This window comes from Nocardioides bigeumensis, from assembly GCF_039531755.1.
In the GTDB taxonomy this organism is placed as follows: Bacteria; Actinomycetota; Actinomycetes; order Propionibacteriales; family Nocardioidaceae; genus Nocardioides; species Nocardioides bigeumensis.
Genome location: NZ_BAAAQQ010000002.1, coordinates 1 through 55,862 on the forward strand (window position 1 = coordinate 1; position 55,862 = coordinate 55,862).

The following is a 55,862-nucleotide window of genomic DNA, read 5'->3' on the forward strand; positions in this document are numbered from 1 at the left end:
GCCGCCTCGCCTGCAATGCCGGGCTCATCCCCGCCGTGCTCGGCACCCAGTCCGAGGTCCTCGACCTCGGCCGCACCGCCAGACTCCACACGCCCGCCCAACGCAAAGCCCGCCTCCTCACCACCACCGAGTGCCAGATCGACGGCTGCACCGTCCCCGCCGCCTGGTGCGAGAGTCATCACCGAGACCCGTGGGCGAGCGGCGGGAAGACCAACCACCAAGACCACTACTTCGCCTGCGCCTGGCACCACCACAAGATCCACGACCCCCGATACGAGACCACCTACCACCCCAACGGAACGGTCACCCTGCACCGGCGCACGTGAGCTGCCATCAGCGAGAGACTGCGGATGACCCATCGAGTCCCAGGAAGGTCAGCCGAAGTCATGAGCCAAGGCCCTGAGTACGACGTCGTGGTGGACAACGCTCTGCTGCTCGACGGGTCCACCACGACCCTGGCGGTGCGGGACGGACACTTCGTCGATCGCGCAGCTGCGGACATCCCCGCCAAGGAGCACGTCGACGCCGGCGGGTGCCTGGTCACGCCCGCGTTCGTCAACGCCCACATGCATCTGGACAAGGTCTACACGCTGCCGATGCTCGACGACCGCGGGCTGACGGCGTACACCTCGGGCACCATGGGCGACGCGGCCACCTCCATCGAGCTGGCGTCGGCGGTCAAACGAAGTTATCGCCGGGACTGGATCCTGCCCAACGTGCGCCGGGCACTCGACGAGGCGCTCCGGCATGGGGTTCTCCACGTGCAGGCATTCGTGGACGTCGACACCACCGGTGGGCTCGAAGGCATGCACGCCGTGCTCACGGCACGTGCCGAGTACGCCGGTCGGATCGACCTCCAGGTGGTCGCCTTCCCCCAGGACGGTGTCGTGCGCGACCCAGGCGCGGCGGCGATGTGCGAGCAGGCGTTGGACCTCGGCGCCGACGTCGTCGGCGGGATCCCCTGGATCGAGCACTCCGATGCTGCCGCGCGCGAGCACGTCGAGTGGGCCTGCGCCCTGGCACGGGAGCGTGGCCTCAGGGTCGCGATGCTCGTCGACGACGCGGGGGATCCGACGTTGCGGACGACCCAGATGCTTGCCGACCAGCTGCTTCGGCACGACCTGGTCGGGAGGGGAGTGGCCTGCCACGCGCGCGCCGTCGGCACCTACGAAAAGCCGTCGATCCTCCGCCTAGCGGGGCTGGCCCGCGAGGCCGGCCTCGCCTTCGTGTCCGACCCGCACACCGGTCCGTTGCACCTGCCTGTCAGGACCTTCCTCGACCAAGGCCTCGACGTGGCACTGGGACAGGACGACATCGAGGACGCCTACTACCCCTGGGGTCGGCACAACATGCTCGAGGTCGCCTTCCTCGCCGGTCACCTCCTGGGCTTCCGCACCAACGTTGAACAGCGCCTCCTGGTCGAGATGGTCACGACCAGAGCGGCCGCGGCGATCGGCCTCGCGGGCCACGGACTCGCCGTCGGCGACGTCGCGGACTTCTGCCTCCACGGGCAGCAGCGGGTCGTCGACCTCCTCCGTGAGCACGAGCCGCCGCGGGCGGTCTACCGGCGGGGACGCCTCGTGGCCCGGACCGCGCCCGCCGTCACCACATGGGGTGGTGAGAGGTGGGCTGGTGACTAGTCCGACTGGTGCCTTGCAGCAGCGGGGGTACGTTCGAAAGGTGCGTGCGATCTACGCCCTCTACCTGACCGCCGGGTACGGGATCTTGCTGGCCCTCTTGGTCCTCCTGCTCAGGCAGGTCTAGGCGGGTCCAGCAACAGGCGAAGCTCACGCCAGAGCTCCCGGACCTCCAGGGCGTCGATCTCAGGGTCGATCCCCAGGAACGCCGACGCCTGTCGACACGTCATCCGCCCGTACACGGTCAACGCCAGCAAGGCTCGCGACCTCAGGTCCTGGGTCTTCGCATGGCTCAGGCACCCGTCGACGGCGGCCCGGACGAGCACCGTTCGTGGCTGCTCGCCGTCCCAGCGCGCCCCGCGACAAGCGGCGACGAAAGCCGCGACCACGATGTCGTCGGCTGCCTTCTCGTCGTGACGCGGGCCGAGCACGGTCCGAGTGGAGGCCAGGACCGCCATGCCGTGACCGTCGAAGAGATCAGCGGCAGCCTGCACCTCACCCGCTGCCGCGCGCGGCAACAGATCCCAGTCGCCGTGGGGATCGGCGAGCAGGTGCAGGGACGTTGCCATCTCCCCACGAGTAGCCAGCCGGACCGGGTCGGTACCCGGCGTTCGCGCGAAGCAGGCGCTCGATCGATCACTGGGAGCAGGCACCGAGTGCAGCCGCGGACGGCGACCGTCTTCGCGGTGACTGGGAAGACGTGCCACGGCGATCCTCGCATCCAAGGAGCTCGCCGGGGTCCGGGGCGAAACATGAACGGCGCTGGTTGACGCGCCAGTCCCAGAGTACGCCAGTCTCGGCCGCGGTACATCGCCGACCGCTCGTCGATGGTGGACGTGGGTAGGCTCGGCGTGGCGGGTACATCGCTCTGATCAGAGGAGACTGATGCTCGAGCCGATTCCCGAGACCCGCAAGGCGCTCGCAACATTCCTGCCGCTCGACGAGCCCGACTTCGGGGAGAAGCTGACCGACATGGGTGAGCGGGCCCGCAAGGTCGTGCCCGAGATCGTGGGGATGAGCGTGGGCCTCATCGAGGCTGGGCTGACGTTCACGTTGGCAACCCCCGACCTGCTCGCGTCAGAGCTGGACGCCGCCCAGTACGTCGACGGGGAGGGGCCCTGTCTCGCTGCGGTCGATGAGGCTGTCGTCGTTTCCGCCGACATGGACTCCCTGCTCGACGAAGGACGCTGGCAGCTGTTCGCGCAGGCAGCCTCGGCCAGGGGCGTCGCCAGCAGTCTGTCGATGCCCGTGATGCGCGGCGGTCAGGTCGTGGGTGGCGTCAACGTGTACGCCTCGACACCTGATGCGTTCGCGGGTCATGAGGAGGCACTGGGTGCCGTGCTGGGGGCTGCAGCCGAGCACGCGGTGGCCAATGCCGATCTCTCCTTCTCGACCCGCTTGGCTGCGGTCGACACGCCCCAGCGGTTGCTGGACAACGACAAGCTCGAGACGGCTGTGGGGATGGTCGCGGTCCGGTTCGGTGAGAGCGTCGGTGATGCTCGCGACCGGATCCGGCGCGCCGCTGCTCAGAGCGGGCTGACGGAGTCAGCTGTGGCGAACGTCCTGGTGGCTGTCCACCTCGACTAGTTCCTCCCGGGTGTGGTGCGGATGCTGGGCAGGAAGTCGACGTCGCTCAGCTCGATCACCAGGTCGTAGGTGTAGTTCCGGCTTCCCAGGTTGACGGCTTCGCGCAACATGCCGATGGAGGCCTCGTCGACCGGCCCGCTGACCCGCAGGACGCCTGACGTGAAGTCGACGGACAACGTCAGCGGTCGGGTCTGCATCGGGCCATGTACCCGGTCGTCTGCGAGCTACCCAAGCGGATCTGCCCGAAGACCGCCCGGCAGAGGGCCGGCGGCAGTCGCGTCGACCTGCCATGGGTCGTCGCTCAGCTCGTGCACCTGGGTGTGACACCAGGGACTCACCGACCTGCGCCCGGTCCGCACCGTCAGCCGGAAGTCCGCCCACGCCACCCAGCAGGTCTCGGCGACCTCGGCCGGGTCCGGGTCCAGCGCCGACGGGGTGGAGCACCGCGCGACGGCAACGGGGCACATCTCGTTCTCGACCATGCCGTCTGCCATGACGGCGCGGTACCGGAATCCCGGCAGCGCGACCCGCACGTCGTCGATCGCGATGCCGAGCTCCTGACCGACCCGGCGGCGTACAGCATCAGCGAGGGCCTCTCCTGGAGCCGGATGCCCGCAGCAGGAGTTGGTCCACACGCCGGGCCAGGTCGGCTTCGCCAGCGCCCGACGAGTCACCAGCAGCCGATCGTCGTCGTCGAAGACGTAGCACGAGAAGGCCAGGTGCAGGGGGGTGTCGTGGTGGTGCACCTCCGACTTGGAAGCGGTGCCGATGGCACGCCCCTCCTCGTCCAGCAGCACGACGAGCTCGACACCTGCCCCCTTCATGCCGGCCTCGCTAGCTGGTCGACCACCGCGGAGAAGACACGTGGCGCCAGGGCGGCCGTCCTCACGAGGTGACGGCGGACGAGCGGCACCCGGGTGGTCCCTAGCAGTGCTCTGGTCAGGAGGTCGTGGCGACGACCGATCCGCCGCCAGGCGCGGTCGTACGACGTCAGGTCGCCCGACCGGATCGCCTGGACGGCGGCCTGCGCGTGCGCCAGTCCGATCGCCATGCCCTCGCCGGTGAGGGCGTCGACGTACCCGGACGCATCTCCGGCGAGCAGCACCCGGCCCGCGCGCGGCGCGCTCGCGACCTGTCGCAACGGTCCCGCACCGAGCACGGGCGACAGCTCCAGACCGTCGAGGTGGGCGCCCAGCCCTGGATGGTCCGCGAGGTGCTCGCTCATCGGCCGCCGAAGGCTGCTGAGGACGGCGATGCCGACCAGGTCCGGTCCCACCGGCGTCACGTACGCCTCGCTGGCGGCGGCCCAGTGGACCTCGACGAAGTCGCTCCAGGGCGCCCGCGCGACGTGGGCGCGCAGGCCGAAGCGGCGTGGCCCCGGCGCGGGGTCCTCGAGCCCGGCGAGCCGGCGAACGCGCGAGTGCAGCCCGTCCGCGGCGACGAGGTGACGGGTGGGCTCGTCGTCCACGAGCAGGTGGTCCCCGGCGTCCACGATCATGCCCACCGGCCGCACGACCGGCCGCACCCCGGCCTCGGCCGCGGCGACGAGCAGCGTCTCGTGCAGCGTCGTGCGCCGGACGCCGAGCCCGCCTCCGTGGCGGAACGGCGCCTCGGCGACCCGATCGCCCGCGACGTAGCGGATGCCGGCGATCCGGTGCCCCTCCGGCTGGATGCCGAGCGCTTCCAGTGTCTGCACGGCGCCCGGCATCAGACCCTCGCCGCACGCCTTGTCGATGACGCCGCTGCGACGCTCCCGCACCGTGACGTCGAGCCCGGCCCGGGCCGCGAGGATGGCCGTCACCAGCCCCACAGGGCCGCCGCCGGCGATCACCAGGTCACGCATGCGCGTCTGCTCGGGACGTGGGGCCAGGCGCAGGGAGCCCGGCGAGGGCGGCGTTCTCGACGCGCAGCCGCACGGACAGGACCACCGCGTTGAGGACGGTGAAGCCCACGGCGGTCATCCAGAGGCCGTGCACGAGCGGAAGCGCCAGGCCTTCGGCGACGACGGCCACGTAGTTGGGATGGCTGAGGAGACGGTAGGGCCCGTGGGTGACCGGCGGCAGGTCCGGCACCACGATGACCCGGGTGTTCCAGCGCCGGCCGAGGGTGGCGATGCACCACCAGCGGAGTGCCTGCGACGCCACGACGACGGTGAGCATCGACCAGGCCAGCCCAGGTGGCACGTCCGACCGACGTACGAGCGCCTCGACCACCAGGGCCACGAGGAACGAGGAGTGCAGGACGACCATCCAGACGTAGTGCCGCCGACCCGTCTCCACGCCGTCGCGGGCGAAGCTCCACGCCGCGTTGCGCTTCGACACGACGAGCTCTGCCAACCGCTCGAGGGCGACCAGGGCGACGAGGACCAGGAAGGCGGCCAAGGTGGTCACGCCGGCACCTCCGTGGCGCGCAGGAGCACGAGCTCGGAGCAGAAGCCCGGCCCCATCGCCATCAGCAGGCCGTGGCTGCCGGGCTCGCGGTGACGCTCGCGGAAGGTGTCCTCCAGGACGTGCAGGACGGACGCCGACGAGAGGTTGCCGATCCGGTCGAGCGACCGCCGGGTGACGGCGACGTCCTCCTCGGTCAGCCCCAGCGTGTCGCGGACCGCGTCGATGACCTTGGGCCCGCCGGGGTGGCAGACCCACCAGCCCACGTCGGCGCGCGTGAGGCCGTGGTCGGCCAGGAACGCGTCGACGTCCTCGCCGATGTAGCGGCCCACGATCGCCGGGACCTCGGCGTCCAGCACGATCCTGAGCCCGGTGGCGCCGACGTCGAAGCCCATCGTGCGCTCGCTGTCGGGGTAGAGGCGGCTCCGGGTGTCGAGCACCTCGACCGGACCGCCGTACCCGGCGCCGCGCGCCACGACCGCGGCCGCGCCGTCGCCGAAGAGCCCGCTGGCGACGAGGTTGGCGATCGACACGTCGTCGCGCTGGATGGTCAACGAGCAGAGCTCGACGCTCACCAGGGCCGCGACGTGGTCGGGACGACCCAAGAGGTAGTCGTGCAGCCGGGCCACTCCGGCGGCGCCCGCGACGCACCCCAGACCCACCAGGGGCACCCGGCGCACGTCGGGACGCAGGCCGACCGTCGACGCGATGCGTGCCTCCAGGGAGGGGATGGCGAGGCCCGTGACGGTGGCGCAGACGATGACGTCGACGTCCGTGGGAGTCAGACCTGCCTCCTTCAACGCTTCCTCCAGGGCTCGGGAGCCGAGCTGGACCGCGTGCTCGATGAAGGCGTCGTTGGCGGCGCCGAAGTCCGCAAGGGGGTAGGCGTCGATCGGCAGGACCAGGTGACGGAAGGACACGCCGGCGTTGCCGTGCAGGCGCCGGAGCACCCGCGTGTCGAGACCGTCCGGCGCCATGACCGACGCGAAGGCGTCGGTGATGTCCGCCTGCGCGTACCGCTGGTCGGGCAGGACGCCGCGGACCGCGAGGATCTCCATGCCGGGCTGAGTCATGCCGGGCTGGGTCATGCCGGGCTGGGTCATGCCGGGCTGCTTCATGCCGGGGCTCATGTCAGGCCACCTTCCTACCGGTGAGGTCACGGGCCAGGCCGGCGACGAGACCGACCGCCAGCCCACGGGTGATCCGGCCGTCGCCCAGGCCGAGCTCCACCAGGGCGTCGAAGTGTCGTGGTCGGCGCGCGGCGGCGATCCCGGCGCGCACGACCTCGGGACGGCGGGCCAGGAGGGCGGCGGCCCAGGTGTGGTGCAGGTGCTGGGAGAGCAGGCGTCGTACGTGCGTGCGGTGCGCACCCCCGGCGGCCTGCGGGCGACCTTCGGTCAGGCAGCTCGCAGCCGACGTGCCCGCGAGGGACCCGGTGGCGACGGCGTAGTAGATGCCCTCGCCGGTCATCGGGTTCACCAGTCCGGCGGCGTCACCGGCGAGGAGGACCCGGCCGTCGGGCTGCTCGGATCCCCAGCCCCGGCCGGACAGCGGCAGGTGGTGACCGCGCCAGCGCTCGCCTTGCTCGGCCGCGCCCGGGAGCAGCCGGGCGAGCTCGCCCAGGAGGTGTCGCCGGGTCGGCCCGGCGCCGTCGCCCTGACCGGAGCCAGAGGTGACGAGCTCGCCGTAGCCGATGTTGGACCAGCCGTCGCCACGGTCGAACGCCCAGGCGTACGACGGCTGCCGCACATCCCCCCAGCGGAGCACCTGCCGGGCGCGCAGCTCAGGTGTGGTGGGCGCGTAGCCGCGGATCGCCAGAGCCCGGCGGCTGGTCCGGCCGAGGCCGAGGCCGGTGTGCACGACGGAGTTCGCGCCGTCGGCGCCGACGACGACGTCGGCGGTCAGCAGGTCGTCAAGGCTGACTCCGTCCGGACCAGACGAGACCTCATGGACGCGATGCCGCATCAGCACGGCTCCGGCGTCGCTCGCGTGCTTGACGAGAGCCGCGTCGAAGACCTCGCGCGGTACGACGTGCACTGGTCGGGCCATCTGTCCCTCGACCCGTCGTGAGCCCTGGGCGAGCTCGAGCTGTCGCAGGGGCGTCCATCCGTCGACGACGTCGGCGGCGCCCAGCGGGCGGAGGACGTCGAGCACATGAGGCGCGATGCCGTCTCCGCAGCACTTGTCGCGGGGGAAGTCGTCGCGGTCCACCAGCGCGACGCGGAGGTCCGGGCGGAGGCGAAGCGCAGCCAGCGCCGCGCTGGCGCCGGCGGGTCCGGCCCCGACGATCGCGAGGTCCCAGTGGTGCTGGTTCGCGCTCATCTGGAGATCACCAGCATCAGCACGTCGACCGCGGCGATCCCGATGGCAGCCAAGAAGGGAACCCGCCCGTTGCCGCGCCAGGCGACCAGCGCGAGCACGGCCACCAAGACCAGGGCGCCGACCCGTACCGGCAGCGCCACCGTCACCGCACCGCCTGCGACGACCACGGACGCGACCCCGAGCACCACGACAGCAAGCCCCTGGGCCCTGGTCGGCCCCAGGCGGTGCGGGAAGCCTCGAACTCCGGTGGCGGCGTCGTCGTCGAGGTCGGGCAGGACGTTGACGAGGTGGGCCCCCACGCCGAGCAGCGCCCCGCCGGCGGGGAGCCACCACTGCGGCGCTGCGGCGCCCGGGCGGGCGAGGACGGCGAAGACCGGCAAGGCGCCGAACGCGACGGCGTACGGCGCCCACGACCAGATCGTGGCCTTCAGCCCCAGGTTGTACGCCCAGCCCGACGCCACCACCAGCAGGTGCCAGAGACCGGCCGGCACTCCGCAGGCGAGCGACAGGACCACTGTTGCGACCACGGCCAGGGCGCACGCCGTCCGCACCCACCGGGCGGACACCTCGCCGGTCACCAGGGGTTTGTCCGTCCGCCCCACGGTGCGGTCGCGAGCGAGGTCGAGGAGGTCGTTGGACCAGCCGATCGAGAGCTGACCCGTGAGCACCGCCGCCGCCACCAGTGCGACCCGGCCGGGCGCCGCGCCCGACGCCCAGGCCACGGCCGTGGCGAGCGCCGTCACGGCAGCAGTCGGTCCGGCGTGCGCGGCGCGCAGCAGCGCGAGCAGGGGGGCCGGGCGAAACGGGACGACGGTCCCGCGCGCTCCGTCGGTGATCGGCACAGTCATCGATCCTCCGGGCATCGGTCGGCGGTGGCTATACGAGCGCTCCGCCGGCCGGGATGAGTACCCGTCGCTCGACCTCATCATGCGGCATCCTCCAGCGGACAGGACATGGCGGGACAGGACATGGCGGGCTCCGCCCGTTTCGGATGGACTTCTGGCCGCGGGGTACCAAGGGGCCATGACCTCCGCCTGCCAGCGCTCGTGACCCGGCGGGTGCGGATGACAGAAGTCGTTCCCCAGCCGGATCGACCGATTGAGCCGATCTCCTCCTACGAGCACGACGGCTTGGTGTTCGACGTCGTCGACGCGGGTCCGGCCGACGGCCCGATCGTGCTGTTGCTGCACGGCTTCCCCCAGCGCGCCTCATCGTGGAGAGACGTGGCAGCGTTCCTCGCCGAAGCCGGTTACCGGACGCTCGCCCTGGACCAGCGCGGCTACTCGCCCGGAGCGCGACCACGCACCCGTCTGTCGTACACGTCCGACAAGCTCGTCGGCGACGTCCTGGCCTTGATCGAGTGCGTGGGCACGCCCGTCCACCTGGTCGGCCACGACTGGGGGGCGGTCGTGGCGTGGCGCCTGGCTGCCGCTCACCCGACGCTGGTGCTGTCGTTGACAGCGGTGTCGGTCCCGCACCCGAGCGCACTCGCTGCGTCACTGATGACGAGCTCGCAAGCGCTTCGGTCCTGGTATGTCCTGGCAGTGCAGCCGCCGGCCTTGCCGGAGCTGGTGGCCCGGCTGGCGCCGGAAGCGCTCGAGGCGCTGCTGCGTGGATCGGGCATGACGGAGGACGAGCTGACGTCGTTCCGCGCGGAGATCCTCGCTGACGGTGCCCTCTCGGGTGCCCTTGGTTGGTACAGAGGTGCGGCCCTCGACTGGCACCGGACCGAACATGTCACCGTCCCCACCACCTTCGTGTGGAGCGACGGGGAGCAGGCGATCGCGCGTCGCGGAGCAGAGCTGACCGCGCAGTTCGTGAACGGCCCCTATGACTTCGTGGTGCTGGAGGGAGCGACGCACTGGATCCCCACCCAGGCTCCTCGCGAGCTGGCCGCCATCATCGGCGATCGAGTGGGCTCCTGAACCGAACCGTCCCCCGCTCGTTGTGCAGGCACAACAGAGCGGGGGACGGCCTTACCCCCCGGCAAGGCGCCTCAAGCGCCAGCGAGTGGTACCCGGATTCCGGCGGCCCATCGATCCTGCTGGACTTCTTTACCTTCACGGCCTGGGGAGCGCACCGTGCGCAACGGTTTGAACGCCGGCAGTGCCGTGCAGAGGTGGGCGTCAACTGCGACCGCGCTGAACCCAGTGACGAGCGACACGTGGCGATGCCTCGTAGGACAGTCGGTCGCGGGTACCGAAGTCCAGTCGGCAGCACTCGCTGCCTAAGCGGGGGTCTCTCGCTCTCGAGGGCGGGGCAGCAGGGATGCAGCCCGCGCCAGTGCCCGCCCGTAGTCTCCGTCCGGTGACGACTTCGCGCATCCCGCTCGACGTGAGACGCGTCCTCGCGGCGGCGGAGTCGGCGTCGCCGGTCGATGCCGTGCCCGAGGTCGCGCGCGAGCTGGCGCTGGCGCTGGGTGCGGTCAGGGTGTCCTTCCTCATCTCCGATGCCTCCGGACGCGGTCTGGTCCGGCTGGCCCACACGCCTTTGGTCGGAGACGACGTCGGCGATCCTCGTGCGGCCGGGCGGCGGCACGAGGATGAGGAAGCGGCTGCCGAGCTGCCGTACGACGGTGGCCCCGCCGAGCAGGCGATGCGCACCCAGACCGTGCAGGTCCTGGCCGAACCTGCAGCGAGTGGCGCCGCCCGGTGGCGGGTCCTGGCGCCGGTGACGGAGCGGGGTGAGGCCATCGGGCTCCTCGAGCTGTACCTGCCTGGTGAGCCGAGCTCAGAGGTGGTGTCGGAGATCGGCCAGGTCGCCCACGTGCTCGCCTTCGTGGTGATCGCCAACCGCGGTCACACCGACTTGTACGAGTGGGGGCAACGCAGCCAGGCGTACAGCCTGTCTGCCGAGATCCAGCAGCGCCTGCTTCCCCCGTCGCGCACGTGCGAGGCGGCCGCCTTCACGCTGGCCGGCTGGCTCGAGCCCGCCGCGACCATCGGTGGCGACACCTACGACTACAGCCTGGCGCGTGACCTCCTCCACCTCTCGCTCACGGACGCCATGGGACATGGCGTCCAAGCGTCTCTGACGGCCAGCATGTGCCTGGGCAGTCTGCGGGGGGCCAGGCGACGCGGGCTGTCCTTGCTGGAGCAGGCCAAGGCGACCAACGACGCGATCCTCCAGCATCCCATCAGCCCCTCCGGCAGCGAGTTCGCCTCCGGGCTCGTGGGTCGCCTGGACCTGCGCACGGGCTCGCTCGAGATCGTCAACGCAGGGCACATCCCGCCGTACCTGCTGCGCGACGGCAGGCTGACCACCCTCGACCTGGCCGTCGACCCGCCCTTCGGCATGTTCGCCGAGAGCACCTATCGCGCCACGCAGCTGAGCCTCACACCCGGCGACCGCCTGGTGTTCGTGACCGACGGCATGCTCGAGCGGAACCCGGCGGGGGCACTCCTCGCCGAGACGATCCGGGACAGCGATGCGCTCCACCCTCGCGAGCTGGTGCGGCACCTCGCCGACAACGCTCTCGAGGCCGCGGGTCACGCACTCCTCGACGACGCCACGGTGCTGTGCCTCGACTGGCACGGGATGCATGAAGAGGCCCGAGACTCGGTCGCAGGGGCCGAGCCCGCACGCGCCAGTGCTCCTCTCGGCACGAATGGGACGTCGGACTAGCCCGGCCCCAGGGCGTGCGTGCGTCGGGTCAGCCCTTCGCCTCACCCGCTGGCCGGACAGACCTCGCGCGAGTGAGACGGCAACCCCGTCCGCATCGGCGATCCGGTCGAAACCGGCAACGGACGAGGTCGCCGAACCCGCGGCCGCTCGGGACGACCGCGAGCCTCAAGAGCCGCCGGCATCGTCTGCGGGCTGCTGCGGACGACGATGCCAGATCGGCATGACGACGACAGGTCGATGACATTGCCGTTCCATGACTGTGCACCTGGGCAATCTGGTCATCCGGTCAGGTGCGAGGTGATGTCACCGACGGGTGTTCCATCCGACCCCAGTGCTGGTCAGCGGGCAGGCCGCCTAGAGTTCATCGTGGTGCGCCGGGAAGTCTGGTCGGCATGATGTCGCCGACCCTGGAGCCCAGATGACAGACCCGACCAGCCCCCGCCGCGTGTTCTCGCGTGGATCCTGGAGCGAGACGGCGCGCATCGCCGACGTGCTGCGACAGGAGACGGTGGGCGGTGCCTTGCTGCTCGCGGCCACGCTCATCGCGATGACGTGGGCCAACTCCCCATGGGCAGACGGTTATGACGCGCTGCGCGAGCTCGAGATCGGCCCCGAGACCCTGCACCTGCACCTGTCGCTGGAGACGTGGGCTGCCGACGGACTCCTGGCCATCTTCTTCTTCGTCGTCGGGTTGGAGCTGAAGCGCGAGTTCGTCGCTGGGGACCTCCGCGATCCCCGGCGGGCCGCGCTGCCCATCGCCGCCGCGATCGGTGGGATGGCGGCGCCGGCGCTGATCTTTGTCGGGTTCAACGTCGGCGGAGGCGATGCGCTGCGCGGCTGGGCGATCCCGACCGCGACCGACATCGCCTTCGCGGTGGCGGTCCTCGCCGTGATCAGCACCCACCTGCCGTCTGCGTTGCGCACGTTCCTGCTGACCTTGGCGGTCGTCGACGACCTGCTGGCGATCACGATCATCGCGGTGTTCTACACCAGTGAGCTCGACGTGCTCCTGCTCCTGGCGGCGTTCGCCCCGATCGTCGCGTTCGGAGCTCTCGTGCACTTCAGGATCCGCGCCTGGTGGTTGCTTCTTCCCCTCGCCTTCGCGGCGTGGACCCTCATGCACGCTTCGGGTGTGCATGCCACGGTCGCGGGCGTCCTGCTGGGGTTCACCGTCCCCGTCGTGCGCAGCGCCGCCGCTGGTGGCCCAGACGCGGGCCCCGGCCTCGCGGAGCACTTCGAGCACCTGTTCCGGCCGATCTCAGCGGGAGTGGCTGTCCCGGTCTTCGCGTTCTTCGCTGCCGGTGTGACGATCGGCGGGTGGTCCGGGCTCACCGCCAGCCTCAGCGACAGTGTCGCCCTGGGCATCATCGCCGGGCTGGTGCTGGGCAAGCCGATCGGGATCTTCGGGACCACGTTCGCCCTCGCGAAGCTGACGCGTGCCGACCTGGACCCGAGCGTGACCTGGCTCGACGTCCTCGGTGTCTCGCTCCTGGCCGGCATCGGGTTCACGGTCTCGCTCCTCATCGGCGACCTCGCTTTCGGCCAGGGCAGCGAGCGCGACGAGCACGTCAAGGTCGCCGTGCTGGTCGCGTCGGCCACTGCCTCCGTGCTGGCTGCTGTGCTGCTGCGCTCCCGGAACCGCACGTATCGCAGGATCGAGGAGGAAGAGACCAGGGACGTCGACAACGACGGCGTCCCCGACGTGTACCAGAACGATTGACGAGGCGACTGCCTCCGCACCCTCGCGACGTCGGGGCCGGTCAACGGTCATGGGTCGCGGGTCTGCGCCGACGACACGGATGCGAGGATGACGATCGATGGCGACTCGGCTGCTGATCCTGGAGGACGACGACGGGCTCCGAGCCTCGCTCCGTCTCGTCCTGGAGGACGACGGGTACGACGTGGTCGAGGCCGTCGACGCGGAGACCGCGCTCCGGGTCGTTGCCGGTCCCGGCGTCGACCTGATGCTGGTCGACCTCATGCTCGGCGGCATGGACGGGTTCTCGTTCATCCAGCGGGCGCGGCCCCAGACAGAGGCGCCGATCGTGGTCGTCAGCGCCCGGGACGGCGTGCAGGACGTGGTGGCGGCACTGGAGGCGGGCGCCGACGACTACGTGACGAAGCCGTTCGTCGTGGAGGAGATCAAGGCGCGACTCCGTGCTCTGCTGCGGCGTCCCTCGATGGCAGAGGATCATCACGAGGTGCGCGGTGCTGATGTGTTCGTCCTCGACAGCTTGGCCGGACCTCTCGTCTTCGACCGCGGCGCCGCGCAGCTGACACGTGGGGGTGCTGAGATCCACCTGACCAACACGGAGTTCAGGCTGCTGAGCGTGCTGGTCGACAACGCTGGACGCGTCCTGAACCGGACCTCGCTCCTCGATCACGTGTGGGACACCGGCTTCTTCGGCGACGAGCGCCTCGTCGACGTCCACGTTCGGCGCCTGCGCAAGAAGCTCGAAGCCGACCCCAGCGCACCCTCCACCCTGGTGACCGTGCGCGGCCTCGGCTACCGCCTCGACGTACGGTGACACGCGCTCGTTCTCCCCGCGGGTTGCGGGCCTCGGTCACCGTGGCCTTCGCCCTGGGGGCCCTGACCCTGTCGACCGCGCTCGCCCTCGGCACGTACTTCTCGGCTCGGCACCTGCTGGTCGAGCAGCGCGAACGGACGGCGACCCGCCAGGCCTACACCGATGCCGCCTTGGTGCGTGACGGCCTGCAGACTGCGGGAGCCCAGGTCAGCGACGTGCTCGAATCCATCTCCCCCCCGGCGGGGGCTGTCATCTACGTGCGGCGAGACGGCGAGTGGTACTCCTCGGCGCTGGACACAGCGGGCCCCAGCACCACCGACGAGGTCCAGCCGATCGTGGCCGACGGGTCCGTCGCCGTGGCCTGGACGGAGGAGACCGACCCGAACGCGGTCGTGGTCGGCATCCCGCTGAGCGCGGTCGACGCGGAGTACTACGAGGTGTCGGTTGCCGAGGAGCTGGACCGGACGCTGTGGACGCTGGGGCTGGCGTTGGCCGTCGGTGCGGCGCTGACCACGGCTGCGGGTGCCCTCTTGGGCCGGGCGGCCAGCCGCCGTGTGCTGGCCCCGCTGGGGGAGGTGACCACCGCTGCGGTCCGGGTCTCCGCCGGTGACATGAGCACCCGGCTGTCCGACACCGACGATCCCGATCTCGCGGCGCTGGTCGGTGCCTTCAACAACATGGTCGACGCGCTCCACGAGAGGATCCAGCAGGACTCCCGCTTCGCTGCCGACGTCAGCCACGAGCTGCGCACCCCCGTGACCACCTTGACGACGAGCCTGAGCCTGCTCCAGCAGACCGAAGGTCTCTCACCACGAGCCGAACGCGCCGTCGCTCTGATGGGCGACGAGCTCGAACGCTTTCGCCGGGCGCTCGAGGATCTTCTCGAGCTGGGCCGCCTCGATGCCGACGCCCCTAGCGATCAGATGAGGGTGGTGAGCGCCCAGCAGCTCGTCGAGCAAGCGCTGCGCGTCGGGCGGCGATCAGCAGATCTGGTGGTGCCGGCGGATGTGGGGACCGAGGAACCGCTGGTCAGGGTCGACCGGTCCCAGTTGCTCCGAGTCCTCACGAACCTCTTCCGCAACGCGGACCTGCATGGTGGCGGACTGACCGAGGTCCGTGTCCAGGGCCGCGGCGACTTCGTCGACATCTTCGTCGAGGACCGAGGAAGCGGGGTGTCGCCGGAGGACCGGAAGCGCATCTTCGAACGTTTCGCCAGGGCGGGCGGCCAGAAGTCGGGCACCGGCAGCGGTCTGGGGCTCAGCATCGTGCAGCAGACCATCCGCAACCACCACGGTGATGTGTGGTGCACCGATGGCCGACACGGCGGCGCGGTCTTCGTGGTGCGGTTGCCGCGAGCGCACAGGGAGGCGTTGTCATGACCGGCGGAACGCGACGCGGCCGGACCTGGGTCGTCGTGTCAACGATGGTGGTGGCGACCTGTGCAGCATGCGGCCTTCCGGGCAGCGGCAGCGTGACACGAGTCGATGACGCGACGATTCCCTATCAGCTGCTCGAGCCGGATTCCGGCGAGCCCGGCCCGACTGTGCAGAGCGATCCGGAGGGGTCGGGGGCGCTCACGTTCTGGCTGGTCGAGGATGCTTTGGTTCCCGAGCCCGCCGGCGCCAGCTGTGCAGATCCCCCTCACGTGGTGGCACGGCAGCTCCTCGACGAACTGGTCGCTGGTCCCTCGGAGCGCGCCCGGGCGACGGGTAGGTCGACGGCGGTGGCGCCGGACACCGAGCTGGTGCTCGTCGACCTCGCCGACGCGACCGCCGTGATCGGAGTGGATCCAGGCGCGACGCTCTCCCCGGACCGCCTACCTGTTGCCATCGGGCAGATCGTCCTCACCGTGACGACAGCGCCCGGCGTGCGATCGGTGGAGTTCGCCAGCGGTGACGAGCCGGTGCAGGTGCCGCTACCTGACGGAGTGCTCACCAGCGGCCCGGTGACGGCCGCGGACTATGCCGCCCTGGTCCCCGAGCGATTCGATGCCAGCCAGGGCCTCGGCTGTCCGGGCGCCTGATCTTCAGGCGTCGGGGAGCGGCAGCTCCGTCGGCAGCGCCCCTAGCAGACCGATCCGCTCCAGCGCCGCTGCGCAGTCACGAGAGGGGTCGCGCAGCACGACGGCGACGCCTCGTGCTGCGCAGCGACGCTTGACCCACAGCAGGGCGGCGACACAGGTCGAGGAGAGTCGTGTCAGAGCGGACATGTCCAAGACGACTGTGTGAGGTCCCTGCTCCAAGACAGCGTCGAGCCGCCACTGCAGGTCGTCCAGCATCCCGACGACCCTGGAGTCGAGGAGCTGGACGTCGACCTCACCCGGCCCGCTCGAGGCGGCATGGTCAACGCGGCGACCAGAGCCGTCCCGGCAAGGACGAGTCTCTGCCCGTGTGGGCCCTCCCAGAGGAGGGGGACCCGAACCCGTCTGCATCACGTCACGCTGACATGCCGTGATGACGTCGACAGCGCGGTCAGATGACAGCCGGATGACAATCCTGCGGCGGCCATAGGGCACTTCAACGCCACCTCGCTGTGCACCCTTGTCCGGCCGCTGGGGACGTGTCTGGATGGAGATGTCCTCGTGAACCCACGACGGCATCTCTGACAGAAGGAGGCACGCGAAATGATTGCCATCTCTTCCCGGGCCCTCAAGGTCATCCGCCAGGTGACCGGGCATCCCAGGCTCAAGCACACCTCGGGTCTCCGCATCGCTCGGGGCGACGAGGGCGGAGAGCGCTTGAGGGTCGGAGCCGTCAACGAGCCGGCGGCAGGAGACCAAGTCGTCGAGCGCGACGGCGCACGCCTCTACCTGGGTCCCGTCGCCGCACAGAAGGTTCGAAACGGTGAGCTCGACGCGAGCACCGACGAGAACGGCCGCGTGACCTTCATCCTCAGGGACTCCGCATGAGGCCGAGACTCGACCCCCGGGACGCAGCACGCCGAGAGGCGCTCATCGCGCGAGCTCGTCAGCAAGCAGTGCGCAACGACCGACGTCACCGCAACCTGCTGCTTCACCTGCGCGCCGGATGATGTCGGCACGCGCGGCGACGGCTGGGTAGGCACTGGATGGCCAGGCAGTCGGGCGACCCTCGGACAGCTGACCGAGATCGTCATTGGAGCTTCTGGTCAGCGACGGTCCTTGCTGGCTGTCTCGTCGTGATCGTCCTGGTGATCACGGCACACGCGTTGCGAGGAACCGACGACGCCCGGTCCGGGGCCGAGGTGACACCCTGCGCGGAGGCGGTGGCGTCGCTGGGGTCCCTGATCCCCGACGGAGGACTGCCCGGTGTGAACCTGGGATCGATCAAGTCCGCAGCGGTCGACACCTCAGGCCGCTGTGAGGCGGCTGGTGTTCCCAGCTACTGCCGGACCGCCGCGCGCGCCGCGTGGAACCTCGCCGACGCGGCCAAGACCGACTCCAGGCGGGCGCAAGCCCTGGCGAACTTCCGACGTACCCAACCCCGGTGTCTCCAAGAGCTGACCGGACCCGGTGACCGAGCCGCGCAGCAAGCGACGGTGTCGCAGTCACGCGACCATGGGCGGGGGCTGCGCCCATGAGCCTGCACCACGGAGCGCGCAACATCGGCGGGGTTCCAGAGGGATCCGGATGGTGACAGCCACTGTCGACGACGATGTCATCTCCGCGCTGGTCACGGCTTCCCGAGCGCTGATCGCCATCTCGGCGCGGTCGCTCGCCGGCGTCGAGGACACGCTGACTCTCAGCGAGTTCCGCGCGCTGGTCGTCCTCGAGTCCCAGGGGCCTGCCACTCCCATCAGTCTGGCAGCGCACCTCGACCTCGGGCACGGGCCGACGTGCCGCATCGTCGAGCGGATCCATGACGAGGAGTGGGTGCACTTCACCAGCGACGGTGCATACGCGGTGACGAGCCTCGGGGCCGATCTGGTCGCCAGCGTCACCAGGAAACGGCGTCTCCTCATCGCCGAGGTGACCGCCCGCATGGAAGCAGACGAGCGGCAGGCCCTCGTCGACGCGCTCATCGCCTTCGCCCGGGCAACGGGCGAACCGCTTGCCGTCGAGGCCTGACGCCTCCGGTCCCTGCAGAGCGGAGGCCTGGTCGCGCGCGGGGGGCGCGATCAGGCCTGCGCGGCTGTCATCGGATTGCCATGCGGCTGCCGGGGTGATTGTCGTCTTGGTTGCACAGACTCATGCATCCGACACCGGGACCGGAGACGACACCCGGGACCGGAGACCCGGTCCCGTCCGCGAGCAGAGGAGCAGACATGGAGAACACGGCGACAGCCACCTTGGTCGGACTGCGCGACAGCAGCGACCTCGTCCTGGCCTGCGCCGACGACGACGTGCGCGGCCACATCGTCGTCGACCTGCAAGGACACCGTGTCGGTGAGGTCGACGACCTCGTGGTCGACCAGCGCGAGCGCCGCGTGAGGCTGTTGGTCGTGGCGTCCGGGGGACTTCAAGGATTGGGGCGCACGTGCCACTTGCTCCCGGTCGATGCGGTCACGAACGTCGGCGACAGCATCCAGGTGGAGACAACGCACGAACACGTCCATGCTGCCGAACACCACCTCGGCGTGATGCGGCCACCGCGGTACGAGCAGGCGTACCGACACTTCGGCTACCTGCCCTTCTGGGAGAAGGGGTATGTCGACCCCTATTTCCTGCGGCGATCCGAAGGTGCCGCGACGGGCGGATCCGGCTCTTTCGGCGGCGCGGCCATCAGCCGCGCGGTCTGAACTTTCACCAGGCTCACGGCGTCAGACCGTGGGTACGCGCACGACCACCCTTCGGGCGACCGGCAACTGGCCGGGCTCGGGCTATCGCAAGGAGGCTCAATGCACGCACGTCCCAACAGTCGTCTCAGCGGCTGGATCGCTGCAGGCGCACTGGGAGTCAGCGGCTTGATCGCGGTTCCACCTGCGACCGCCACGACCGGTGCGATCCCCTACAACTGCACGAGTCAGGAGACCGGCGCCTTCGTCGCCACGGTCGAGATCGACACCGATCCGGCGACGATCGCAGCGGGTAGCGACCTGTCGGCGACGAGCATCCTGTCCTTCCCCAGCGACGTCCGCCAGCGCCTGTACGACGCCGGGGCTCGCTCCGTCGCAGGCACCGTCGACCTCGCGGTCAGCGCGTCGGGACAAGGCCGCCAGGTGGGTCAGTCGATCGCCGCCACCGCCGTCTCCGACAGCGGACCGCTGACCCTCACCGCCGTCGGATCCTTGAGCTGGACCACGTCAGGGCAGGTCCGGCTCCGCGCTGGAGACCTGAAGTCGAGCCTCCAGCTGCGCGACGCCACCGGCACCGCACTCGGCGCTCCGGTTGTCCTGGCATGCAGTGAACCTGGCCCCGATCCCACCATCGACATCCTCTCGGTGACCGCCACGACGAGCACGCTTGTCAGCGTCGACGAGCGCCGTGTGAGTCATGGCGAGAAGGCCCGAGCAGTCGCGCGGGTCGCGAGCACCGGCGGCAAGGCCAAGGGGGCGGTGATCTTCCAGCTGGGCTCCCTCACTGATCGGGTCTGGCTCGGCAAGGACGGCGTTGCCCGCACCGCCCTCGAAACCGACCTCTCCGCCGGAGCCGTCTACCCTCTGACGGCGACCTTCGTGCCGGCTGACGAACGGCACGTCTCACCCAGCACGGCAACGACATCCGTCCGGGTCGTCAAGGACCGGGTTCATGTCCGAGTGCGCGTGCCGGACACTCGCCGAGGCAAGCGAGTGCGAGCACACGTGGCGGTCCGCCCCGTGCACGGGTCTCCTGTGTCCGGCCGCGTCCGAGTCATCCTGAAGCGCAAGGGTGACGTGCTGCGGGAGAAGACCAAGCAGCTTCGTGACGGGAGTCGATCCGTCGGGCTGGTCCACCTCTACGAGACCGGCGTCTACCTGGTTCGCGTGAAGTACCTCGGCCACAACGACTTCCGCAAGTCGAACGACCGTGATTGGTTCCGCGTCGTTCGTCGGTGACCGCCAGGCGTTCGTCTACGAGGGCGGTCTCCACCCCTTCCGAGGCGCTTCGGCGTGGTCTCGTTGACGGTGCTCCCGACCGGAGGGAGGATCGCGACGACGCGGGACGACGCCACCCGCGCCGGCGGAGGGTGGCACAGGTGCTGGAAGCGCTGGGGTTCAGCTCCGTCGAGGAGCAGGTCTACCAACTCCTCGTGGGGCGAGGCAGGGCCTCGCTGACTGAGATCCTCGCCGACGGCGACATCAAGCCCAAACGCCAGCTCGAGGCCCTCGACAAGCTGGTGGCCAAGGGGCTGGTCCGCCGTCTGGCCGGCCCTGACCAGGAGTTCGTGGTCGCGCCCCCTGAGTACGCCATCGAGGCACTCATCGCCGAGCACATGAGTGCTCTGCTGGCGGTGCGCGAGGCGTCGGCCGAGCTCGGGGTCCGGGTGCGCAGGGCGACCCGGGACGCCGATCCGACCGAGCTCGTGGAGGTGGTGTCGGGGAAGGGCTCGGTCCGCCAGCTCTTCCTCCAGGTCATCCAGAGCGCACGCACCGAGATCGCCGTCTTCGACCGTCCGCCCTACGCGTCGAACGTCGACGAGGCCATGAGCGGCCAGGCCGAGCGGCTCCGCACCGACGGGCTGCACCTGCGGACGGTGTTCGACCGGTCGCTGCTGGACGAGCCCGACCACGTGCGCCGCATCCTCCAAGGCGTCGCCGCGGGAGAGCAGGCCCGGCTGGCCAGGGTCCCGCTGAAGCTGGCCGTCATCGACGGCGAGTGGGCGATGCTGCCGCTGCTCCACGCCCGGGGCGAGATCCCTGAGGCCGTGGTGATCGTCCGTCCGTCCGTGCTGCTCGACTCCCTTATCGCGCTGTTCGAGTCGGTGTGGGAGCACGCCGTCGAGGTGCGGCCGACCCTCGAGGGTGAGCTGTCGACGGTCGGTACGTCCGAGGGTGAGCTCCGTCAGCTCGCCAACCTGCTGGCCGCCGGCATGACCGAGACCGCCATCGCCCGGCACCTCGGCTTGAGCCAGCGGACCGTACGACGACGGGTCAAGGACCTGCTCGAGGACCTGGGCGTCGACTCGCGGTTCGAGGCGGGCGTCCGCGCCACCCAGCGCGGCTGGCTCTGAGCCGAACGGTCTAGACATTGGCCTTCTGAGGCCAGTGGCCACACGTGGCCACCTCCACGACTTAAGTTCCTCCGCACGGTGGTTCGCCCAGATGTCGTCCGTGCCGACGAGCTGGGCGTTTGGTGGGTTCTCGGAAAGGAACGCCCGTGCGCAAGTGCATCTCGGTCCTCGTCGCCGCGCTGGTCCCGTTGATGGTCGCCGCAGTGTCGTTGGTGGCCCTCGGATCTGTTCTGCCGGCGCAGGCCAGCCCTGCCGATGACTACGTCGGACCCTTCTACGGCGACGGCAACCTCCCGCCGGGCTGCATCAAGGACATGAGCCGGGACAACCCGGCCAACACCTGCTTCCACGCCAAGGTCGGCCTGAACGCCCTCGACTCCCCGCAGGTCGACGTCGCGGTCCTCGTCCCGGCCTCACCGACGGCGGAGCGGGACCTGCGGATCATGCGGCAGGCGGCCGAGGCCTGGGAGGGCGGCATCGACTACCTCTCCGACGAGATGGGCCTGGACTGGCTGCGTGACGGAGTCGACTTCCACATCTCGTCCGACGTCGTCGGGCTCACCGAGGGCGACGAGGTCAGCACGTATCCGCTCTACGACCCCGAGATCGTGATCGTGGCGACCAACCCGGCCGGTGGTGCCGGCATCGGCGTGGACCCGACGTACCTCACCGACGAGCTGGGCATCTTCTCCGAGGACGGCGTTCCCTGCCACAACATCCCGAACCCGTTCTCGTTGGACACCTGGGAGGGCATGCCGGGGTACGACGGGCACCACGGCGACGGCGGCGGCGTCTACGTGGAGGACTGCGGCGGCGCCGGAGGCAACGTGTGCTTCTCGGTGAACGGCGGCGTGGACCCGGTGCCGGGCACCACCGACACCTTCTCGCTCTTCGACCTGGTGCTCCACGAGACCGGCCACTGCCTGACCCTCGGCCACGTCGGCGACGGTGCGGAGACGCCTTCGTGGGGCCCGGTCCCGACGACGGACATCATGGCCTACAGCTATGACCCGCCCGGGCAGAACAAGTGCGTCTCCACCCTCAACGTCGAGGCCTTCGCGCTGCGGATGAGCCACTACCTCGACGTCAACGGCGACGGGGCCGTGACCGCGGCCGACCAGGTCCAGCCCAACGACGTCCTGGGCGACGGCACCAACTCCTTCCAGGTGCAGAGCCCCGAGAACCACCTCTTCGCGTCGTCGACCGGCTCGGTGTGGGACTGCCCCCAACCCGACCTCGGGACCGTGCCCGGCGCGGCGACCGACTGGACTCCGGAGCCGGTGGAGACACACCAGCCGGTGCTCACCGTGACCACGCCGGAGCACGGGTCGGAGACCGCGGACGGAAACGTCAATGTCAGCGGCAGCGTCGAGCGACGTCCCCTGGACGCTCCGCCGTCGTCGCCGGTCGGCGCTGCTGACGATCCTGAGGGAGACGCGGTCTCCGACCTCACCGACATCCAGCAGGTCTCCGTCGAGGTCACCGACCTGGAGGTCACGACCACCGTCAAGGTGAAGAAGCTGTGGCCCTCGACCTCGGTGACGAGTCCGTCGGAGTACTCCGTCAGCATCGACGGACGCCAGATCAAGACGTTCGTCCCCGATCCGCGCAGCCCCGCCGAGGTGATGGTCTGGGACCACTCGATGGAGCAGCAGCTGCCCGGTGACTGGGCGCAGTGGGACCCGGTCGCCAACACGGTGACGTTCCACATTCCCCGTAGCTATCTCGCGGGGGCCAAGGTGACCGCGCCGTACGACGTCTTCGCGCTCACCGGCTACACCGCCAACAACAAGTTCACCGTCGTCTCCGACGACCGGGCTCCGGACAGCGGTGCGGTCGGTGTGGCCGCCCCCACCAGCGCCGGCTCGGCAGCCGGGGGATCGACCGCCGTGGATGGTGGATCGTCTACTGGCGGCTCGGCGGTGACGGGCACGCTCGACACCGTCGTGCTCGAGCAGCCCGGCGGCAACACGTTCACCGTCGCCGACACGTCGCTCGGCGTGCTCACCGGCAGCCAGGACACCTTCACCCTCGACGTGCCGGAGTCGAGCGACGTCGAGCTGCTGCTGTCGTGGACCGACAACAGTGACCTCGACATGACCGTGACCGGCGCTGCGACGGCATCGGGGGCGACGGCCGGAAATCCCGAGCGGGTGCTGCTGACCAACGTGCGCGGCCGCCTCGACATCAAGGTCGACCCCTACCTCGTGGTCGGCGTGCCCGCGACGACGTACACCCTGACCGCGACCCTGGTCGGTGTCTCCGGAGACGGTGACGGCGACGGCGTCGCCGACGGTGACGACCGGTGTCCCCAGCAGGCAGGACCGGCGCCGAGCGGGTGCCCGGACAGCGACGGCGACGGCGTGCCCGACGTCTACGACCTCTGCCCCTCGGTCGCCGGCAACGGCCACGACGGCTGCGTGATCCCGGCTACGGAGCACGTGAAGGTGTACGTCGACGGGGCGCTTGCCGGCGGCCAGGACGTCGACACCAGTGACGAGCTCGACACCTTCTCGATCGACGTCAGCATCCCCGGCGGAACGCACGAGCTGCGGATCGAGTGGGAGGACGACGGCGAGGTGATCGCGACCGACTACCGCACCGTCGTCCGTACGGCGCCGGGCGTCGACCGCGACGGCGACGGCGTGGGGGACTCGCGGGACAACTGCGTGAAGCAGCCGAACGCCGGACAGGCCGACCTCGACCGCGACGGACAGGGCGACGCCTGTGACAACGACATCGACGGCGACGGCCACGCGAACTCCAAGGAGCGGGCGCAGGGCACCGACCCGTACGACGCTGCGTCCTACCCCGGCAAGAAGACCTCGACGTCGTTGAGGCGCCTCTAGGTCATGGGACGGACCGATGGGGCGGCCCGGCGCAGCGGTGATCCCCGCAAGCGCGCCGGGCACGTCGCGGCCGGCACCGGCTCCGCGAGGTCCCGCGTGGTGGCAGCGTCGTTGGCCGGCGCCACCGTCGTCGCCGTGGTGGGAGTCGTCGGTCTGCGCGGCGGCGCGGAGACCGATGCGGGCCCGGCCGAGGAGCCGGGGCGCGACCACGCCACGTCGGCGTGCGACCTGATGGCCAAGGCGCACGAGGCCGCTGAGGTGGAGTCCGACGCCCGCTACGCGGCGGCGGTGCTGCTGCTCGACCAGGCGATCGTCGAGTCCGCCCGCGCGGCCCGGACGAACCCCGGCTTCGGCGACCTCGACGGCTCGATGCAAGCCCTCCACTCCGCCGCCCACACGGGCGAGAGGTCGCAGTACGACCTCGCAGTCGCCGACGCCCAGGCCGCCTGTGGCAGCTCGGTCGGCTGAGCTCCCGCACCAACGCCTGCGTGACCTACCACCAGGTCCGCTCGTTCTGACACCGATCCCCGACGCACGAGGAGCACAGATGAGTCCCCTGTCACGACGTACCCGCGTCTCCGCGGTGGCCGCGGTCGCCGCCCTCGCCCTGGCCGGCGTCACGCCTGCCCTCGGTGGATCGTCCGCCCAGGCCGACACCGCTCTCTTCGCCCCACGGCTCGTCACCGTGGACACCCCGACCCGCGCCGACAAGGAGCTGCTGCAGAGACTCGGTCTCGACCTCACCGAGCACGCCGGCCACGACTACGTCGAGGTCGTCCTCCACGACGCGACCGACCTCGACGCGCTCCTGCACTCCGGGTTGGGCTACGACGTCCGCATCCCCGACCTGATCGCGCGCTCGGTGCAGAACGAGCAGGTCAACCGCGCGTACGCCGCCGCCACCCTCGAATCGCCGCTGCCGTCGGGACGCGACGCCTACCGGACGCTGGCCGACTACAACGACGACCTGCGCGAGCTCGCCGCGATCCGGCCGGCCATCGCCAAGCGGATCACGCTGCCGCACAAGTCCCTGGACGGTCGCACCGTCTACGGCATCGAGATCGGTCGCAACGTGCAGGCTGCTGAGGACGGACGACCGGTCTTCGTGCTCCTGGGCCTGCACCACGCTCGCGAGTGGCCGTCCGGCGAGCTCGCGATGGAGTTCGCCTACGACCTCGTGCAGAACTACGGGACCGACGCGCGGATCACCGGTCTGCTCGACCGCTCGCGCGTGGTCGTCGTGCCGGTCGTGAACGTCGACGGCTTCGAGCTCTCTCGCACCGACGGCAGCCTCGTCGACCTGCGCGAGGTGGACGCCGGCGGGACGGTGTCGCTCCTGGGCACTCCCGGCAACGCCTACAAGCGCAAGAACTGCCGCGTCGTCGACGGCCAGGACCCGATCGACGGGACGTGCCGGGTCGCCAGCGCCACCAGCCCGGGCGGGTACGGCGTCGGCGTCGACCTCAACCGCAACTACGGCGGGTTCTGGGGCGGACCCGGCGCCTCCGACGTGTTCGCCGACCCGACGTACCGCGGGGCCGGGCCGTTCTCCGAGCCCGAGATCCAGAACGTCCGCGAGCTCATCAGCGGGCGGCAGGTCACGACGATGATCTCCAACCACACCTTCTCCAACCTGGTGCTGCGGCCCAACGGAGTGCACCCCGACACGATCGGCCACGACGGCCTGCCGGTCGGGAACGCGCCGGACGAAGAGGCGCTGAAGGCACTGGGCGCCCGGATGACAGCGGCCAACGGCTACCGCAACATCCATGGCTGGGAGCTCTACGACACCACGGGCACGACCGAGGACTGGTCCTACAACGCGACCGGTGGCTTCGGCTACACCTTCGAGATCGGCCCGGACGAGTTCCACCCGCCGTTCCCGAAGGTCGTCGACGAGTACCTCGGCGCCGGCGCGTACGCCGGCAAGGGCAACCGCGAGGCCTACCTCGCCGCGCTGGAGAACGCCGTCGACACCGCCACGCACGCCGTGATCAGCGGCAAGGCACCGAAGGGTGCGACGTTGAGGCTGCGCAAGGAGTTCTCGACGCCTACGTGGGAGGGCTCGTTCACCGACCGCCTGAACAGCACCATGAAGGTGGGGATGGACGGGCGCTACACCTGGCACGTCAACCAGTCCACCCGTCCGGTGGTGCAGGACAAGCTCGTCGAGATCACCGAGGACCAGCCGGTGCGGAGCCAGTCGTTCCAGGGTGGTCCGACCACCGTCGGGCAGAGCGTCGACCACCCCTTCACGGTGACGGAGACCGGGATCGACGTCCTGCAGGTCGACCTCGACTGGCCGACGCCCGACGACCTCGATCTCGAGGTCTACCGCAAGAACGCGGACGGCTCGCTGACCGAGGTCGGCTCGTCCGGCAACTCGGTCAACGAGAAGGAGCAGACCCAGATCGGCGCACCGGCGCCGGGCGACTACGTGCTGCGGGTCATCAACTTCGCGTCAATCGCACCGTCGTACACCTTGACGGCGACCCTGTTCGACTCCGCCGTGGTGTCCTCCGAGGAGGTTCCCGGCCTGATCGAGACGTGGACGCTCACGTGCGAGAAGGACGGGCGCGTCCTCCAGCGCGAGTCGGTCGTCGTCGACCGTGGCCAGCAGGTCCGTGTCGACCTGGCCGAGTGCTCCCGCCGCTGGTGACAGACGTCGTGGCGGGCGCCCTCGAGTCAGAACGGCATGGCGACGAACGGCGACGCGTACTGGTCGTCGCGGGCGAGCCGCTGCTCGGCCTCGCTCGGTGGGATCCGGTCCTGCTCGGCCTGGAGCAGCATGCCCAGGAGCCGCACGTCGCCGGCCGTGGGGATGCCCGTCACTTCCTCGTGAGCGAGCACCCATGACACCGCTGCCGTGATGCGGTCCTGGGTGTCGTAGGGCTCGTACCAGGTGGCGTGGGTGTGGTCCGTACCGTCGGGCCAGTTGCGGCGGGACACCGCCTTGATGGTCATGAGGCCCACGTCCTGTCGGCGGACTTCTTCGACGAGCGCCTCGTAGTCGGCTCTGTAGGCCTCGTCTCGCCAGAGCACGGGGTTCAGCGGAGTCAGGACGGTCGCGAAGGGGTAGCGACGCAACGCCTCGAGGTGCGTCGAGGGCGCCGCATGGCCATGGCCGGTGATTCCGACGGCGCCTACCAGGCCGGCCTCGTGCGCGCGGACCGCCGCTTCCAGCGCGCCACCGGTCCCGGTAGCCGCGTCCAGCTCATCGAGGTCTCCGATGGCATGCAGCTGCAACAGGTCGACGTGGTCGGTCTGCAGGCGCTCCAACGAGCGGTTGATCTCGCTCCACGCCGGCTCTTGCTCTCGGCGTCCGGTCTTGGTGGCCAGGAAGATCCGATCACGGATGTCGGCCATCCGGGGACCCAGCCGCAGCTCGGCGTCTCCGTAGTCGGCCGCCACGTCGAAGTGGTTGATGCCCCCATCGAGGGCTTGCTGGATCGATCTGTCGGCCACGTCCTGTGGAACGTCGCCGAGCGCCGCCGCGTCGTAGATGAGCACCGAACTCTGATGCCCGAGCCGTCCGAGCCTGCGCGTCTCCATTACCTCACCCTCTGACACGGGCGCATCTGCAGCAAGACGAGGAGCACTTGTCCACCTCTCGACGAGGCTGAGCAACGAGGACATCGCCTGGGACTGGTCATCGCATTGACGTGGCGTGGCCGCCCCTGCCCCCGGCATCATCGCCGCCGACTTCGTCGGCGACGGAGACGACCAAGCCTCCGAGCATGAACGCGACGATGACGCCGGCCAGTGCTCCTGTCGAGATCGAGGGGATGAAGCGACGTACGCCGGTGGCGTTGACGACGCCGTGGTACTCGTGGGTCAGGGCGTGTCCCTTGCCCCGCTGCAGCAGGTAGCGGTTGACCGGGTAGGCGGCGACGAAGGCCACCGCGAGCGCGATCATCATGCCGATCCAGAAGACCGGGTTCACGAGTCCGGCCTCCATCGCGCCTGGGATCAGCGCCATGACGGCGTTGTCGACGGCCTCCATCGTCGCGATGGACAGGGTGTCTGCTGCCAGGACGACCGTGAGGGCGGCGCCCACCCCGAGACCTGACCTGATCAGGGGCAACGTGGACAGGAAGTAGCCGAACACGAAAGCGAGACCGACTGCCAGCACAAGAGTCCATCCGGTGGACAACCCGACCGCGGTGCCGATCATCAGCCCCGCGATCTCTCCGATGGCGCAGCCGGTGAGGCAGTGCAGGGTGGCGCTCGCCGCCATGGCGGTGATGTTGGCGTGGGCATGCGCTGCATGCTCAGCGTGAGCCGCAGGCGCGCGGTGGCCGGCCTGGTCGTCGCCATCATGACCGGCGTGGCGCAGATGGTCGTTCATCTCGGTCACGGAATGCCTTTCCATCAGTGGGTCACCGGGGTCTGGGGCGGGTGCTTGGCATCGACAGTCCTGAGGTTGTTCTCGAAGAGCTATTCGGAGACGAGCGCCCGTCGCCGGAACGCGAGCGCCCCCACACCTCCCAGGAGCAACAAGACCCCGTTGAGGAGGCCGATCCGCGTGCTCCGTTCAAGGACAGGCAGGGTCGCTCCCACGCTAAGCTCCGCATCTACTTGCGGCGAAGCGTCGACGTTCATCACGACCAGGCTCCAATCGCCGGTCGGAGGTTCCAGGTCGAGCTTCAGCCGTCCTGCGCCTGCCGCCGATGTCAGCCAGAAGGACTGATCGCCGGGGGGCGATCCCGGCTGGGAGCCGTCGTGCTCCCGATAGCGCAGATCAGCATCGCTCTCTGTGACGTCGAGGATCTCGCTGTGCGGGACGTTCCTCAAGAACGCGGCGACTTCGTCGCTTGGCCCGATACCCACGAAGTACTCACCGCTTCCGTGACGATCAGCCGTCACGCGTGCTCTTCCGACCAGCGACTCCACGTCGACTGGGCCGCTCACGCCGTTCGCCTCACCACTCAGCACGACCGCCAGCCCGTCCGAGTGTGCGCTCGTGCTGCGGGTCATGAAGTAGCCGTCGCGATCTTGTTGGTGCTGAACGACGAGGAGGGTCAGCCCCACGCCGAGCCACAGGACGGCCGCGGCGACGAGGACGACGCCTACGATCTGACGAGCCGAGCCGCGCATCACGCCGCCTCGTTCTGGTCGAGGGTGAGGCGCTCGAAGCGGCTCAGCCGTCGTCGCATCGCGGCGAGGAGGACGACGGTGACGGCGAGGCTGGCAAGGAGTGCGGCGAAGGTGCGGGCGTCCCCATCGACGAGGTCGGCCACGATTCCGTCGGCGTTGTTGGAGCGGTTGAACGAGGTATGGGTGACAGCGACGAGCAGGACGCTGTTCAGCGCGCCGCGCAGCACGACACCCAGCAGGGTTCGGATCACCAGGCACAGAACGAGGAGCGCGATCAGGTTGCCTACGAGGTCCTCGGGTGCGGCGATCTCGCGCGTCACCACGCGGATCGGAACATGCACCAGCGCGAACGGCACCGCCGTGAGTGCGCTGGCCAGCAGGAGCTGGTTGCGGCGCTCGAGGCGGCTTTGGAGAAACCCTGCCCAACCGGTCTCCTCGGCCAGGTTGATCACAGCGAGGGCGAACAGCATGGCCATCCCTTCGTGCACGAGGGTGCCTGCGCTCGGTGGGGTGAACGAGTCGCCCAGGGCGAGCGCGAGCAGGAAGCTGACGACCGGAAGCGACAGCGCAGCGATCGCCCACCAGCGTGCGGGAACTCGCCACCGGAAGGCTCGCCGCACGAGCTGGCGAACGGCGGATCGTCCGCCCTCGACATACGTCACGAGCAACGCGCTGGCGAGCACCGTCAGGACGAGGACGAAGCTGGCGGCCTCCTCCATGTCCGAGCCGATCAGGCCGGGCACGCCTCGGCCTGGAAGCACGTCGCGCTCGATCAGGACCATGACGGAGAGGAGGGCGTAGGCGCCACCCAGGGACAGCACGAGGTAGGCCGGCACCGGGTGGGATCGGATCCAGGTTGTGGTCCTGGAAGGGGTCATGACTGACATCGGTTCGCCTTTCGGTGAGGTGGATCCACGCTCGCGGGCCGTTGTTGGCTGGCAGTGGAAGGTGGGTGGTGCCGGGCCGTCTTGCCTGGATCGGCGGGAGGCTCAGGCAGCTGACGCTTCGATCCGCACGATCGTGGTCGCCTGCACAAGGTGAGCAGTGTCGGCGCAGGCGTCCGAGGTGGTCTGCAGCTGCAGGAGTCCATTCGCCTCGTCGAGCGGGAACGGCCGGTGCAGTGCCTCGCGGCCGCAGGAGTCGCTGCCCCGGCTCAGGAACCTGAATCGTGAGCCCGCGCTGAGCTCGTCGACGTAGGCGTAACCGGCCGGAAGCCGCGGACGCGTGAATCCCGTGCAGTCGGGAGGATTGCCGCCGTGGTCATGAAGGTGACGGCTGCAGACGGCGCACGGAAGCTGAAGGGGAGGGATCGGCAGGTCGCTGGGCTGGAGGACGAGCGGGCCCGCGCTGCTTGCAGCAGTGGCGACGAGCTCGGCCGCCGTCAGCGGTCGGGTTGTGGTGTCCATGACTCGATCGTTCGCGATCGGCGTTGCGTCGAGGTTGTGGGCGGGTGGCGCCTCGTCACGCCGGTTGAGCGACGTGTCGAGCCGACCACTCCTCTACGAGCAGGGAGAAGAGATGGGTGTCTCGCCAGCGGTCACCCAGGCGCTGGTGTCGCGTCAGAGTGCCGTCCAGGTGCATGCCCACCCGGTGCAGCAGGCGCACCGACGCCGTGTTGAGGGTGTCGCAGGTTGCCTGCAGCCGCTGGACCCCGAGGGAGCCGAAGGCCAGGTCCATCGCCTGCAGCGCGATCGAGGTGCCGACCCCTTGCCGCCACAGGTGTGGGTGGACGGCGTAGCCGAGCTCGGCTCCGCGCGGCTGCTGCTCGAGGATCGTGATCTCGACCAGGCCGACCACGCGATTGCCGCGGACCGCGGACAGCACGTGACGTCGCTGTGGGCGCTCCGTGGCCGCTGCAATGGCGTCGACGACGAAGGTGCGCGTCTCCATGGCCCGGTTGGGTCCCCACAGCTGGTACTGGGTGACGTCGAGCCGGCGCGCCCACTCGTGGATGGTCGGCCAGTCCTCGATGCGGACGGGCCGGAGTCGTACGGGTCCCTCGGATGCGGGTGTGCGGGTCATGGTGACCTCCTTCGGCTTGATGAGCTCACGCTGCCGACGAGGGGTTGTACGACCGTTGGGCGTCGGTGGCATCCGAGCGGGGGACATCGATGGCGAACACGTCGCGCCACGCGTGCGCCATCGACGCCCTGAAGAGACCGTGGTGACCGATGGTTCGCACCCCGAAGTGAGAGGGGTGAACGCGGGCGTGAGTGACGGGCGCGTTGAGGAGCTGGGCCGCCAGAGCCTTGGGTCCACTCGGGGTCACGAGGGCGTCGTCGGTCAGCGAGATGAGGGTCACTGGATGCGTGACGAGGGCGTGGCGCTGCGTGATGTCCTGGACGTCGGCCCCCCAATAGTCCGGGTGCATGCACCAGCGACCCCACTGGCGAGCCACGCGTGACGGGAGGTCGCCCAGGATGCCGAGGCGGCGTCCTGGGAAGTATCCGCTCACCCGTGTGGTCAGCGGGACGACCAACCGCCACAGCAGAGGAGCTCGGCGTCGCAGGTGCGGGGGATTGTGGTGGAAGTACCCGTGGCCGGTCGCGACGAGGATCGCCGCGTTCAGCAGGTCATGACGGACGAAGCCGAGGATCTGGCCACCGAAGCTGTGCCCTATCCAGGTGATCGCCCCTGCGGGGTTCTCGCTCCGGCGCTCGGCGTCCAGATGCTCGAGCGCCGCGGCGGCGTCGGCCGCCCAGGTCAGCAGGTCGGCGTTCTCGCGGCGAAGGGCCGAGGCGTCTGCGGTCGTCCCGCGGTACTCGAACGTCAGGACCGCGAGCTGACGCTCGGATGCCAGCCAGGAAGCGAATTGTCTGTAGAACCGCGCTGGCGTCGCCATCGCCGGAGCGACCAGGACGTATCCGACCGGTGCGCTCTCTGGACGGAACCGTGTACCCCGCAGGAGACGGCCGTCGTCGGCGACGATCCCGACCGGCTCGATGCGGACGCCGACGGTCACGAGTGTTCCCTGACGTCGAGCACCACTTTGCCGGCGCGGAGGGGGCTGTCGAGCCGGGCGTACGCGTCCTGCACGGCGCTGAGCGGGAACACTGAGTCGAGGCTGGGAGCCCACTGGTGGGTGCTGAGGTGGGTGATGAGCGCAGCGAAGTCACGAGGACTCCCCATGGTCGATCCGAGCACGTCGACCTGCTTCCAGTAGACCGACTGGACACCGAGCTGGGCTTGTGCGGCGCCGACCTTGCCGACGACGACGAGCCGGCCCCCAGGGCGGAGAACGTCCACGAAGGCCTGCCACAGCGCACCGGTCGGATCGAGCGCGAGGTCGGCGCCATCGGTCGCGCGCCGCAGCTGCTCCGGGAACTCGCGATGCCGACGGTCGATGGCGACGGAGGCGCCCAGCTTGAGTGCGTGGGCAGCTCGTTCCTCGGAGGAAGTGACAGCGACGACCCGGGCACCGTGCGCGACGGCGATCTGGATCGCCGCGGATCCGACACCCGAGGAGGCGGCGCCCACGACGACGCACTCGTGCTCGGCGAGCCGGCCTCTGGTGACGAGCGCGCGCCATGCCGTCAGTGTCGCCATCGGCAGCGCGGCGGCCTCGGGCCAGCTCAGGTGTCGCGGCTTGGGGTAGAGGTTGGCCGCCGGAACGCAGACGATCTCCGCGTGCGTTCCGTTCGTGGGGGAGCCCAGGATCTCGTACGACGGTCCAGGGGCCGCCGGCGAAGGGCCCCAGAAGAGCGAGGGGAGGATGACGACCTCGTCCCCGGGAGACATGGCGGGCCCGGGCGAGAGCCCGGATCCGAGCGCCTCGACCGTCCCCGCACCGTCCGAGCCGAAGATGGCTCCGGTGTCGTCGGGCGTCCGGGCGGCGAGCTGCACGACGTCGAGCCTGTTGAGCGCAGCGTGGTGGAGGCGGACGTTCACCCAATGGGGCTGAGGTGAGGGGTCGGCGACGCTGGCCACACGAACGGGCTCGGGTGTGCCGGGCGCGGTGACGAGGGAAGCTCTCATGTCAGGTCCTCTGGACGAGTGATGTTGTGGTCGGGAGAGGGCGGCTCGGCAGGCGCTGAGCCGCCCCCGTTCTCAGGCCGTGGACAGGACGGTCTCGAGATTGATCTCGATCGACACGTCCTTCGAGACCAGGAGCCCGCCCGCTTCGAGAGCGACGTTCCAGGTGATGTCGAAGTCCTCGCGATTGATCTTCGTGCGTGCGGAGAACACGGCCCGGTCGCCGCCCCAGGGGTCACGCACGTGGCCCTCGAAGGCGACCTGCAAGGGCACCTCACGAGTGACGCCGTGGATGGTGAGGTCGCCGACGACGGTGCCGCCGGTGCCTCGCCAGTCGACCTGGCGACTGATGAACGTGGCTGTGGGGAACTGCTCGACGTCGAACAGGTCGGTCGAGCGCAGGTGGTCGTCGCGGACCGAGGAGCCCGACTCGATGCTGGCCATTCCGATGGTGACCTCGACCCTGGAGTCCGACAGGTCGGGCGCGACCGTGACCGAGCCCTGGACGTCGGTGAAGCGGCCCCGGACCTTGGTGACCATGAAGTGTCGGCCGATGAAGGCGAGGTCTGTGTGGCCGGGGTCGATCTGCCAGGTTCCGGGCGCGGGGACAAGGTGTCCCTCCACCGTGCGGGTGGCCGGTGGCGTCTGAACGGTTTCGTGCTGGGTCATTTCTTCTCCTGAGGTGAGGTGGTGGAATCAGTGAGCTGTCGTAGGGCGCCGAGACGGTCGATCTGGATCCAGTACTCCTGGATGCGTCCCTCTGCGACTCGGTAGACGGCGGAGGCCGCTTCGCGCAGTGGCCGCCTCGCTGCGTCGACGCCTGCGTTCGGATCCGTCCAGCCCTGCTGGTGCCAGCGGACGTAGACGTGGTCGCCCTCGACGAGGAGCTCCTCGACCTGGATCTGGAAGGGGCCGTTCGCCGCGACCATGTCGGCGACGTGGTCGGCGTACTCCTCCGGACGTCTGACGACGGTCTCGTCGGTCTCGGCGACGACCTGGTGGGCGGAGACTCGATCGGCGAACAGCCGGCGGGCAGCGACGGCATCGCCGGTCAGCCGGAGGTTCGCCAGGAAGTCGGTGACGACTCGGGCAGCGGCCGGCATCTCGGGCCAGGTGTGTGGTTGCCCGGCGACCACGGAGAAGCTCCTCATGGCAGGTCGATCTCGTCGTAGGGCGAGGGCGAGAGCCTCGTGGCCGTCCCGGTGACCTCGATCCCAGGGTGGTCCCCGTCGATGCCGACCATCAGACGGCTCGGGGATCCCATCTGGTGGCCCTGAAGAACGGTCACCGTGCAGGGAACCTCGACGAGGCCGAGCTCGCGAAGGTACCCGCCGAAGGCAGCGGCCGCTGCGCCCGTGGCCGGATCCTCTCGGACCCCGCCCGGCGGGAAGGCGTTGCGGGCCGTGTAGAGGTGGTGTCCTGCGTGGTGGAAGACGTGCACGGTGGTCCACCCCTCCAGGGCCATGAGGGCGTCCAGGGACACGTAGTCGTAGTCCAGGTCATCGAGGACGTGGGCCTCGGTCACCCCGAGGACGAGGTGGTGATTGCCGGCGAACGCGACGCGGGCCGGATAGCGAGGGTCCAGGCTCTCGGGAGGCAACCGAAGGGCGGAGAGAGCGGCGGTCAGGACGCGCGGTGCGACAGGGCGCGACGACGTCGCTGGTGACGTGAGCGTCGCGGTGATCGTCCGGCCGTGTTCCTGAGTCCTGACCGTGACCCTTCCAGCGTTCGTGACCATGACGACATCACCGGCACCGTGGCGCTCTGCGACGGCGACAGCTGCCGCTATGGTCGCGTGGCCGCAGAAGTCGACTTCGGCCTTGGGGCTGAAGTACCTGGTGCGGAACTCGTCGCGAGAACCTGGTCCGATCGGGGCTAGGAATGCGGTCTCCGAGTACCCGATCGTCTCGGCGATGGTCTGCATCTGAGCCTCGGTCAGCGTTTCCGCCCCCAGCACGACGCCGGCGGGGTTGCCGGGTGAGCTACTGGTCGAGTCCTCGTCGGGGAACGCGGCGTACCGCAACACCTCGCCGGTCATCGGTCGGTCCCAGCAGCTCGGGCGCGGCGGATGCGTGGGAACAGCAGGACCGTGAGCCCGAGTCCGAGGGTGACGGCGTATCGCACCCAGTCGTGGTCGCTGTCGACCAGCTCGCTGCTGACGTTGAACGACGCGTGCAGGAGAGCCAGCGCGAGGATGCTGCCGCGCCCCCACTGGTCGAACGCGCCGATGAGGAGACGCATGCCAAGCCCGGAGACGAGCATGACACCGACGTTGTAGAGCACGTCGGCAGTTCCGTCGGCGCCGTAGAACACAAGGGGCATGTGGATGCCGGTGAACAGCATTGCTGTGAGGATCGCGCTGCGGATGAAGCCCCATCGCCGAAGGGCCTGACGTTGGACGAAGCCGGCCCACACCATCTCCTCCCAGAGGTTGATGATCAGCACGCTGGAGAAGACGTTGACGGCCAGGCCGGTGAGGAAGCCGTTGCTCAGCTCGGTCTGGACGCCGAGGCCGGCCGCCACGACCCAGGTGGCGGCGGGGATCATCAGCAGTGCGGGCAAGAGCAGGGCGAGGGGCCGAGGCAACCGGACACTGTCGCGCAGCAGCCCGCCGATGGTCGCGTCCGTGGAGTAGCGCGTGAGTAGGAGGGCTGCGGGCACCATGCCGAGGAACAGTGTGGCGAGCACGAACGGCTCGACGGGCGAGTCGATGAACAGTGGGAGGCCGAGGAACAGCCAGCCTGCGGGCAAGGCGATCGCTGTGAAGCGGAGAAGGGGCCTGGACAACGGCGTCGAGCGTCCGGCCGAGGCGATTGCTGTCGTGGTCATGCTTCCAGGCTGCGGCGGCGGCCTTGGAAGACTGTTGAGTCGATGTTGAGCCGGCTCAGGAGTCGGCCACACGAGCCAGGAGGCCGCTCCAGTCCGCCTCGATGAGAAGGATCATGACGCTCTCGCTGCACGCAGCAGCAGCCAGGGACGGCGTCGAGCGCGACGACGTCCCTGGCTGCCGAAGTGGGCTTCGCACCTCTGGTGCGTCAAGCGTCCCGGCGCTTCATGGCCCACGTGGCCAAGAGCAGCCCGACGACGATCCAGCCCAGCCAGACGAGGGCAGCGGGGCCGGGAGCGAGACCAGCCGGGTTGCCCTCCTGGAGCCGCATCATCGAGGACCCGGCCTCGGAGAGGAGGTAAGGCCAGACTCGGTGCTCGACGCCCGACGGGAGCGCCAGGACGACCAGAGGCAGAGCGAACATCAGCCCGAGAAGCGCGAAGGCGGCCCCCACGGCGCTGCGAAGCAACCAGCCGAGGGCCTGGCCCAGGAGCGCCCAACCTGTGGCGAAGAGCATCATCGCCAGGAGGCTCCACCACACACTTGGCTGGGACCAGGAGAGCTCGGGCATGGGGTGGTCGGCTCGCGCCAGGACCTGGCGCGTCGCCTCGAGAGCGATCACTGTGGAGAGCACGATCGTCGGCACGAGCAGCGTGAGCAGGGCCGCGACCTTGCCTGTCACGGCGAGTCCTCGGCGAGGAACCGCCCACAAGGTGGTGCGGATGAGAGCGGTCGGAAACTCCGAGGTGACGCTCAGGACTCCGAGGACTCCAACGAGGAGCGCCGTGGTCGTGCCTCCGGTGAGTGCCACCGAGATCGCGGCTGACACGGTGCCAAGCGGCTCCGGCTCAGCCTTCGAGAGCACCTGACCGATCGCCTGGATCGGCCCCAGCGCCAGGAGGAACAAGGCACCGGTGCCGAGAAGGACGACGTGCGCGCGCAGACTGCGAAGCTTGATCAGCTCGGAGTGGGTGGCCCGGCTCAAGGTGGGTCCGGACCCTGGTGCGGACGAGCGTGTCGACGCGCTGTGGATCGTGGTCATGACAGGACGGTCCTCTCGGGGCTGGTCTGGGCGCGGAAGTCGGTGGTGTGGTTCGTGAGCTCGAGGAACGCCTCCTCGAGAGAGCGGTCCTGCTCGACGAGCTCGTGGATCTCGATGCGATGCGCGAGTGCCAGCCGGGCGAGGTCACCGGCCGTCAGGCCGTGGATGAGGAGTGCCCCCTCGTCTCCGGCGTCCGTGGTTCCGCCAGCCCCGGTGACGGCGTCCGTCAGGCGAAGTGGATCCGGCGTACGCACGCGCAACGCTGAGGAGGGTCCTTGGAGCAGGTCATGCGTGGCGACATCGGCGACGAGGCGCCCGCGCCCCACGACGATCAGGTGATCGGCCGTCTGCGCCATCTCGCCCATGAGGTGGGAGGACACCAGGACGGTCCGGCCTTCGCGCGCGAGGTGTCGCAGGAGTGATCGCACCCAGATGATCCCGTCGGGGTCGAGACCGTTCATCGGCTCGTCCAGGATGATCGTGCTGGGATCTCCGAGCAGCGCAGCGGCGATCCCGAGCCGTTGGCGCATGCCCAGGGAGAAGGTCCCGACGCGGCGCCTGGCTTGGTCTGGGAGACCCACGAGCTCGAGCACCTCACGCACCCTGCCCTGGCCCGCGCCGATCGTCGCGGCCAGGGAAAGCAGGTGCGCTGACGCGGTCCGTCGTGGATGCACCTGGCCGGCGTCGAGCATCGCGCCGACCGAGCGCAGTGGAGCGTCGAGCGTGCGATAGGACTTGCCGTCGACCAGCGCCTCGCCGGAGGTCGGACGGTCGAGCCCGACGATGACACGCATCGTCGTCGACTTGCCCGCACCGTTGGGGCCGAGGAAGCCGGTGACGAGGCCGGGCGTGACACTGAAGGTCAGGTCGTCCACGGCCAGCGTGTCCTTGAACTGCTTGGTGAGGCGCTGCACCTCGATCATGGTCTTCTCGTTTCTCCTCAGGTGGTGCGCCCAGGCTCCGGGGGCGGCGTTGGGAGCCCGTTGAGCGGGCGTGGGACGCGTCAGGCCGCACGCGCGACCGGGTCTGCCTGCTGGGCAGCAGGCACCTCCGCGAGGAGGCGCGAACCCACGTCGTTCCGAGGGCGGGTCAGCCGGCGTCGCACCAGCTGCGCCACTGCCGGCTGGCCGAGCAGGACGCCGGCGAGAATGAGTCCCATCGCTGCCAGACGTCCAGGTCCGGCAGGTTCGCCCGCGATCACGATCCCGAGACCGGTGGCGACGACGGGACCGACGAGACCGATCAGCGACACCGTTCCCGCCGGTAGCCGGGCCAGGCCGCGGAACCAGCAGACGTAGGCGACGACGGTCCCGACGCCGCCGATCCACAGCAGACCGCCCACTGCAGGGAGGTCCATCGATGGTGGGAGTCCCTCGGCGAGCAGGGCCAACGGAGCGAGGATCAGCCCTCCGACGACCAGCTGCCAGGACACGAGCGTCAGGGTGCTGACCGGGGCGGGCCAGCGACGGACCAGGACGAAGCCGAGGGCCGAGCTCACGACGGAGCCGGCAGCCGCGGCGAAGCCCAGCGGCCCGGCATCGCCGCATGCCGACTGCAGGACGAGCAGTGCGACTCCGCCCACCCCGACCAGCCCGGCCGTGATGCGGAGCAGCCCAGGCTGCTCTCCGAGCAGCATCCACGCAAGTGCCATCACGACGAGGGGGGACGAAGCCTGGACGGTCGCGGCGACTCCTCCGGGAAGCTCGTAGGCCGCCAAGAACAGAAGGGGGAAGAAGGCGCCGAAGTTCAGCAGTCCCAAGAGAGCGGCCCTTCCCCACCAGCGGCCGCGTGGCAGGCGGCGGGTCAGTGCGAGCAGGATGAGGCCGGCTGGCAGTGCCCGCATCGCCGCGGCGAACAAGGGCCGGTCAGGGGGCAGCAGGTGCGAAGTGACGATGTAGGTGGTGCCCCACGCAGCGGGGGCGATGGCCGCGAGGAGGGCGGTCCGCAACGAGTTGTCTTCCATGGAAGACAAAATAGTTTCCAGAGAAGATATATTCCCGCCATGAAACCGCCGCGGGACCATGTCGACCAGGTGATGGAGCAGTGGGCGCGTGAACGGCCCGATCTGGATGTCTCGCCGCAGGGAGTCATCGGGCGGCTGCACCGGGTTGCGGCTGCGCTCACCGAGGAGCTCGTCGAGGTCTACTCACGCTTCGGGCTCGGAGAAGGAGAGTTCGACGTGTTGGCCACCCTCCGGCGCAGTGGTGCGCCGTACGAGCTGACGCCCACGCAGCTGGGCCTCTCGACGATGGTCTCCTCGGGGGCGATCAGCAAGCGGGTGGATCGGTGCGTGCAGCAGGGCTGGGTCAGTCGTCGGGTCGCGGAGACCGACGGGAGGTCGCGAGTCGTCGGTCTGACCGATCAGGGGAAGAGGCTGATCGATGAGGCCTTCACCGCGCACATCGCCAACGAGCACCGTCTCGTGGGCAAGCTGTCGGCGCGACAGCAGGACACCCTGGCGGCGGTCTTGGCCGTCTGGGGGCGCACGCTCGGCGCCTGACGAGCACACGCTCACACCACGGCGACGCAACCGGTCCCGGGCATCCTGCACGAACCGACATCAACATGGGAGGCGCGATGACCGCACCGGAGCTCCTGGCGTCCCTCGAGCGTTTCCGTTCGACGGGGCCGGAGTTCGGCGGCTTCCTCGCCAACCACGGACCGATGGCGGTGGAGGCACTCACGCACGTGGGTGGAACGGACGCCATCGAGGGGTGGGTGGACCGCTACCTGCCCCACCTGGACCTGCCGCCCGTCATGGGACGAGGTGTCGACCACGGGTCGTGGCCCGATCGTCTCGGGGATGAGCGGTTCCTCGGGGACTGGACCGGCTTCTTCTTGGAGCAGACCACCGAGATGCCGTGGAAGGAGCTCGTGCTGATCTGGTGGCCACGGCTGCTCGAGGGGATGGCGGCCAGCGCCACCCACGGAATGATCCGGACCGCCCATGCGGTCCGGTCCCTCCGGTCGGCCGGTGCGGACGCCGACCCGCTTCTGTACGACGAGCTCGCGCGCGGCCTGGCACTGTGGGCGGCGCGCTACGACCCGGTCCCGGGCCTGGACGCCCACCGGCCCCGGCTGGACGCCGTCGCGGCGCTGGCAGCCCTGCCCAGGCTCGACCCGGACGTGCCGGCCAGGGGCGCAGGCATCAACGGCCGTCTGCGAGCACTCGACGAGCTTCCAGGTCTCCCGCTGCAGCTGGGCGAGTGGCGGCAGCCATCCGGCACGGACGTGGCGCTCAGCGACCTGATCAACGCGGCGGCGCGTGTCGTCGCGGCTCGACCGGATGCGCCGATTCCCTTCTGCCACGCGGTCACGGCTCCGGCTGCTGTTCGACTCGTCCTTCCGGTGCTCCCGCACGGCCTGGCTCGCAGGACGGTGCAGGTCTCATGGCGGGTGATCGGTGCTCTCGTCTCGGCCTTCGGAGACCCGCGTGACCCGGCTGAGTCGGATGCACACACGATGACCGACGCAGACCGCCACGCCCTTCTCGACCGGTTGCCGGCGGCGGCTGTGGAACACGGAGACGAGCACGTGGTCAAGCTGACCGAAGCCGCGTTGCGCGAGCACCGGATCAGTGGGGACGACACGCTCTTGGTTGCCGCTGACCGCTTCCGTGACCGAATGCCGCAGGACTGAGCGGCGCCGACGCAGCAGCCCCCGTCGGTCGGCTCACGAGCCTGGACGAGGGCTGCCGACGGCGGCAGATCAGGACGCTTGTGGCACCCAGTCGGTCCACTCGTGCTCGCCGGTGAGGTAGTCCCAGGCCGGCTTGCGGTACTCCTTGAACGGCCGCAGCTCTCCGGTGTTGACCGTCGACACGGCAACGCGAACCGCGGCCGCCTCGAAGCAGCGGTCTCGCTTGAGCACGACGTACTCGAACCACTGGAGGCGGCTCTTCCGGTCGCTCTTGACGCCCGCGTCGGCGACACAGCGACCCTCGGGGGAATGGCTCCACGCGCGCACTCGCTGCTCGGACCATTCCTCGGTGGGGGCGAAGCGGTAGTCGCTCCAGAAGTCCATGAAGTGTCCGTACTCAGGCCCCTCTCGGGCCTCGACGGTGTCCAGGTAGACCATGACCGCCCCCGTGGGGAAGCCGTAGGTCTGGTCGACGCCTGGGAAGTACACCCGAACCTTCAACACGTCGGGCTTGTTGACCACCCGCACGTCCCGGATGTCGAGCTTGGGTTTGCGAACGTCGCCGCTCTCGTCTGCGAACGTGACTCTCGAGCTGCCGGCTGCAGCATCGGCGGTCGTCGCTGGCGCCGATTCGGCCCCGAGGGTACCGAGCACTCCGACCGCCACCAGCCCTACGAACCTTGCGAGCCACGCGGCGCGTGTGTTCTTCATGGTGTTCCTTCCGTTGGGTGATGCGTGCGTGATCACGCGTTTCGACGGTGTCGGGCAGCGGTTGGGTTTCGGTGGTGTCCGGATGGCCCGAAAGAGCCGAGAGCTGAGTTCGGGAAGAGAGCTCGGCAGCTGAGCTGTCGCGACAGCGTTGGGACAGCGTCACGAAAGTGGTCCTGGACAGCGTGCTCCCGACAGCCATCACCCGCTGGTCAGCCCAGCGAGTCAACCGGAGGCACCTGTGGATGACATCCGTACAGCCGAATCAGTGTTGATCGACGTGCTTGGCCCCCTGCGAGTTCGCGTGGCCGAGCGGGAGCTGGCGCTTCCCAGCCACCGGGAGCGGGCGCTCCTCGTCCTCTTGGCCAGCAGGGCCAACCAGGTCGTCTCTGCCGACCGCCTCGTGGAGGAGCTGTGGGACGGGGCACCTCCGGCAGGCGCGAAGATCACTCTGCGCTCGTACATCTCGCACCTTCGGCGCCTGCTCGACGTCGACGGTCCCGGCACGGGACCGATCGCCACCGTGGCTCGCGGGTACCGCTTGGTGATGTCACCCGACGACCTCGACGTGAGTCGATTCCGCGAGCATGTGGCCGCGGGTCACCGGCATCTGCGGGAGGAGAAGCCCCGCGTGGCGTTGGACGACTTCGACCAGGCCCTCGCGCTCTGGCGCGGCGATCCACTGCACGAGCTGGCCCACCACTCCGCTGTCCTGGCGCTCACCGCGGAGCTGGACGCGCTCCGTGAAGGTGCGCGAGAGGGCAGGCTCCGAGCGCTCGTCGACCTCGGCCGTCACGCCGAGGCGCTGCCCGTGCTGGAGTCGCTCGCAACCCGCGAGCCGCACCGGGAATCGCTCCATGAGCTCTTGATGCTGGCACTGCACCGATCGGGCCGCACCGCAGACGCGCTGGACGCGCACCGACGTCTGCGAGACTCGCTGCGCGAGCAGCTCGGTATCGATCCCGGCCAGCAGATCGGTCAGCTGCTCGAGTCGATCCTCAACCGGGACCCGCGGCTGGAGCTGTCGGGTTCCGTGAGCCACGATCTCGTCGCGGCCCGGACCGACGCGGGTCAGAGCACCAAGGACCTGATCATCGAGCTCACTCGCGCCGTGGAGTCGATGAGCGTGCAGCTCGCGAGGGTCCTCTCGACGGTCGGCTCACCCGACGTGGGGTGGCAGGGTGGCGAACGTGAGCCTTGGACAAGGCGCTCATCGGCCCACGGCGCCCCGACGGCGATGGCGTCCTGAGCGGCCTGACGCAACGTGCACACCGCCCCCACGGCGTGCTCGCCGTGGGGGCGGAACGTGCGACTCACGTCATGCCGAGGCGTAGGACCCGGTGCGCAGCTCCTCACTGATCGTCGGCCGACTCGGCCTCCAACCCAGCTGCGCGGCACGTCGTGCCGTCACGACCTGGCTCAAGGCCAACGCACCGGCGAACGCCGGCCCGAGGTCGCCCACCGCATCTGCGATCGGCCATGACGTCGCCTGGCCCGGCCCACCGGCGGCCTCGTCGGCAGCCCGCGCGATGTCGGAGACGGGGACGGCCGGTTCGCCTACGCCATGCAGGAGCTCGCCCGGCCGGGCGTCGGTCAAGGCCAGCGCGAGCAGCTCCGCCAAGTCGTCCACGTGGACGACCGACCAGACGGGTGACGGGTCTTCACCCACGACGTACCGCGCCGTACCTGTCTCGCGGGCCCAGTGGACCAGGAGACCCGGTATGCCGCTGCCTCTGCCATGGACGACGCCGGCGCGCACCACGATCCCGCCGTGCGCCCGGACGACCGACTCGACGTTCTCTCGTCCGTGCACGATCGCGATCGGCCGAGGAGGTGAGGTCTCGTCGGCTACCTGGTCACGTGTGGTCGCTCCCAGGACCCAGGTCCCGCTCAGGTAGACCAGCCTGCTGGAACCTGCGTCACGCAGACCCTCCAGAAGTGCGAGGACGGCATCCCGGTCCGCGTCCCAGTCGCCCAGCGGAGCACCCGCGTGCACGATGGCATCCACGCTCTGCGCAGCTCTTCGCAGTGAGGACGCGTCGGTCAGGTCGCCGACGCGGAAGTCCGCGCTGGCGATCCGGCTCGGGGTCACCTCTCCCACACGGAGGAAGGGCACGACCTGGTGCCCCGCCCGTTCGAGTGCCTGCGTGGCTGCGGAACCGATGTAACCGGTCGCGCCGATCACGAGAACCTTCATGTCTGACTCCTGTTCGCTCGGTACGACGTGGATGCGTACGGCCTGAACGGTGGTGACCCCTCGTTGGTCGGGAGTGGTGTGCGCGTTGGGACGCGTCCGGTCACGTGCTCGTGTCACGGCCAGGGGCCGCATGGACAGCGGTCAGACAGCCTCGCGGCGCAGGCTGAGAGCCCAGCTTCTCTTCCTCTGCGAGGCACCTGTGCGGACCATGACCTTCGTCGTCGACAGCTTGAACTGCCGTCGATGCGTGCGTGAGGTCACGGCGCGGCTGCGCGACGTACCTGGGGTCGAGACCTTGTCGGCAGACATGGGGCGGTCTCTGATCAGGGTCAGCGGCACGATGACTGTCGATGACGTCCTCGCGGCGTTCGCAGGCCTGTCCTTCTCGGTCCGGCTCGTGGACCCTCCGGACAGCGGGTAGGCCCGTCCGCGTCCCGGTGTGGCGCGGGCTCCCGCGCTCGACAGTCGCGGGACAGCCGGAGGACAGCCGGCCCTACGACGCTCCGACGTGACAGCCGGACGGCTGACTCGTCATCCCAGAAGGGCATCCCATGTCTCCCACCACCTCGCACGGCAGCGCGAGCGGCCGGCGCTGGCTGGCGCTCGGTCTCATCGCCGCCGCCCAGTTCATGGTCATCATGGACACCTCGATCATCGGCGTGGCACTCCCCAAGATGCAGGAAGACCTCGGTTTCACGCCGTCCGGTCTGAGCTGGGTCTTCAATGCCTACGTCATCGCCTTCGGCGGCTTGCTCCTCCTCGGCGGCCGCTTGACCGACCTCCTCGGTGCACGGCGCATCTTCGGGACCGGATGGGTGGTCCTGGCCGTGGGCTCGCTGATGGCTGGTCTCGCCGACAGTGTGACTGTCGAACTAGCTGGTCGTGCCGTCCAGGGCGCCGGCTCCGCCCTCGTCGCGCCGGCCGCACTGACGCTGCTGTTCAGCATCTTCGGCACGAACCCGCATGAGCTCACCAAGGCGCTGGCGCTGTACGGCGCCGCCGCGCCCGCCGGCGGGACCGCCGGGGTCTTCCTGGGGGGCGTCCTGACGCAGTACGTGAGCTGGCCGTGGGTGTTCTTCATCAACGTGCCCATCGCGTTGGCCATCGTGGTGCTCACGCCCTCGGTCATGCCGGCGGGTGCCACCCGTCGCGGCTCTCTCGACGTCGCAGGCGCGGCCACCGTCACTCTTGGCCTGGCAGCCGTCGTCTACGCGGTCGTGCGGGGTCCAGAAGCGGGCTGGACCTCGGCGTCGACGCTGATTGCCGGTACGGGCGGCCTCGTGCTCCTCGGGTTGTTCGTGGCATTGCAGGCAAACCTGCGCGAGCCGTTGATGCGCCTGGGCATCTTCCGAGCTCCCAACCTGGCCGCGTCGAACTTCGCTCAGCTCATGCTGGGAGCTGCCTGGATCCCGATGTTCTTCTTCGTCAACCTGTACCTGCAGCAGGTCATCGGACTCGGAGCCTTCGCCAGTGGCGCGGCGCTGCTGCCGCTGACCGTGACGATCATCATCGGGATGGTCGCCGCCGCACCGAGGTTGATCGCCCGATTCGGTCCGAAGGCTCTGACGGTCGTCGGTCTGGGCACCCTTGCCGTCGGCCTCGGGTGGCTGAGTGAGCTCCGCCCGGACGGCAGCTTCGTCGTCGACGTCCTCCCTGCCTCGCTGGTCACTGCCGCCGGCATGGCGATGGCCTTCATCCCGTCGCTGGGCATGGCGCTGTCGTCCGCTGCCCCTGAGGAAGCGGGACTGGCGTCGGGCCTGGTGAGCACCAGCTACCAGGTCGGCTCAGCCCTCGGCCTGGCCGTCATCACCGCTCTGGCCTCGGGGTTCGGTGCGGACGACGCCGGCGACGTCGTCGCCCAGACCACAGGCTTCTCCGCCGGGCTGCTCGGCGCTGCCGGGATCGCAGCGGTCGGCGCGCTCCTCTCGGCCGCCTGGCTGCGCACTCCGAGCAACGAGGGGTCTTCCCAGGAGGTGCCCTCGGAGACCTCGTCGGCACACTGATCTCGCGCCCCCGGCGGGACGTCCCGAACCACCTGCCGGGGGCACGGCTCCAGGTTCCTGAAGGTTCCGTGCCGCGGAGCGCTCCTGTTCGGGGCATGGTGGCGAGCCCCGCGCCCTTCGTCAGGATGAGTGCGCGACCGCCTCCCGGCCCCTAGCCTTGCCTGGAGGTTGTCCGGGAGAGGATCGCGGGGGGTGCAGGCGCGTGGAGTCGTCGGACCTGCGATTCCGGGTTCTCGGCCCCATGGAGATCTCCGTCGGTGACGCGACGGCGGCGTTGCCCGGGTCGGCCGAACGAGCCCTGCTCGTCCAGCTCCTGCTGTCGCCGGGACGGGTCATCCCCGCAACGCTGCTGGTGGACCGGCTCTGGTCGGAGTCGTCGCTGCCCCTCGACCCGATGAACGCGCTGCAGATCCGCGTGTCGAAGCTGCGCCGGGCGTTGCGCGCGATGGGGGCGCCCGACGTCGTCACGAGAGAGGGCGTCGGCTACCGCGCGAACGTCGACCCCTCCAGCGTGGACGCAGTCGACTTCGAGCTTCGACTTCGTCAGGCGCGCGCCGACACGCCGGTGGACAGCGTCGACCACGACCGACGCCACCTGGACGCCTATGACGCCGCCCTGTCGTTGTGGCGCGGAGAAGCACTGAGCGACTTCGCCACCGAGCAGTGGGCGGTGGCCGAGGCCGCCCGTCTGACGGAGCTGAGGCTGGCGGGACTGACCGAGCGCTCGCAGGTTGCCTTGGCGCTCGGACGTCACCACGAGGTGGTGGCCGACCTCGAACCGTTGGTGTCGGCGGATCCCACCCTCGAGTCGCTCGCGGGGCTGTTGATGGTCGCGCTCTACCGGAGCAACAGGCAGGCGGACGCTCTCGACGTCTACACGCGCACCCGGGAGCTTCTCGACGAGAGTCTTGGTCTGGAACCTTCGTTGACGCTGCGTTCTCTGCATGAGCGGGTGCTTCGGCAGGACGAGGCGCTGGGTGGTCAGGCAGACGTGGCCACGCGTGTGGTGATCAGGACCGCTGAGCCCCGCTCGGACGTCGGTAGGCAGGCCGTCGTCACCAACCTGCCCGCAGTGGTGCGCCCGCTCATCGGTCGCGACCACCAGCTCGACTCGCTCGTGCAGCTGCTCGGCGGAGTGCGGATGCTGACTCTCATCGGACCCGGCGGCGCCGGCAAGACGAGCCTGGCGCTGGCCGCCGTCCTGCGAAGCGTGGGGTCGTACGCGGACGGTGTCTTCGGGGTGAGGCTCGCGCCGGTCAGCGCCCCGGACCAGATCCCCTTGGCCGTCGCGGAGGCCCTCGGCGTACCGATGGACGGTGCGGCAGCGGACGGGGATGTACGTGAGCGGGTGGTCGCTTACCTTGCCAGGCGCGAGATGCTCCTGCTCGTCGACAACTGCGAGCACGTGATCGACGCGGCTGCTGCGCTCGTCGACGAGCTGCTCGGCAGATGTCCCGGGCTGACGGTCATGGCGACCAGTCGAGAGGCGCTGGCCATCCCAGACGAGGTCCAGGTCAACGTGGGTCCGCTCGACGTACCGCCCAAGGACGCCCAGGCCGGCCGCGTGCTCGACTTCCCCGCAGCCCAGCTGTTCGTGGAGCGCGCCCGGTCGGTGCGTCCCGGGATGGTCCTCGATGAGATGAGCCTTCACGCGGTCGGTGCGATCAGTCGCTCCCTGGACGGCATCCCTCTCGCCCTCGAGCTCGCGGCCGCACGCGTGACCGCCATGTCACCGGTGGAGATCGCGCAGCGCCTGGAACATCGGTTCACTCTGCTCACCTCGGGATCACGTACGGCGGAGGCCAGGCAGCAGACCCTGCGGGCCACCGTCGACTGGAGCTACGACCTCCTGACCGAGCCCGAGAAGCGTGCGTTCGAGCGCTTGTCGGTGTTTCGAGGCGGGTGGACATTGACGGCCGCCGAGTCCGTGGCCGCAGACGACGACACGCAGGAAGGCGAGATCCTCGACGTCATGGGACGCCTCGTCGAGAGGTCCATGGTCGTGGTCGAGCCTGGGCCTTACACCCGCTACCGGATGCTGGAGACGCTCCGTGAGTACGCCGGCCAGCGCTTGGTCGACTCCGGGCTGGCACGCACGGTCGAGCGGCGTCACGCGGAGTACTTCCGAGACTTCGCGCTCCATGCGGAGTCGGGCCTGCGCGGGCACGACCAGCGGGACACCATGCGTGCTCTGCGTGACGAGCAGTCCAACATCAGGGCGGCTCTGGCCTGGCTGGTCGGACCGGGTGAGGACATCGATTCCGCGCTCGTCACCGCCAGCGCCCTGGCGCTGTTCTGGCACCTGGGCCGGCACCTCGAAGGCCGCGACCTGCTGGGCCGCCTGCTCGCGCGCGAGTCCGGTTCACCGATGGCGCTGGGCCGGGCACTCCAGGCCGTCTCTCTGGTCGAGCGTCCGCGCGGCTGCCTCGTCCACCCCAGCCCCAAGTGCGCGCAGAGTGCCCGGGAGAGCCTCGAGATCTTCGAAGAGCTCGGTGATGCGCCACGTGCCGCACTCTCCAGGGTGCTGCTCGCCGTCGAAGGTGTGACGGGAGCCGAACCTGAGCTCTCCCGGCAGCTGCTCTCGGAGGCGACCACGGAGTTCCAGAGATCCAGTGACCTGTGGGGCGAGGCAGTGATCGGCTTCGTTCGCATGGAGACCGGTCTCAAGACCGGCCGGGAGGACGACGCGGTCTCGATCGGCAGGGAGACGGCCGCGGCCTTCCGGCAGCTGGACGATCCTTGGGGTCTCTCCGCGATCCTCTACCACCTGGGCTGGGGACTGCGGCAGTTCGGACGCTATGACGAGGGGTCTCGCGTCCTCGAGGAGGCCATCGACGTCGCTGCCAGCGCCGGGCTCTACAACACCGTCCAGTGGGCGCTCGCCGATCTCGCCATCGCGCAGCTCCACCTGGGCGACGAAGCTGCCGCCCGCGACCTGTTCGACAGAGCCAGCGCCGCGTCGGAGCACATCGGCGACGGAGCGGGAACCGTCCTGGCGCACTACGGTCACGGCTTGCTCGCTCAGGTTCGCGAGGACTGGCGCGAGGCTCAGCGACTCTTCGAGCAGGCCCTTTCAGGCTTCGAACAGCTGAGCACCCCGGTGCCCCAGGGACTGGCGCTGGCCGGCCTGGCTCGCTGTGACGAAGCGCTGGGCGACACGATCTCGTCGCGCGCACGTTACGAAGTCGTGCTCGACCAGGGCGGCAGGGTCGGAGAGCCGGCGTTGATCGCCACAGCCCTGGAGGGCCTGGCGCGCCTCGCACACGCGGCAGGCGACGACCAGGTGGCCGACCTGGTCGCACGAGCGCAAGCCGTTCGCCGGCAGTTCGTGCGCCCGGCGCCGCCGCACGAGCGGCGTGACATGGAGCGTCTCCACCTTTAGGTCTCGTCGGCGCTCAGGCGGGTGCGAGGGCCTGTGACGCTCGCAGAAGGATCGCCGAAGCAGTCTTCCTGGCCTTCCCGGGCTTGCTGCGAACAGTGCTGGTCCTGATGACGGGTGCGTGGGGGAGAGCGCTCTGCACGGCTCCTGCTCTGCAGCTGCACCGTGCGGGCATATGCCGTCATGGGGTCCATGAGGTCTCTTCCTTCTCGTTCGGATGGACGTCCGGTCTCACGCCGCCAGGCGCGGCAGAGGACGCGGCCGGTCCAGAGCCGTGACGGCGGCGAGCTGGCGCGGCGTCGCGACGGGGACATCACTGAAGTCACCCGCGTAGTAGCCGTTGTGCGGGTGGATGCGGGTCCGGATCACTCCCGAGTCGTGTTCGCTGATCAGACGGCTGCACATGTCGATCACCTTCCTTGAGCTGCTGGGCCCGCTAGGCGATAGGGCCGGGCGAATGTGTCGAGTCCGAGAGTCGCCTCAGCGACTTGCTCCGGTCTGTCCGTTCACTGTCCGGGTGTCGTCGCAACGTGGAGTCGCGCTACCTGGAGACTCGGGAGTGTCGCTGCCGTGGCGGGCTGGTCTCTCAGGATCTCGGTGGGTCGGTGACCTCGGCGTAACGGCGCTGGTGTCGCCAGACCGGGAAGGAGTGATCAGGCCCTAGCGCCACTTGAGCTCCTAGCAGGCCGGCTACCCCAGTGATCGAGCTGGGCAAGGCCGTGCAAACCATCAGTGAGCAAGCCGCGGTTGCTGTCGACGCGCTCACGCAGGCTGCAACGGCCTGGGGACTGAACGTGACCTCTCCACCGTCGCATAGCAGAGGTCCAAGGTGGGGCGACTTCGGGTTGGTACGCCATCAGGGACTCGAACCCCGAACCCGCTGATCAAGAGGCTGGACAGGTGCGTGTAATCCCATGCCGGAGAGTGCGTTTCACGCTTAGACCCGCCCAGAGCAGTCTTCGCTGGTGCCTGCTCGTACGCCGCGGTTGCAGCCACCGACCGGCTGTAGCTTCAACGTGGACTGCTTGGACCAGAAGTCCGCCAATGCGGGGTCCACGCCGACAACCTCACGGACCGCACGTCGGCCGAAAGTCACGTGAGCACATGGCGCCTCTGCGCGCTCCGCGAACGCGAGCCCCAGGCGCTCGGAGAGCTCCGCTTCCAACAGCGTGTTGTACCGCTCCGTGAGACTCACCACCGCCCTGTGTAACGGTCGCCCATCGACCGCTAGCCAGCACCGTCGGCCAGCGCCTGGACCTTGCTCGAGATCGCCACGTGCGTGTGCAGGTCCGAGTCCCCGCACCGAGCATCACGGTGAGTGAACTGAGCACTGATCAGTCCTCGTGTCGCGACCTGCCGCACGCCTTCGCGCCCGCACCGCGTGAACTGCACCTCCTCGAGATGCCCCAAAATCGCCTCCCGCGGCGCGGATCGTCGCGCAGACTGCGGCGCACTCGGTGACTGTTGTGGAACGTGTCACTGATGGTGAGCTCGCGACGCGTCTTTGACCAATGACGCGCAACTGTCATAAGCACAGCCAACCAGACGGTCCAGAGGCCTGCGAACAGTTACAGGGCAGTGAAGAAACGACGTTGCAAGTCCACCGGGTTTGGAGATCGCGATCCTGCCAATATCGTCGAGCTATCCCCAGCCTCAACCGGAGTCGGCGGTCATGTGCCAACCGGTCGTAGCTTTGCATTCAAAGCAGTGGCAGGAGAGCGGCATCTTGACCATTTCGTCGCTGAGACGTCCACCCCTGACTGAGGCTGCAAAGCCGGGGCTGGTCTTTCGAGGGGGACCGTATTAGACAGAAGGGACAGTGTTGTGACTGGAATTGAGCAGGTACACGAAGGAATGCAGGTGGTCGGCTCGGATGGTGCCCGCGTGGGAACCGTTGACGCCGTCAAGATGGGTGATCCGGGGGCCGTGACCACGGAGGGCCAGCAGGATCCACGAGAGCCAGGTCTTCTGTCGTTCGTCGCCAGGGGGCTGGGAGGCGGCCCCGAGCTCCCGCGCCAAGAGCGGGAGCGGCTGCTGCGGGTGGGCTACATCAAGCTCGACAAAGCGGGGCCATTGAGTGGGAGCGCTTACCTGGCAGCGGACACTATTGACCGGGTGATCGATGACGTGGTGCACCTGGCAGTACCGGGGAAGATCTCCTGAGCTGAGGTTCGCGCTGGGCTAGCGGAACCGAGGGAGCGTCAAAACGGCTTTGATGCTCCGGAAGGGGGATCGCGCCGAGCGCGGGCCTTACGTCAGTTCGAATTGTCGTACGACAGTTTCTGATCGCTCGCCCGCAGCCACGTGTGTGGCGGGGTCGGGTTGAGAGCGGCTGGTGTGGAACATCGCGGCGAGGTTCTTCTGGGCCAAAGGTTTCTTGAGCGAAGAGATTGCTGGCAGCGGGATGCGACGCACTTGATGGCCAACACCTTGCAACGATCGAGTGAGACAGTGACCCAGGCCGACGGCGCCGCGAAGACTCGCCCAGGAGTCCCGGCAAGGGATAGCCACTTAGGCCTGTCGTGGCCAAGCACCACCGCGCATGCTCAGAGCTTCTTCGTCTCAAGGGGTCGCGGCATCTCGTCGACTCAGTTGACCGAACGGTGGGCGATCGGGACTCCGCGCCGCCAGTTGGCTGCCGAATGTCGACATTCCAGCTGCGATCGGCTAGCCACCAAATGGATAGCCGCCCACGGTCTCGGGCCCGTGGACGGCTGGTCTCCAGCCTAGGCAGGCAGAGCGCGCTGTTAGGTGAAGCTCTCGGGACGGTTCTGCGTCAGTTGTCTGACGGCACGAATCGAGCTGGCCCCCCAGACCAACGGCGCGGTCGAACGCTTCGCCCCGCCATTGGCCAGGAGCGGGACTGCGCCGAGGTCCGCGCCTCAGCCGACGTACGCGTTCACACTGTCAGGGAACCAAACCAAGCGCGCGGCGGTCGGCCCTACCAGCCAGGTTCCCTCACTGCGGGTAGAAGGTCCGCGGAGCTCGCCATCGCCACGCTGATGCGTTGCGGTCCGCCCGCGCTTCCGCGTAGCGCAGGTTCGGCGAGCGCATGTCGGCGATCGTGTTCGTCGCGGGGGTGTGAGGGAAGCTAGACAGCCACGGTGTCTCGGGCCGAGCTCGATAGCGTCCGGTGGGGCGTCACCTCGCCTGGAAGTCGAGCAGATGAGGTCATCATCCCAAGCCTTCTTGGTTGCTCACGCCATTGCTCCCACGACCGCTCCCACGACCGCTCCCACGACCGGGCAGGGCAGAGCCGTCTCCGATCCCGTCACCTCGGGGGACGCTGACTCGCGCCTGTCCCGCACCCCCGCGGGGGGTGCGCACGTCCAAATCCGTGGGGAAGACTGGCCGCATGCCACGCTCCGTGCTGTTCATCGAGGACGACGAACGTATCCGTCGCGCCGTGGCGATGGCTCTCAGGGGCGACGGGTTCGACGTGACCGAGTCAGGTACCGGCGAGGATGGGCTGTTCGCGCTCGCCGAACGTGACGTTGACATCGTCCTGGTCGACATCATGCTGCCCGATATCGACGGGTTCGAGGTGTGTCGCCAGATTCGGCGTCGGAGCGACGCGCCCGTCATCATGGTCACCGCCATGACCGACAGCCACGACGTCGTCGCCGGGCTCGAGGCCGGAGCCGACGATTACATCACCAAGCCGTTCGTGGCAAAGGAGCTGTCCGCGCGCATCCGGGCGCTGCTACGTCGCACGAACGCGTCGAGTCAGCGCACCTCGTCGGTCGTGACGGGTGCCCTGGAGATTTCGCCCCAACAGGGGGTTGTCACCCGCCAGGGGGAGCCGGTCAACCTCACCCACACCGAGTTTCGTCTCCTGTGCGAGCTCGCCTCGGAGCCCGGACGCGTCCTGACTCGTGAGGAGCTGCTCGAGCGCGTGTGGGGGTACGACTATTTCGGCGACGAACGACTGGTCGACGTCCACATCCGGCGGCTGCGCACGAAGGTAGAGGACGACCCCTCCCAGCCCACGGTTGTCATGACCGTGCGCGGAATCGGCTACCGACTAGCGCCTGAGCACGGCACCTCCACGAGCGACTAAGCCGCCCCGCGTCTACGGACCGCGTGGCGAGGTCCGACCGCACGGTCAGCACGCCACCGTGCGAACGTAAACGACGGTCGCCTCTGCGTTCGAGAGCCTGAAGAGGGTCTGGCGCCGATCTTCACACGACTGCAAACCACAGCTGTGCGACGGGCTTGCACCATGGCACGCCCACTTGACGATCGCGCTGGCCGACCGTGCAGCGGTGGTCTTTGGATGAGCGCTGCGCAAGACTCGCTCGGTGACGCCACGACCCGACTCGGTGCGTTCCCGGGTCCACCGCGGGCGAACTCGGGCGCGTGATTGGGTGAGCCTGCTGGGGATACGGGCCCGTGCCACGCTTCTCTTCGGGCTGGTGGCCGCGATGCTCGTGGTCCTCGCTGGTACGGCGGTGTGGTTCAGCGTGGCGAGTTACCTGTTGAGCCAACGTCAGGAGGTGGCTGTCGCCCAGGCGGTGTCCAACCATGAACAGGTTGACCTGGGGTTGAGCTCCGCCGGCTCGTCCCCGCCGCAGGTTCTGGCACAGCTGCCGCGCCAGCTGGCTTCGACGTCCCTGTTGCGCACCCCACAGGACGAGTGGTTCACCGATGACCTGACCGTCGATCGCGGCAGCATCCCGGCCTCTCTTGTGGACCGGGTGGCGAGTGGCCGTCCATACTCCCAGCGCACCGAGGTGGCTGGACGTCCGGCGCTGGTGGTGGGCCTACCAGTCGGGAGTGCTGGCGGCACATACTTCGAGGTCTTCTTCCTCGACGAGCTGGACGAGACGCTGCGGACCCTGAGCCTGGTCCTGTTGCTCGGCGGCCTGGTGCTTCCGCTGGCCGGCCTGGCGTTGGGCTGGTGGGTCATGCGGCCCGCGCTCCGGCCGCTCGAGCAGGTTGCCGACGCGGTCGCAGCCATCGCTGCTGGTGATGTTGGAGCGCGCCTCGACGCCCGCGGCGACCCGTCGCTGCGGTCGATCGCCGAGTCGTTCAACGTAACCGCCGCGGCACTGGAACGACGGGTCAAGATGGACGCGAAGTTCGCGGCAGACGTCAGCCACGAGCTGCGCAGTCCGCTGACCACGATGGTCAACACGGTGCACCTCGTGGACCTGCACCGAGACTCGATGGCCCCTGAGGCGCAAGAGGCGCTGGACCTGCTGCACGCTGAGGTCGACGGGTTCCAGCGCCTGGTTCAGGATCTGTTGGAGATCTCGCGCGCGGATGCCGGCAGTCACCAGTTCACCCTGGTCGAGTTTCGCCTCGCCGACCTGGTCCAGCGGGCGCTGCCGGCACGCCTGTCGGAGTGCCTGGAGGTGACATCCTCGGGCGCCGAGGCGGTCGTATACGGCGACAAGCGGCGCCTGGTACGAGTGTTGACGAACCTGGTCGACAACGCGGACCGTCATGGCCACGGCGTGCACCGGGTGGTGGTCGACGCTACGGCCGAGGTGGCGTCTCTCGCGGTGGAGGACGGCGGGTCGGGGTTGATGCCTCGTGAGCTGGAGGGGATCTTTGACCGCTTCTCACGCGGCCGCGGCAGTGAACGCGGGTCCACCGACGGCGCGGGCCTCGGCTTGGCCCTGGTCGCGCAGCACGTACGCCTCATGGGAGGCACCGTCACGGCTGAGAACCGTGCCGGCGGCGGAGCTCGGTTTGTCGTGCGGCTGCCCCGCTCACGCGCGGGGGCGACGCTGTGCTGACCCGTTCACCATCGTCAACTTTCGCGGCGCTGCTGACGGCCGCGTTGCTCGCCGCCGGTTGCGGGGTCCCACTGGAGGAGGACCCGGTGCTCCTGCAGGCCATCCCGACGCCGAGCGTCCCATCGTCGGATCGAGGCGGCAGGAACGTGGTGCGGGTGTACCTCATCAGCGACGGGCGCTTGAAGGCAGCGGCGCGAACCAGCGACGACACGTCCGTGCGGTCGATGGTCGACCTCTTGGCGGAAGGCCCCACCGCGTCGGAGAAGGCAGCGGGGGCGACGACGGCGATCGCCCCCGGGGGGTTCGTGGTCGAGCAGGCCCCGTCTTCGCGGTCGCGACGAGACTCGGTGGTCATCGAGGTGCCGGTGCAATTCACGCAGATCGATGGCGACCTGCAACTGCTCGCCACCGCCCAGTTGGTGTGGACCGTGACTGAGCCACAGCCACTATGGCTGGTGCGGATGACGTTCAACGGTGAGCCGATCGAGCTGCCCACGGACGAGGGGTTGACCAGCGGCCCCGTAGGCCGGTCGGATTACGCCGCCGTGGCTCCCAAGAACTCGCCGCTCGCAGCACCTGACGATCAGTAGACCGAAGCGTCAGTGGGCCGATCGGCCCGTCACCTCGTCATGCATGTGACATCGCCCAGCACGACATTGTGTGCCGCCGTGGCGGCCCGTGTGACGGTTCCTTTGCGTTCTCGGCCGACCGGTTGTGTGGCCGACTCTGGGGGGCAAGTGTGCACAGCGAGGAGGGGTGACGATGCCCGAAGAACAAGTGAAGCTCAACGGCGCCCGCAGCCTGGAGACGTACCCGACGGGCGTCACCGGTGACGACCGTCCGGTGGGCCTGGCCTTGGTGGGGGCGGTAGCGGTCTGGCTCACCGTCTCGCAGTGGGCCATCTACCCATTTACGATCGTGGGACAGAACAACGCCCTGCGAGCCTGCGGCTTCGCCATCGTGCTGGGGTTGGCGGCGCTGCTCGGGTGGCATGCCTCCCGCCGGGTCATCCCAGGGCTCGTGTGTGCCGCTGCCGGGGTGTTGCTTCTCATCGTGGCCGGCCTCATGCCACACGTCGCGGACCGCTCGGTGATCAGCGAGGTGGTGAGCGGGGTGGTCACCCTTCTCGCGGCAGCCCTGGTTCTGCGAGACCCCTGACCGCAACCGAATCCGCGGACAGGGTCGCTGCGCGCCGTCCAGTCGGGGTCAGGTTCGCGACCGCCGCCCGGCACGGACAAGGAGCACCGATGCCC

At 69.4% G+C, this 55,862-nt stretch carries 57 protein-coding genes; 28 read left to right on the plus strand and 29 right to left on the minus strand.

The window, feature by feature from the left end:
• Positions 1–326: HNH endonuclease signature motif containing protein (locus ABD295_RS01255; RefSeq protein ID WP_344301718.1), on the plus strand; the 326-nt coding region annotated here is incomplete at its 5' end.
• A 60-nt stretch (positions 327–386) separates the two neighbouring features.
• On the plus strand, positions 387–1,640 hold the full coding sequence (locus ABD295_RS01260; protein WP_344301720.1) for an amidohydrolase family protein: 1,254 nt from the start codon (positions 387–389) through the stop codon (positions 1,638–1,640).
• A 110-nt stretch (positions 1,641–1,750) separates the two neighbouring features.
• On the opposite strand, the gene ABD295_RS01265 is transcribed toward ABD295_RS01260, so the two are convergent.
• Positions 1,751–2,206, minus strand: coding sequence for a hypothetical protein (locus tag ABD295_RS01265; RefSeq protein WP_344301722.1), 456 nt, complete (start codon positions 2,204–2,206; stop codon positions 1,751–1,753).
• A gap of 316 nt (positions 2,207–2,522) precedes the next feature.
• On the opposite strand from ABD295_RS01265, the gene ABD295_RS01270 reads away from it, so the two are divergent.
• Positions 2,523–3,224 carry a GAF domain-containing protein gene (locus tag ABD295_RS01270; RefSeq protein WP_344301725.1) on the plus strand — a complete coding sequence of 234 codons (702 nt, stop codon included), beginning with the start codon at positions 2,523–2,525 and terminating at the stop codon, positions 3,222–3,224.
• Here the strand turns inward: ABD295_RS01270 and ABD295_RS01275 are convergent.
• Genes ABD295_RS01275 through ABD295_RS01305 form a run of 7 tightly spaced genes read right to left on the minus strand, consistent with a single transcriptional unit; the run spans position 3,221 to position 8,781 of the window.
• The gene (locus ABD295_RS01275) at positions 3,221–3,421 is read right to left on the minus strand and encodes an STAS domain-containing protein (protein ID WP_344301727.1); all 201 of its coding nucleotides are present in this window, start codon (positions 3,419–3,421) and stop codon (positions 3,221–3,223) included. The genes ABD295_RS01270 and ABD295_RS01275 overlap by 4 nt on opposite strands.
• A gap of 27 nt (positions 3,422–3,448) precedes the next feature.
• Positions 3,449–4,048, minus strand: coding sequence for an isopentenyl-diphosphate Delta-isomerase (gene idi, locus ABD295_RS01280; protein WP_344301729.1), 600 nt, complete (start codon positions 4,046–4,048; stop codon positions 3,449–3,451).
• Positions 4,045–5,067 carry an NAD(P)/FAD-dependent oxidoreductase gene (locus tag ABD295_RS01285; RefSeq protein WP_344301731.1) on the minus strand — a complete coding sequence of 341 codons (1,023 nt, stop codon included), beginning with the start codon at positions 5,065–5,067 and terminating at the stop codon, positions 4,045–4,047. The genes idi and ABD295_RS01285 overlap by 4 nt, the downstream gene beginning before the upstream one ends.
• Positions 5,060–5,614 (minus strand): isoprenylcysteine carboxyl methyltransferase family protein, encoded by a 555-nt coding sequence (locus ABD295_RS01290; RefSeq protein WP_344301733.1) that lies wholly within the window; start codon positions 5,612–5,614, stop codon positions 5,060–5,062. Before ABD295_RS01290 ends, ABD295_RS01285 begins: the two co-directional genes overlap by 8 nt.
• A complete protein-coding gene (locus ABD295_RS01295; protein WP_344301735.1) occupies positions 5,611–6,741 on the minus strand; it encodes a type III polyketide synthase in 1,131 nt (376 codons plus the stop codon). Before ABD295_RS01295 ends, ABD295_RS01290 begins: the two co-directional genes overlap by 4 nt.
• 1 nt (position 6,742) lies before the next feature.
• On the minus strand, positions 6,743–7,933 hold the full coding sequence (locus tag ABD295_RS01300; RefSeq protein ID WP_344301737.1) for an NAD(P)/FAD-dependent oxidoreductase: 1,191 nt from the start codon (positions 7,931–7,933) through the stop codon (positions 6,743–6,745).
• The gene (locus tag ABD295_RS01305; protein ID WP_344301738.1) at positions 7,930–8,781 is read right to left on the minus strand and encodes a UbiA family prenyltransferase; all 852 of its coding nucleotides are present in this window, start codon (positions 8,779–8,781) and stop codon (positions 7,930–7,932) included. Before ABD295_RS01305 ends, ABD295_RS01300 begins: the two co-directional genes overlap by 4 nt.
• Positions 8,782–8,997: 216 nt before the next feature.
• Between ABD295_RS01305 and ABD295_RS01310 the strand changes: the two genes are divergently transcribed.
• The 6 genes from ABD295_RS01310 (at position 8,998) to ABD295_RS01335 (ending at position 16,108) form a co-directional block, all read left to right on the plus strand.
• A complete protein-coding gene (locus ABD295_RS01310) occupies positions 8,998–9,858 on the plus strand; it encodes an alpha/beta fold hydrolase (protein WP_344301740.1) in 861 nt (286 codons plus the stop codon).
• 382 nt (positions 9,859–10,240) lie between these two features.
• Positions 10,241–11,557 carry a PP2C family protein-serine/threonine phosphatase gene (locus ABD295_RS01315; RefSeq protein ID WP_344301742.1) on the plus strand — a complete coding sequence of 439 codons (1,317 nt, stop codon included), beginning with the start codon at positions 10,241–10,243 and terminating at the stop codon, positions 11,555–11,557.
• Positions 11,558–11,975: 418 nt separating this feature from the next.
• On the plus strand, positions 11,976–13,277 hold the full coding sequence (gene nhaA / locus ABD295_RS01320; RefSeq protein WP_344301744.1) for a Na+/H+ antiporter NhaA: 1,302 nt from the start codon (positions 11,976–11,978) through the stop codon (positions 13,275–13,277).
• A gap of 97 nt (positions 13,278–13,374) precedes the next feature.
• Complete coding sequence (locus ABD295_RS01325) at positions 13,375–14,085, plus strand: winged helix-turn-helix domain-containing protein (protein ID WP_344301745.1); 711 nt, start codon at positions 13,375–13,377, stop codon at positions 14,083–14,085.
• A complete protein-coding gene (locus tag ABD295_RS01330; RefSeq protein ID WP_344301747.1) occupies positions 14,082–15,464 on the plus strand; it encodes a HAMP domain-containing sensor histidine kinase in 1,383 nt (460 codons plus the stop codon). The genes ABD295_RS01325 and ABD295_RS01330 overlap by 4 nt, the downstream gene beginning before the upstream one ends.
• A gap of 44 nt (positions 15,465–15,508) precedes the next feature.
• A complete protein-coding gene (locus ABD295_RS01335; protein ID WP_344301749.1) occupies positions 15,509–16,108 on the plus strand; it encodes a GerMN domain-containing protein in 600 nt (199 codons plus the stop codon).
• A 3-nt stretch (positions 16,109–16,111) separates the two neighbouring features.
• Here the strand turns inward: ABD295_RS01335 and ABD295_RS01340 are convergent, their stop codons facing one another.
• Complete coding sequence (locus ABD295_RS01340; protein ID WP_344302694.1) at positions 16,112–16,762, minus strand: STAS domain-containing protein; 651 nt, start codon at positions 16,760–16,762, stop codon at positions 16,112–16,114.
• Here ABD295_RS01340 and ABD295_RS01345 point away from each other — a divergent pair.
• The 8 genes from ABD295_RS01345 (at position 16,709) to ABD295_RS01380 (ending at position 26,660) form a co-directional block, all read left to right on the plus strand.
• On the plus strand, positions 16,709–16,993 hold the full coding sequence (locus ABD295_RS01345) for a Fe-S cluster assembly protein HesB (RefSeq protein WP_344302721.1): 285 nt from the start codon (positions 16,709–16,711) through the stop codon (positions 16,991–16,993). The genes ABD295_RS01340 and ABD295_RS01345 overlap by 54 nt on opposite strands.
• 699 nt (positions 16,994–17,692) lie before the next feature.
• Complete coding sequence (locus ABD295_RS01350) at positions 17,693–18,130, plus strand: MarR family winged helix-turn-helix transcriptional regulator (RefSeq protein WP_344301752.1); 438 nt, start codon at positions 17,693–17,695, stop codon at positions 18,128–18,130.
• Between the two features lie 197 nt (positions 18,131–18,327).
• The gene (locus tag ABD295_RS01355) at positions 18,328–18,801 is read left to right on the plus strand and encodes a PRC-barrel domain-containing protein (RefSeq protein ID WP_344301755.1); all 474 of its coding nucleotides are present in this window, start codon (positions 18,328–18,330) and stop codon (positions 18,799–18,801) included.
• 99 nt (positions 18,802–18,900) lie between these two features.
• Positions 18,901–20,037, plus strand: coding sequence for a DUF6801 domain-containing protein (locus ABD295_RS01360; RefSeq protein ID WP_344301757.1), 1,137 nt, complete (start codon positions 18,901–18,903; stop codon positions 20,035–20,037).
• Positions 20,038–20,177: 140 nt separating this feature from the next.
• The gene (locus ABD295_RS01365) at positions 20,178–21,152 is read left to right on the plus strand and encodes a helix-turn-helix transcriptional regulator (protein ID WP_344301759.1); all 975 of its coding nucleotides are present in this window, start codon (positions 20,178–20,180) and stop codon (positions 21,150–21,152) included.
• A gap of 146 nt (positions 21,153–21,298) precedes the next feature.
• A complete protein-coding gene (locus ABD295_RS01370; RefSeq protein WP_344301760.1) occupies positions 21,299–24,001 on the plus strand; it encodes a thrombospondin type 3 repeat-containing protein in 2,703 nt (900 codons plus the stop codon).
• A 3-nt stretch (positions 24,002–24,004) separates the two neighbouring features.
• The gene (locus ABD295_RS01375; protein WP_344301761.1) at positions 24,005–24,469 is read left to right on the plus strand and encodes a hypothetical protein; all 465 of its coding nucleotides are present in this window, start codon (positions 24,005–24,007) and stop codon (positions 24,467–24,469) included.
• Between the two features lie 79 nt (positions 24,470–24,548).
• Entirely contained in the window at positions 24,549–26,660 is a 2,112-nt protein-coding gene (locus ABD295_RS01380; protein WP_344301762.1) for a M14 family zinc carboxypeptidase, read from the plus strand.
• Positions 26,661–26,686: 26 nt separating this feature from the next.
• Here ABD295_RS01380 and ABD295_RS01385 read toward each other — a convergent pair whose 3' ends face one another.
• From ABD295_RS01385 to ABD295_RS01455, 15 genes are all read right to left on the minus strand, one after another.
• A complete protein-coding gene (locus ABD295_RS01385; protein ID WP_344301763.1) occupies positions 26,687–27,553 on the minus strand; it encodes an aldo/keto reductase in 867 nt (288 codons plus the stop codon).
• 97 nt (positions 27,554–27,650) lie between these two features.
• Entirely contained in the window at positions 27,651–28,349 is a 699-nt protein-coding gene (locus ABD295_RS01390) for a DUF4396 domain-containing protein (RefSeq protein WP_344301764.1), read from the minus strand.
• A gap of 89 nt (positions 28,350–28,438) precedes the next feature.
• Positions 28,439–29,101 carry a hypothetical protein gene (locus ABD295_RS01395; protein ID WP_344301765.1) on the minus strand — a complete coding sequence of 221 codons (663 nt, stop codon included), beginning with the start codon at positions 29,099–29,101 and terminating at the stop codon, positions 28,439–28,441.
• Positions 29,098–29,934, minus strand: coding sequence for a CPBP family intramembrane glutamic endopeptidase (locus ABD295_RS01400; protein WP_344301766.1), 837 nt, complete (start codon positions 29,932–29,934; stop codon positions 29,098–29,100). The genes ABD295_RS01395 and ABD295_RS01400 overlap by 4 nt, the downstream gene beginning before the upstream one ends.
• A gap of 153 nt (positions 29,935–30,087) precedes the next feature.
• Entirely contained in the window at positions 30,088–30,504 is a 417-nt protein-coding gene (locus ABD295_RS01405; protein WP_344301768.1) for a hypothetical protein, read from the minus strand.
• Positions 30,505–30,559: 55 nt separating this feature from the next.
• A complete protein-coding gene (locus ABD295_RS01410; protein WP_344301771.1) occupies positions 30,560–31,120 on the minus strand; it encodes a GNAT family N-acetyltransferase in 561 nt (186 codons plus the stop codon).
• A gap of 25 nt (positions 31,121–31,145) precedes the next feature.
• Positions 31,146–32,060, minus strand: coding sequence for an alpha/beta hydrolase family protein (locus tag ABD295_RS01415; RefSeq protein ID WP_344301773.1), 915 nt, complete (start codon positions 32,058–32,060; stop codon positions 31,146–31,148).
• Positions 32,057–33,073 (minus strand): quinone oxidoreductase family protein, encoded by a 1,017-nt coding sequence (locus ABD295_RS01420; protein WP_344301775.1) that lies wholly within the window; start codon positions 33,071–33,073, stop codon positions 32,057–32,059. The genes ABD295_RS01415 and ABD295_RS01420 overlap by 4 nt, the downstream gene beginning before the upstream one ends.
• Before the next feature lie 72 nt (positions 33,074–33,145).
• A complete protein-coding gene (locus ABD295_RS01425; RefSeq protein WP_344301777.1) occupies positions 33,146–33,739 on the minus strand; it encodes a YceI family protein in 594 nt (197 codons plus the stop codon).
• The gene (locus ABD295_RS01430; RefSeq protein WP_344301779.1) at positions 33,736–34,221 is read right to left on the minus strand and encodes an ester cyclase; all 486 of its coding nucleotides are present in this window, start codon (positions 34,219–34,221) and stop codon (positions 33,736–33,738) included. The genes ABD295_RS01425 and ABD295_RS01430 overlap by 4 nt, the downstream gene beginning before the upstream one ends.
• Positions 34,218–35,108 carry a PhzF family phenazine biosynthesis protein gene (locus tag ABD295_RS01435; RefSeq protein ID WP_344301781.1) on the minus strand — a complete coding sequence of 297 codons (891 nt, stop codon included), beginning with the start codon at positions 35,106–35,108 and terminating at the stop codon, positions 34,218–34,220. Before ABD295_RS01435 ends, ABD295_RS01430 begins: the two co-directional genes overlap by 4 nt.
• Positions 35,105–35,899, minus strand: coding sequence for a CPBP family glutamic-type intramembrane protease (locus ABD295_RS01440; protein ID WP_344301783.1), 795 nt, complete (start codon positions 35,897–35,899; stop codon positions 35,105–35,107). Before ABD295_RS01440 ends, ABD295_RS01435 begins: the two co-directional genes overlap by 4 nt.
• A gap of 206 nt (positions 35,900–36,105) precedes the next feature.
• Positions 36,106–36,939 (minus strand): hypothetical protein, encoded by an 834-nt coding sequence (locus ABD295_RS01445; RefSeq protein ID WP_344301785.1) that lies wholly within the window; start codon positions 36,937–36,939, stop codon positions 36,106–36,108.
• A complete protein-coding gene (locus ABD295_RS01450) occupies positions 36,936–37,862 on the minus strand; it encodes an ATP-binding cassette domain-containing protein (RefSeq protein WP_344301787.1) in 927 nt (308 codons plus the stop codon). The genes ABD295_RS01445 and ABD295_RS01450 overlap by 4 nt, the downstream gene beginning before the upstream one ends.
• An 80-nt stretch (positions 37,863–37,942) precedes the next feature.
• Complete coding sequence (locus ABD295_RS01455; RefSeq protein WP_344301790.1) at positions 37,943–38,902, minus strand: DMT family transporter; 960 nt, start codon at positions 38,900–38,902, stop codon at positions 37,943–37,945.
• 39 nt (positions 38,903–38,941) lie between these two features.
• Here ABD295_RS01455 and ABD295_RS01460 point away from each other — a divergent pair, with 39 nt between their 5' ends.
• Both ABD295_RS01460 and ABD295_RS01465 read left to right on the plus strand, forming a co-directional pair.
• Complete coding sequence (locus ABD295_RS01460; RefSeq protein ID WP_344301792.1) at positions 38,942–39,439, plus strand: MarR family winged helix-turn-helix transcriptional regulator; 498 nt, start codon at positions 38,942–38,944, stop codon at positions 39,437–39,439.
• Between the two features lie 77 nt (positions 39,440–39,516).
• A complete protein-coding gene (locus tag ABD295_RS01465) occupies positions 39,517–40,578 on the plus strand; it encodes a questin oxidase family protein (protein WP_344301794.1) in 1,062 nt (353 codons plus the stop codon).
• A gap of 69 nt (positions 40,579–40,647) precedes the next feature.
• Here the strand turns inward: ABD295_RS01465 and ABD295_RS01470 are convergent, their stop codons facing one another.
• Complete coding sequence (locus ABD295_RS01470; protein WP_344301796.1) at positions 40,648–41,289, minus strand: hypothetical protein; 642 nt, start codon at positions 41,287–41,289, stop codon at positions 40,648–40,650.
• A gap of 265 nt (positions 41,290–41,554) precedes the next feature.
• Here ABD295_RS01470 and ABD295_RS01475 point away from each other — a divergent pair, with 265 nt between their 5' ends.
• The gene (locus tag ABD295_RS01475; RefSeq protein ID WP_344301798.1) at positions 41,555–42,535 is read left to right on the plus strand and encodes an AfsR/SARP family transcriptional regulator; all 981 of its coding nucleotides are present in this window, start codon (positions 41,555–41,557) and stop codon (positions 42,533–42,535) included.
• A gap of 69 nt (positions 42,536–42,604) precedes the next feature.
• On the opposite strand, the gene ABD295_RS01480 is transcribed toward ABD295_RS01475, so the two are convergent.
• Positions 42,605–43,483: an NAD-dependent epimerase/dehydratase family protein gene (locus ABD295_RS01480; protein WP_344301800.1), complete on the minus strand. Its 879-nt coding sequence runs from the start codon at positions 43,481–43,483 to the stop codon at positions 42,605–42,607.
• Between the two features lie 208 nt (positions 43,484–43,691).
• Between ABD295_RS01480 and ABD295_RS01485 the strand changes: the two genes are divergently transcribed.
• The 3 genes from ABD295_RS01485 (at position 43,692) to ABD295_RS01495 (ending at position 48,868) form a co-directional block, all read left to right on the plus strand.
• Positions 43,692–43,904, plus strand: a complete 213-nt coding sequence (locus ABD295_RS01485; protein ID WP_344301801.1) for a cation transporter — start codon at positions 43,692–43,694, stop codon at positions 43,902–43,904.
• A 130-nt stretch (positions 43,905–44,034) separates the two neighbouring features.
• A complete protein-coding gene (locus tag ABD295_RS01490) occupies positions 44,035–45,486 on the plus strand; it encodes an MFS transporter (protein ID WP_344301803.1) in 1,452 nt (483 codons plus the stop codon).
• A gap of 241 nt (positions 45,487–45,727) precedes the next feature.
• A complete protein-coding gene (locus tag ABD295_RS01495) occupies positions 45,728–48,868 on the plus strand; it encodes an AfsR/SARP family transcriptional regulator (RefSeq protein WP_344301805.1) in 3,141 nt (1,046 codons plus the stop codon).
• 228 nt (positions 48,869–49,096) lie between these two features.
• Here ABD295_RS01495 and ABD295_RS01500 read toward each other — a convergent pair whose 3' ends face one another.
• From ABD295_RS01500 to ABD295_RS21130, 3 genes are all read right to left on the minus strand, one after another.
• Positions 49,097–49,270, minus strand: a complete 174-nt coding sequence (locus tag ABD295_RS01500; protein ID WP_344301807.1) for a hypothetical protein — start codon at positions 49,268–49,270, stop codon at positions 49,097–49,099.
• A gap of 532 nt (positions 49,271–49,802) precedes the next feature.
• On the minus strand, positions 49,803–50,168 hold the full coding sequence (locus tag ABD295_RS21125; RefSeq protein WP_425573935.1) for a relaxase domain-containing protein: 366 nt from the start codon (positions 50,166–50,168) through the stop codon (positions 49,803–49,805).
• Positions 50,093–50,275 carry a relaxase domain-containing protein gene (locus ABD295_RS21130; protein WP_486348079.1) on the minus strand — a complete coding sequence of 61 codons (183 nt, stop codon included), beginning with the start codon at positions 50,273–50,275 and terminating at the stop codon, positions 50,093–50,095. Before ABD295_RS21130 ends, ABD295_RS21125 begins: the two co-directional genes overlap by 76 nt.
• A 474-nt stretch (positions 50,276–50,749) precedes the next feature.
• On the opposite strand from ABD295_RS21130, the gene ABD295_RS01505 reads away from it, so the two are divergent.
• From ABD295_RS01505 to ABD295_RS01525, 5 genes are all read left to right on the plus strand, one after another.
• Positions 50,750–51,028: a hypothetical protein gene (locus tag ABD295_RS01505; protein WP_344301809.1), complete on the plus strand. Its 279-nt coding sequence runs from the start codon at positions 50,750–50,752 to the stop codon at positions 51,026–51,028.
• Between the two features lie 1,192 nt (positions 51,029–52,220).
• On the plus strand, positions 52,221–52,925 hold the full coding sequence (locus ABD295_RS01510) for a winged helix-turn-helix domain-containing protein (RefSeq protein WP_344301811.1): 705 nt from the start codon (positions 52,221–52,223) through the stop codon (positions 52,923–52,925).
• A gap of 307 nt (positions 52,926–53,232) precedes the next feature.
• Positions 53,233–54,609 (plus strand): sensor histidine kinase, encoded by a 1,377-nt coding sequence (locus ABD295_RS01515; protein WP_344301813.1) that lies wholly within the window; start codon positions 53,233–53,235, stop codon positions 54,607–54,609.
• An 86-nt stretch (positions 54,610–54,695) separates the two neighbouring features.
• On the plus strand, positions 54,696–55,199 hold the full coding sequence (locus ABD295_RS01520) for a GerMN domain-containing protein (protein WP_344301815.1): 504 nt from the start codon (positions 54,696–54,698) through the stop codon (positions 55,197–55,199).
• A gap of 172 nt (positions 55,200–55,371) precedes the next feature.
• On the plus strand, positions 55,372–55,767 hold the full coding sequence (locus tag ABD295_RS01525) for a hypothetical protein (protein WP_344301817.1): 396 nt from the start codon (positions 55,372–55,374) through the stop codon (positions 55,765–55,767).
• The last annotated feature ends 95 nt before the right edge of the window (positions 55,768–55,862 follow it).

Bases quoted from the DNA above. Each gene is read 5' to 3' on its own strand.
- ABD295_RS01260 (WP_344301720.1), top strand. From the start codon at position 387: ATGAGCCAAGGCCCTGAGTACGACGTCGTGGTGGACAACGCTCTGCTG.
- ABD295_RS01265 (WP_344301722.1), bottom strand. From the start codon at position 2,206: ATGGCAACGTCCCTGCACCTGCTCGCCGATCCCCACGGCGACTGGGAT.
- ABD295_RS01270 (WP_344301725.1), top strand. From the start codon at position 2,523: ATGCTCGAGCCGATTCCCGAGACCCGCAAGGCGCTCGCAACATTCCTG.
- ABD295_RS01275 (WP_344301727.1), bottom strand. From the start codon at position 3,421: ATGCAGACCCGACCGCTGACGTTGTCCGTCGACTTCACGTCAGGCGTC.
- idi (WP_344301729.1), bottom strand. From the start codon at position 4,048: ATGAAGGGGGCAGGTGTCGAGCTCGTCGTGCTGCTGGACGAGGAGGGG.
- ABD295_RS01285 (WP_344301731.1), bottom strand. From the start codon at position 5,067: ATGCGTGACCTGGTGATCGCCGGCGGCGGCCCTGTGGGGCTGGTGACG.
- ABD295_RS01295 (WP_344301735.1), bottom strand. From the start codon at position 6,741: ATGAGCCCCGGCATGAAGCAGCCCGGCATGACCCAGCCCGGCATGACC.
- ABD295_RS01300 (WP_344301737.1), bottom strand. From the start codon at position 7,933: ATGAGCGCGAACCAGCACCACTGGGACCTCGCGATCGTCGGGGCCGGA.
- ABD295_RS01305 (WP_344301738.1), bottom strand. From the start codon at position 8,781: ATGACTGTGCCGATCACCGACGGAGCGCGCGGGACCGTCGTCCCGTTT.
- ABD295_RS01310 (WP_344301740.1), top strand. From the start codon at position 8,998: ATGACAGAAGTCGTTCCCCAGCCGGATCGACCGATTGAGCCGATCTCC.
- nhaA (WP_344301744.1), top strand. From the start codon at position 11,976: ATGACAGACCCGACCAGCCCCCGCCGCGTGTTCTCGCGTGGATCCTGG.
- ABD295_RS01325 (WP_344301745.1), top strand. From the start codon at position 13,375: ATGGCGACTCGGCTGCTGATCCTGGAGGACGACGACGGGCTCCGAGCC.
- ABD295_RS01335 (WP_344301749.1), top strand. From the start codon at position 15,509: ATGGTGGTGGCGACCTGTGCAGCATGCGGCCTTCCGGGCAGCGGCAGC.
- ABD295_RS01345 (WP_344302721.1), top strand. From the start codon at position 16,709: ATGATTGCCATCTCTTCCCGGGCCCTCAAGGTCATCCGCCAGGTGACC.
- ABD295_RS01340 (WP_344302694.1), bottom strand. From the start codon at position 16,762: ATGCCCGGTCACCTGGCGGATGACCTTGAGGGCCCGGGAAGAGATGGC.
- ABD295_RS01350 (WP_344301752.1), top strand. From the start codon at position 17,693: ATGGTGACAGCCACTGTCGACGACGATGTCATCTCCGCGCTGGTCACG.
- ABD295_RS01355 (WP_344301755.1), top strand. From the start codon at position 18,328: ATGGAGAACACGGCGACAGCCACCTTGGTCGGACTGCGCGACAGCAGC.
- ABD295_RS01360 (WP_344301757.1), top strand. From the start codon at position 18,901: ATGCACGCACGTCCCAACAGTCGTCTCAGCGGCTGGATCGCTGCAGGC.
- ABD295_RS01375 (WP_344301761.1), top strand. From the start codon at position 24,005: ATGGGACGGACCGATGGGGCGGCCCGGCGCAGCGGTGATCCCCGCAAG.
- ABD295_RS01380 (WP_344301762.1), top strand. From the start codon at position 24,549: ATGAGTCCCCTGTCACGACGTACCCGCGTCTCCGCGGTGGCCGCGGTC.
- ABD295_RS01385 (WP_344301763.1), bottom strand. From the start codon at position 27,553: ATGGAGACGCGCAGGCTCGGACGGCTCGGGCATCAGAGTTCGGTGCTC.
- ABD295_RS01390 (WP_344301764.1), bottom strand. From the start codon at position 28,349: ATGAACGACCATCTGCGCCACGCCGGTCATGATGGCGACGACCAGGCC.
- ABD295_RS01405 (WP_344301768.1), bottom strand. From the start codon at position 30,504: ATGGACACCACAACCCGACCGCTGACGGCGGCCGAGCTCGTCGCCACT.
- ABD295_RS01410 (WP_344301771.1), bottom strand. From the start codon at position 31,120: ATGACCCGCACACCCGCATCCGAGGGACCCGTACGACTCCGGCCCGTC.
- ABD295_RS01420 (WP_344301775.1), bottom strand. From the start codon at position 33,073: ATGAGAGCTTCCCTCGTCACCGCGCCCGGCACACCCGAGCCCGTTCGT.
- ABD295_RS01425 (WP_344301777.1), bottom strand. From the start codon at position 33,739: ATGACCCAGCACGAAACCGTTCAGACGCCACCGGCCACCCGCACGGTG.
- ABD295_RS01430 (WP_344301779.1), bottom strand. From the start codon at position 34,221: ATGAGGAGCTTCTCCGTGGTCGCCGGGCAACCACACACCTGGCCCGAG.
- ABD295_RS01435 (WP_344301781.1), bottom strand. From the start codon at position 35,108: ATGACCGGCGAGGTGTTGCGGTACGCCGCGTTCCCCGACGAGGACTCG.
- ABD295_RS01440 (WP_344301783.1), bottom strand. From the start codon at position 35,899: ATGACCACGACAGCAATCGCCTCGGCCGGACGCTCGACGCCGTTGTCC.
- ABD295_RS01445 (WP_344301785.1), bottom strand. From the start codon at position 36,939: ATGACCACGATCCACAGCGCGTCGACACGCTCGTCCGCACCAGGGTCC.
- ABD295_RS01450 (WP_344301787.1), bottom strand. From the start codon at position 37,862: ATGATCGAGGTGCAGCGCCTCACCAAGCAGTTCAAGGACACGCTGGCC.
- ABD295_RS01455 (WP_344301790.1), bottom strand. From the start codon at position 38,902: ATGGAAGACAACTCGTTGCGGACCGCCCTCCTCGCGGCCATCGCCCCC.
- ABD295_RS01460 (WP_344301792.1), top strand. From the start codon at position 38,942: ATGAAACCGCCGCGGGACCATGTCGACCAGGTGATGGAGCAGTGGGCG.
- ABD295_RS01465 (WP_344301794.1), top strand. From the start codon at position 39,517: ATGACCGCACCGGAGCTCCTGGCGTCCCTCGAGCGTTTCCGTTCGACG.
- ABD295_RS01470 (WP_344301796.1), bottom strand. From the start codon at position 41,289: ATGAAGAACACACGCGCCGCGTGGCTCGCAAGGTTCGTAGGGCTGGTG.
- ABD295_RS01480 (WP_344301800.1), bottom strand. From the start codon at position 43,483: ATGAAGGTTCTCGTGATCGGCGCGACCGGTTACATCGGTTCCGCAGCC.
- ABD295_RS01485 (WP_344301801.1), top strand. From the start codon at position 43,692: ATGACCTTCGTCGTCGACAGCTTGAACTGCCGTCGATGCGTGCGTGAG.
- ABD295_RS01490 (WP_344301803.1), top strand. From the start codon at position 44,035: ATGTCTCCCACCACCTCGCACGGCAGCGCGAGCGGCCGGCGCTGGCTG.
- ABD295_RS01495 (WP_344301805.1), top strand. From the start codon at position 45,728: ATGGAGATCTCCGTCGGTGACGCGACGGCGGCGTTGCCCGGGTCGGCC.
- ABD295_RS01500 (WP_344301807.1), bottom strand. From the start codon at position 49,270: ATGTGCAGCCGTCTGATCAGCGAACACGACTCGGGAGTGATCCGGACC.
- ABD295_RS01510 (WP_344301811.1), top strand. From the start codon at position 52,221: ATGCCACGCTCCGTGCTGTTCATCGAGGACGACGAACGTATCCGTCGC.
- ABD295_RS01525 (WP_344301817.1), top strand. From the start codon at position 55,372: ATGCCCGAAGAACAAGTGAAGCTCAACGGCGCCCGCAGCCTGGAGACG.